The organism is Aliirhizobium wenxiniae, from assembly GCF_019511445.1.
Taxonomy (GTDB): Bacteria; Pseudomonadota; Alphaproteobacteria; order Rhizobiales; family Rhizobiaceae; genus Neorhizobium; species Neorhizobium wenxiniae_A.
In genome coordinates, this window is record NZ_JAEUAN010000026.1 from 1 (window position 1) to 56,115 (window position 56,115).

53 protein-coding genes and 1 pseudogene (1 of these 54 only partly in view) are annotated in these 56,115 nt (G+C 58.8%); 30 read left to right on the forward strand and 24 right to left on the reverse strand.

Annotation, left to right across the window (positions count from 1 at the left end; genetic code table 11):
* Nucleotides 1-46: 46 nt before the first annotated feature.
* From JNB91_RS25160 to thrC, 4 genes and pseudogenes are all read right to left on the reverse strand, one after another.
* Nucleotides 47-2,857: pseudogene (locus tag JNB91_RS25160) on the reverse strand (EAL domain-containing protein); the annotation flags it as partial.
* 98 nt (nt 2,858-2,955) lie between these two features.
* The gene (locus JNB91_RS25165) at nt 2,956-3,567 is read right to left on the reverse strand and encodes a GNAT family N-acetyltransferase (RefSeq protein ID WP_220328227.1); all 612 of its coding nucleotides are present in this window, start codon (nt 3,565-3,567) and stop codon (nt 2,956-2,958) included.
* An 18-nt stretch (nt 3,568-3,585) separates the two neighbouring features.
* Nucleotides 3,586-4,881 carry a M16 family metallopeptidase gene (locus JNB91_RS25170; RefSeq protein ID WP_220328228.1) on the reverse strand — a complete coding sequence of 432 codons (1,296 nt, stop codon included), beginning with the start codon at nt 4,879-4,881 and terminating at the stop codon, nt 3,586-3,588.
* Between the two features lie 22 nt (nt 4,882-4,903).
* Nucleotides 4,904-6,298 carry a threonine synthase gene (thrC, locus tag JNB91_RS25175; protein ID WP_220328229.1) on the reverse strand — a complete coding sequence of 465 codons (1,395 nt, stop codon included), beginning with the start codon at nt 6,296-6,298 and terminating at the stop codon, nt 4,904-4,906.
* Between the two features lie 212 nt (nt 6,299-6,510).
* Here thrC and JNB91_RS25180 point away from each other — a divergent pair, with 212 nt between their 5' ends.
* On the forward strand, nt 6,511-6,987 hold the full coding sequence (locus JNB91_RS25180; RefSeq protein ID WP_223218380.1) for a PilZ domain-containing protein: 477 nt from the start codon (nt 6,511-6,513) through the stop codon (nt 6,985-6,987).
* 133 nt (nt 6,988-7,120) lie between these two features.
* Nucleotides 7,121-9,946 carry an autotransporter outer membrane beta-barrel domain-containing protein gene (locus JNB91_RS25185; RefSeq protein ID WP_223218381.1) on the forward strand — a complete coding sequence of 942 codons (2,826 nt, stop codon included), beginning with the start codon at nt 7,121-7,123 and terminating at the stop codon, nt 9,944-9,946.
* Between the two features lies 1 nt (nt 9,947).
* Here JNB91_RS25185 and JNB91_RS25190 read toward each other — a convergent pair whose 3' ends face one another.
* Together JNB91_RS25190 and JNB91_RS25195 are read right to left on the reverse strand one after the other, a co-directional pair.
* Nucleotides 9,948-10,637, reverse strand: coding sequence for an HAD family hydrolase (locus JNB91_RS25190; RefSeq protein WP_220328230.1), 690 nt, complete (start codon nt 10,635-10,637; stop codon nt 9,948-9,950).
* A 110-nt stretch (nt 10,638-10,747) separates the two neighbouring features.
* Nucleotides 10,748-11,434 carry an ArsR/SmtB family transcription factor gene (locus JNB91_RS25195; RefSeq protein ID WP_220328231.1) on the reverse strand — a complete coding sequence of 229 codons (687 nt, stop codon included), beginning with the start codon at nt 11,432-11,434 and terminating at the stop codon, nt 10,748-10,750.
* Between the two features lie 115 nt (nt 11,435-11,549).
* Between JNB91_RS25195 and JNB91_RS25200 the strand changes: the two genes are divergently transcribed.
* Together JNB91_RS25200 and JNB91_RS25205 are read left to right on the forward strand one after the other, a co-directional pair.
* Nucleotides 11,550-11,891 (forward strand): NIPSNAP family protein, encoded by a 342-nt coding sequence (locus JNB91_RS25200; protein ID WP_220328232.1) that lies wholly within the window; start codon nt 11,550-11,552, stop codon nt 11,889-11,891.
* Nucleotides 11,888-12,235, forward strand: coding sequence for an antibiotic biosynthesis monooxygenase family protein (locus tag JNB91_RS25205; RefSeq protein ID WP_220328233.1), 348 nt, complete (start codon nt 11,888-11,890; stop codon nt 12,233-12,235). Before JNB91_RS25200 ends, JNB91_RS25205 begins: the two co-directional genes overlap by 4 nt.
* A gap of 6 nt (nt 12,236-12,241) precedes the next feature.
* On the opposite strand, the gene JNB91_RS25210 is transcribed toward JNB91_RS25205, so the two are convergent.
* A complete protein-coding gene (locus tag JNB91_RS25210) occupies nt 12,242-13,882 on the reverse strand; it encodes a Na+/H+ antiporter (protein WP_220328234.1) in 1,641 nt (546 codons plus the stop codon).
* Between the two features lie 219 nt (nt 13,883-14,101).
* Between JNB91_RS25210 and JNB91_RS25215 the strand changes: the two genes are divergently transcribed.
* Nucleotides 14,102-14,611, forward strand: a complete 510-nt coding sequence (locus JNB91_RS25215) for a DUF6622 family protein (protein WP_220328235.1) — start codon at nt 14,102-14,104, stop codon at nt 14,609-14,611.
* A 41-nt stretch (nt 14,612-14,652) separates the two neighbouring features.
* Here JNB91_RS25215 and JNB91_RS25220 read toward each other — a convergent pair whose 3' ends face one another.
* On the reverse strand, nt 14,653-15,243 hold the full coding sequence (locus JNB91_RS25220) for a TetR/AcrR family transcriptional regulator (RefSeq protein WP_220328236.1): 591 nt from the start codon (nt 15,241-15,243) through the stop codon (nt 14,653-14,655).
* A gap of 156 nt (nt 15,244-15,399) precedes the next feature.
* On the opposite strand from JNB91_RS25220, the gene JNB91_RS25225 reads away from it, so the two are divergent.
* The 3 genes from JNB91_RS25225 to JNB91_RS25235 all read left to right on the forward strand — a co-directional run bounded on the left by JNB91_RS25225 (nt 15,400) and on the right by JNB91_RS25235 (nt 18,816).
* Nucleotides 15,400-16,158, forward strand: coding sequence for an SDR family NAD(P)-dependent oxidoreductase (locus JNB91_RS25225; RefSeq protein WP_220328237.1), 759 nt, complete (start codon nt 15,400-15,402; stop codon nt 16,156-16,158).
* Between the two features lie 229 nt (nt 16,159-16,387).
* On the forward strand, nt 16,388-17,497 hold the full coding sequence (locus JNB91_RS25230; RefSeq protein ID WP_223218382.1) for a hypothetical protein: 1,110 nt from the start codon (nt 16,388-16,390) through the stop codon (nt 17,495-17,497).
* Between the two features lie 188 nt (nt 17,498-17,685).
* On the forward strand, nt 17,686-18,816 hold the full coding sequence (locus tag JNB91_RS25235) for a site-specific DNA-methyltransferase (protein ID WP_220328239.1): 1,131 nt from the start codon (nt 17,686-17,688) through the stop codon (nt 18,814-18,816).
* Between the two features lie 127 nt (nt 18,817-18,943).
* Here JNB91_RS25235 and JNB91_RS25240 read toward each other — a convergent pair whose 3' ends face one another.
* Nucleotides 18,944-19,219 (reverse strand): hypothetical protein, encoded by a 276-nt coding sequence (locus tag JNB91_RS25240; protein WP_220328240.1) that lies wholly within the window; start codon nt 19,217-19,219, stop codon nt 18,944-18,946.
* Between the two features lie 228 nt (nt 19,220-19,447).
* On the opposite strand from JNB91_RS25240, the gene JNB91_RS25245 reads away from it, so the two are divergent.
* The 3 genes from JNB91_RS25245 (at nt 19,448) to JNB91_RS25255 (ending at nt 21,261) form a co-directional block, all read left to right on the forward strand.
* The gene (locus tag JNB91_RS25245; RefSeq protein WP_220328241.1) at nt 19,448-20,215 is read left to right on the forward strand and encodes a S24 family peptidase; all 768 of its coding nucleotides are present in this window, start codon (nt 19,448-19,450) and stop codon (nt 20,213-20,215) included.
* 255 nt (nt 20,216-20,470) lie between these two features.
* Complete coding sequence (locus JNB91_RS25250; RefSeq protein ID WP_220328242.1) at nt 20,471-20,728, forward strand: DUF982 domain-containing protein; 258 nt, start codon at nt 20,471-20,473, stop codon at nt 20,726-20,728.
* 179 nt (nt 20,729-20,907) lie between these two features.
* Nucleotides 20,908-21,261 (forward strand): AraC family ligand binding domain-containing protein, encoded by a 354-nt coding sequence (locus JNB91_RS25255; protein ID WP_220328243.1) that lies wholly within the window; start codon nt 20,908-20,910, stop codon nt 21,259-21,261.
* A 154-nt stretch (nt 21,262-21,415) separates the two neighbouring features.
* On the opposite strand, the gene JNB91_RS25260 is transcribed toward JNB91_RS25255, so the two are convergent.
* From JNB91_RS25260 to JNB91_RS25285, 6 genes are all read right to left on the reverse strand, one after another.
* Nucleotides 21,416-21,934 carry a DUF2478 domain-containing protein gene (locus JNB91_RS25260; protein ID WP_220328244.1) on the reverse strand — a complete coding sequence of 173 codons (519 nt, stop codon included), beginning with the start codon at nt 21,932-21,934 and terminating at the stop codon, nt 21,416-21,418.
* Nucleotides 21,935-22,193: 259 nt separating this feature from the next.
* Nucleotides 22,194-23,039, reverse strand: coding sequence for a transporter substrate-binding domain-containing protein (locus tag JNB91_RS25265; protein ID WP_220328245.1), 846 nt, complete (start codon nt 23,037-23,039; stop codon nt 22,194-22,196).
* 37 nt (nt 23,040-23,076) lie between these two features.
* Nucleotides 23,077-23,856: an ABC transporter ATP-binding protein gene (locus JNB91_RS25270; RefSeq protein ID WP_430736361.1), complete on the reverse strand. Its 780-nt coding sequence runs from the start codon at nt 23,854-23,856 to the stop codon at nt 23,077-23,079.
* Nucleotides 23,853-24,575 (reverse strand): ABC transporter permease, encoded by a 723-nt coding sequence (locus tag JNB91_RS25275; RefSeq protein ID WP_220328246.1) that lies wholly within the window; start codon nt 24,573-24,575, stop codon nt 23,853-23,855. Before JNB91_RS25275 ends, JNB91_RS25270 begins: the two co-directional genes overlap by 4 nt.
* Complete coding sequence (locus JNB91_RS25280) at nt 24,575-25,294, reverse strand: ABC transporter permease (RefSeq protein WP_220328247.1); 720 nt, start codon at nt 25,292-25,294, stop codon at nt 24,575-24,577. Before JNB91_RS25280 ends, JNB91_RS25275 begins: the two co-directional genes overlap by 1 nt.
* Nucleotides 25,291-26,718: a M20 family metallopeptidase gene (locus tag JNB91_RS25285; RefSeq protein ID WP_220328248.1), complete on the reverse strand. Its 1,428-nt coding sequence runs from the start codon at nt 26,716-26,718 to the stop codon at nt 25,291-25,293. The genes JNB91_RS25280 and JNB91_RS25285 overlap by 4 nt, the downstream gene beginning before the upstream one ends.
* A 113-nt stretch (nt 26,719-26,831) precedes the next feature.
* Between JNB91_RS25285 and JNB91_RS25290 the strand changes: the two genes are divergently transcribed.
* From JNB91_RS25290 to JNB91_RS25305, 4 genes are all read left to right on the forward strand, one after another.
* Nucleotides 26,832-27,461 carry a GntR family transcriptional regulator gene (locus JNB91_RS25290; RefSeq protein WP_220328249.1) on the forward strand — a complete coding sequence of 210 codons (630 nt, stop codon included), beginning with the start codon at nt 26,832-26,834 and terminating at the stop codon, nt 27,459-27,461.
* Between the two features lie 205 nt (nt 27,462-27,666).
* Nucleotides 27,667-29,322 (forward strand): LytS/YhcK type 5TM receptor domain-containing protein, encoded by a 1,656-nt coding sequence (locus JNB91_RS25295; RefSeq protein WP_220328250.1) that lies wholly within the window; start codon nt 27,667-27,669, stop codon nt 29,320-29,322.
* A complete protein-coding gene (locus JNB91_RS25300; RefSeq protein ID WP_220328251.1) occupies nt 29,319-30,056 on the forward strand; it encodes a LytR/AlgR family response regulator transcription factor in 738 nt (245 codons plus the stop codon). Before JNB91_RS25295 ends, JNB91_RS25300 begins: the two co-directional genes overlap by 4 nt.
* Nucleotides 30,057-30,157: 101 nt before the next feature.
* On the forward strand, nt 30,158-31,357 hold the full coding sequence (locus JNB91_RS25305; protein ID WP_220328252.1) for an MFS transporter: 1,200 nt from the start codon (nt 30,158-30,160) through the stop codon (nt 31,355-31,357).
* Nucleotides 31,358-31,406: 49 nt separating this feature from the next.
* On the opposite strand, the gene JNB91_RS25310 is transcribed toward JNB91_RS25305, so the two are convergent.
* Entirely contained in the window at nt 31,407-32,429 is a 1,023-nt protein-coding gene (locus tag JNB91_RS25310; RefSeq protein WP_220328253.1) for a LacI family DNA-binding transcriptional regulator, read from the reverse strand.
* A gap of 167 nt (nt 32,430-32,596) precedes the next feature.
* Between JNB91_RS25310 and iolG the strand changes: the two genes are divergently transcribed.
* From iolG to JNB91_RS25365, 11 genes are all read left to right on the forward strand, one after another.
* The gene (iolG, locus tag JNB91_RS25315; protein WP_220328254.1) at nt 32,597-33,586 is read left to right on the forward strand and encodes an inositol 2-dehydrogenase; all 990 of its coding nucleotides are present in this window, start codon (nt 32,597-32,599) and stop codon (nt 33,584-33,586) included.
* Nucleotides 33,587-33,735: 149 nt separating this feature from the next.
* Nucleotides 33,736-34,659 carry a sugar ABC transporter substrate-binding protein gene (locus JNB91_RS25320; protein ID WP_220328255.1) on the forward strand — a complete coding sequence of 308 codons (924 nt, stop codon included), beginning with the start codon at nt 33,736-33,738 and terminating at the stop codon, nt 34,657-34,659.
* A gap of 68 nt (nt 34,660-34,727) precedes the next feature.
* A complete protein-coding gene (locus JNB91_RS25325; protein ID WP_220328256.1) occupies nt 34,728-35,834 on the forward strand; it encodes an ABC transporter permease in 1,107 nt (368 codons plus the stop codon).
* Nucleotides 35,835-35,837: 3 nt separating this feature from the next.
* Nucleotides 35,838-36,617, forward strand: a complete 780-nt coding sequence (locus JNB91_RS25330; protein WP_220328257.1) for an ATP-binding cassette domain-containing protein — start codon at nt 35,838-35,840, stop codon at nt 36,615-36,617.
* A 10-nt stretch (nt 36,618-36,627) separates the two neighbouring features.
* Nucleotides 36,628-37,761: a Gfo/Idh/MocA family protein gene (locus JNB91_RS25335; RefSeq protein ID WP_220328258.1), complete on the forward strand. Its 1,134-nt coding sequence runs from the start codon at nt 36,628-36,630 to the stop codon at nt 37,759-37,761.
* The gene (locus JNB91_RS25340) at nt 37,758-39,683 is read left to right on the forward strand and encodes a bifunctional 5-dehydro-2-deoxygluconokinase/5-dehydro-2-deoxyphosphogluconate aldolase (RefSeq protein ID WP_220328259.1); all 1,926 of its coding nucleotides are present in this window, start codon (nt 37,758-37,760) and stop codon (nt 39,681-39,683) included. Before JNB91_RS25335 ends, JNB91_RS25340 begins: the two co-directional genes overlap by 4 nt.
* Nucleotides 39,680-41,512, forward strand: coding sequence for a 3D-(3,5/4)-trihydroxycyclohexane-1,2-dione acylhydrolase (decyclizing) (iolD, locus tag JNB91_RS25345; RefSeq protein ID WP_220328260.1), 1,833 nt, complete (start codon nt 39,680-39,682; stop codon nt 41,510-41,512). Before JNB91_RS25340 ends, iolD begins: the two co-directional genes overlap by 4 nt.
* Nucleotides 41,513-41,522: 10 nt before the next feature.
* Nucleotides 41,523-42,419 carry a myo-inosose-2 dehydratase gene (gene iolE / locus JNB91_RS25350; RefSeq protein WP_220328261.1) on the forward strand — a complete coding sequence of 299 codons (897 nt, stop codon included), beginning with the start codon at nt 41,523-41,525 and terminating at the stop codon, nt 42,417-42,419.
* A 20-nt stretch (nt 42,420-42,439) separates the two neighbouring features.
* Nucleotides 42,440-43,237 (forward strand): 5-deoxy-glucuronate isomerase, encoded by a 798-nt coding sequence (iolB, locus tag JNB91_RS25355; protein WP_220328262.1) that lies wholly within the window; start codon nt 42,440-42,442, stop codon nt 43,235-43,237.
* A 24-nt stretch (nt 43,238-43,261) separates the two neighbouring features.
* On the forward strand, nt 43,262-44,047 hold the full coding sequence (locus JNB91_RS25360) for a TIM barrel protein (RefSeq protein ID WP_220328263.1): 786 nt from the start codon (nt 43,262-43,264) through the stop codon (nt 44,045-44,047).
* Nucleotides 44,048-44,171: 124 nt separating this feature from the next.
* Entirely contained in the window at nt 44,172-44,660 is a 489-nt protein-coding gene (locus JNB91_RS25365) for an RrF2 family transcriptional regulator (RefSeq protein WP_220328264.1), read from the forward strand.
* Here JNB91_RS25365 and JNB91_RS25370 read toward each other — a convergent pair.
* From JNB91_RS25370 to JNB91_RS25385, 4 genes are all read right to left on the reverse strand, one after another.
* A complete protein-coding gene (locus JNB91_RS25370; protein ID WP_220328265.1) occupies nt 44,622-45,665 on the reverse strand; it encodes a mechanosensitive ion channel family protein in 1,044 nt (347 codons plus the stop codon). The two genes, JNB91_RS25365 and JNB91_RS25370, sit on opposite strands and share 39 nt — an antisense overlap.
* 66 nt (nt 45,666-45,731) lie before the next feature.
* Nucleotides 45,732-46,154 carry a cupin domain-containing protein gene (locus tag JNB91_RS25375; RefSeq protein WP_220328266.1) on the reverse strand — a complete coding sequence of 141 codons (423 nt, stop codon included), beginning with the start codon at nt 46,152-46,154 and terminating at the stop codon, nt 45,732-45,734.
* 34 nt (nt 46,155-46,188) lie between these two features.
* On the reverse strand, nt 46,189-46,941 hold the full coding sequence (locus tag JNB91_RS25380; RefSeq protein ID WP_220328267.1) for an SDR family oxidoreductase: 753 nt from the start codon (nt 46,939-46,941) through the stop codon (nt 46,189-46,191).
* 66 nt (nt 46,942-47,007) lie between these two features.
* Entirely contained in the window at nt 47,008-47,487 is a 480-nt protein-coding gene (locus JNB91_RS25385) for a carboxymuconolactone decarboxylase family protein (RefSeq protein ID WP_220328268.1), read from the reverse strand.
* A 138-nt stretch (nt 47,488-47,625) separates the two neighbouring features.
* Between JNB91_RS25385 and JNB91_RS25390 the strand changes: the two genes are divergently transcribed.
* Nucleotides 47,626-48,546, forward strand: a complete 921-nt coding sequence (locus tag JNB91_RS25390) for a LysR family transcriptional regulator (protein WP_220328269.1) — start codon at nt 47,626-47,628, stop codon at nt 48,544-48,546.
* Here the strand turns inward: JNB91_RS25390 and JNB91_RS25395 are convergent.
* From JNB91_RS25395 to JNB91_RS25410, 4 genes are read right to left on the reverse strand one after another with little or no spacing between them, the layout of a single operon-like run.
* Nucleotides 48,536-49,555, reverse strand: a complete 1,020-nt coding sequence (locus JNB91_RS25395; protein ID WP_220328270.1) for an ABC transporter substrate-binding protein — start codon at nt 49,553-49,555, stop codon at nt 48,536-48,538. The genes JNB91_RS25390 and JNB91_RS25395 overlap by 11 nt on opposite strands.
* A 14-nt stretch (nt 49,556-49,569) precedes the next feature.
* A complete protein-coding gene (locus JNB91_RS25400; RefSeq protein ID WP_220328271.1) occupies nt 49,570-50,331 on the reverse strand; it encodes an ABC transporter ATP-binding protein in 762 nt (253 codons plus the stop codon).
* On the reverse strand, nt 50,328-51,134 hold the full coding sequence (locus JNB91_RS25405; protein ID WP_220328272.1) for an ABC transporter permease: 807 nt from the start codon (nt 51,132-51,134) through the stop codon (nt 50,328-50,330). Before JNB91_RS25405 ends, JNB91_RS25400 begins: the two co-directional genes overlap by 4 nt.
* A gap of 19 nt (nt 51,135-51,153) precedes the next feature.
* Complete coding sequence (locus JNB91_RS25410) at nt 51,154-51,762, reverse strand: Ykof family thiamine-binding protein (protein WP_220328273.1); 609 nt, start codon at nt 51,760-51,762, stop codon at nt 51,154-51,156.
* Nucleotides 51,763-52,026: 264 nt separating this feature from the next.
* Between JNB91_RS25410 and JNB91_RS25415 the strand changes: the two genes are divergently transcribed.
* The 3 genes from JNB91_RS25415 to JNB91_RS25425 form a co-directional block, all read left to right on the forward strand.
* Entirely contained in the window at nt 52,027-54,234 is a 2,208-nt protein-coding gene (locus tag JNB91_RS25415) for a TonB-dependent siderophore receptor (protein WP_223218383.1), read from the forward strand.
* 121 nt (nt 54,235-54,355) lie between these two features.
* Nucleotides 54,356-55,435 carry an ABC transporter substrate-binding protein gene (locus tag JNB91_RS25420; protein ID WP_220328274.1) on the forward strand — a complete coding sequence of 360 codons (1,080 nt, stop codon included), beginning with the start codon at nt 54,356-54,358 and terminating at the stop codon, nt 55,433-55,435.
* On the forward strand, nt 55,432-56,115 hold the 5' portion of the coding sequence (locus tag JNB91_RS25425; protein ID WP_220328275.1) for a FecCD family ABC transporter permease. The gene runs 303 nt beyond the window's last position; the window shows 684 of its 987 coding nt (coding positions 1-684); its start codon is at nt 55,432-55,434; its stop codon lies off the right edge, out of view. Before JNB91_RS25420 ends, JNB91_RS25425 begins: the two co-directional genes overlap by 4 nt.

A 56,115-nucleotide genomic window follows, 5' to 3' on the forward strand; every position in this document is an offset into this window, starting at 1 on the left:
GGGTTGGGAGGGGCCTTGTTTGCGAATCCAGCGTGGACTTCGCTGCTTAAGCCCGCTTCGTCAGCGGAAACCGTTCCTTCAGCAGCCGCATCATTGCCTCGCTGGAGGCAGGCGGGCCGAAGAGGTAGCTCTGGCCGTAGTGGCAGCCCATCTTGGCAAGTTCCATCGCGTCCTCGTCGGTCTGGATGCCTTCGGCAACGACCGTCATCTCCAGCCCGCGGGCCATGGCAATGACCGAGCGGAGCAGGATCGAACCCTTTTCGCTCATGTCGCCCACAAGCGCCTTGTCGAGCTTGATCATGTCGAACGGGAACTGGGTCAGATAGGCAAGCGAGGAGTAACCTGTGCCGAAATCGTCGAGCGCCAGGCTAATGCCGGTTTCTTTGAGTTTGGCCAGAATGAGCCGCGCCTGTTCCGGGTTTTCCATCATCAGGCTTTCGGTCAGTTCCAGCTTCAGCTGGTGAGGATTGACCTGCGTCTTGGAGAGAAGCGCCCGAACGTCGTTATAGAGATCCGCGTTTAAAAGCTGCGCACTCGACAGGTTGACCGAAACGAAGATCGGCACTTCGCCGGTCTGTTCCTGCCACGAAACGAGATCGCTTGCTGCGCGTTCCATGGCGAACACGCCGAGCGGGCCGATCAGGTCGCAAACTTCCGCAATCGGGATGAATTCTGCCGGCGGGATCATGCCGCGCTTTGGATGGTCCCAGCGCATCAGGGCCTCGAAGCCCGCGATCTCGCCATCCTTCAAAGAGATGATCGGCTGATAGGCGAGCGACAGTTCCTTGCGTTCCAGCGCGCGGCGAAGGTCGGTTTCGATCTGCAGCCGGTCGGTGCTCGATGTGCGGAAGATCGGCCGGAACGGCTCCACCTTGTTGCCGCCGCCGCGTTTCGCCCGGTACATGGCAAGTTCGGCATCCGCCAGAAGGCCGGCAGCGCTTTCCTGCTGGTCGACAAACGAGGCAAGCCCGATCGATGCGGTGAGAACGATCTCGCGATTGGCGTAGTTGATCGGCACCATGATTGCCTGCGAAACCGCATCGGCGAAATCGGCGATCTTGGCCGGGTCTCGCTCGGAGACCAGGATCAGGCCGAACTGGTCACCGGCAAGACGCGCCAGCGTATCCTGCGGCTTTAAGAGCCGGCGCAGGCGGCGCGTCAGTGCGATCAGCATGTTGTCGCCGGCGGCAATGCCGAGTGAGTCATTGACCTGCTTGTAGCGGTCGAGGTCGATCGCCATCACCGTCGGGCGCACGCTGTCGCCGCTGGCGGCAAGTGTGAGCACGCCCTGCAGCCTGTCGAGGAAGACCTGGCGGTTCGGCAAGCCTGTCAGGTTGTCGTGCAACGCATCCTGCAACAGTCGTTCGACCGAATTCTTCTGCTCCGTCACATCGATGATGATGCCGACGCAGCGGATGATTTCGCCATTGGAACCGAGTACCGGCCGGGCACGGATTTGCAGCCAGTGGAAATGCCCGTCTTCGGCGCGGATGCGGAATTCGTGATGCAGGCGGCCGCGGCGATGTTCGAGCAGCACGTCGAGCGTGGCACGGAACCGGTCGCGGTCATCGGGGTGAAGGCGCGGGACCCAGTTGCGCACCGGGCCGTGCATCGCGCCGGGTTCAAGACCCAGACGGCCGGAAATATCCGGCGTGGTGACGACGCGGTCGCGCGCCACATCCCAGTCCCAGACCGTATCGCCCGAACCCGTCAGCGCCAGGGACTGGCGTTCCAGATCGGAGAAAAGTCCCTGTTGATAGGCGCCGCCGGCAAAGGCGTGCTGCATGACGGTAAAGCCGATCAGAAGCACGATCAGGACAAGACCGCCACCGAGTGCCGGTTGGATGATGTCGTTGTCGAGCTGCCCCGTCACCGTCAGCCAGCTGCCGAACAGCCAGACGAGGATCAGCGTCCATGTCGGCACCAATAGGATGGCGCGGTCATAGCGGTTGAAACCGAGATAGATGATCAGCGCGATGCCGACCGTTCCCGTCAGTGCGAAGGAAAGCCGGGCGATGCCGGCTGCGACCGAGGGATCATAGATCGCCACGCCGCCGAGCAGAACAAGGCCGACAACCCAGGCCAGCGTCGCGTATCCGAGATGCACGTGCCAGCGGTTGAGATTGAGATAGGTGAACAAGAAGATGACGAGCGAGGAGGCGAGCGCCACTTCCGCGCCCGCGCGCCATATGCGCTGGTCGCTGGAGGTAATGGTGATCAGCTTGTCGAGAAAGCCGAAGTCGACGCAGATATAGGCCAGCACCGCCCAGGCGAGGGCTGCCGCAGCCGGCAGCATCGAGGTTCCCTTGACGACGAAAAGAATGGTCAGGAACACCGCCAGCAGACCGGCAATGCCGAGCACGATGCCGCGATAGAGTGTGAACGAGTTGACCGTGTCCTTGTAGGCATCCGGTTGCCAGAGATAAATCTGCGGCAGAGAAGGGCTGGCCAGTTCTGCTACGAACGTTATCGTCGAGCCGGGATTGAGCGTGATGCGGAACACGTCCGCGTCAGGGCTTGGCAGACGGTCGAGTGAGAAGCCTTCGGAAGGCGTGATCGCTGTGATGCGTTGTGAACCAAGGTCCGGCCAGAACACTTTGGAGCCTACGAGGCGGAAATGCGGTGCGACAATCACGCGCTCCAGCTGTTCTTCCGAAACGTTGGACAAGGCAAAAACCGCCCAGTCGCCCTGGTGGCCGGGATTACTGGAACGTACCTCGATACGTCGCCGGATGCCATCGCCGCCTGCCGCGGTGGAAACCTGGAACGCCTCGCCCTGGTTGGCGTAGATGTCGGTCGTTGCTGTCAGGTCAAGCGCCGTGTCGTCGCGGGAGATCTTGACAGGTTCAGCCGCGCGCGCGCCGTTAAGCCCGAACGCCAGAATGGCGACGATTGTCAGCAGCAGGAGTTTCAGGCCAGAGGCCCGATACGCAGAACAAAAACGCATACTTTCGATCATGGCCCGACCATTTTCCCGAATTCGCCGTCTTCCGGCAACCGGGAAAACATCATGTGGTCGTGCCACTCGCCATTTATTTTCAGATACTTCCGCAAAAGACCTTCCCGCTCGAAGCCGGCTTTTTCCAATAGCCGGATGCTTTTCCAATTTTCCGGAATACAGGCTGCCTCGATCCGGTGCAACTGAAGTCCGCTATAGATATACGGGATTGCCACTCTCAATGCGGCCAACATATGGCCTTGGCCCGCATGTTTTTCGCCCATCCAGTATCCGATCATGCAGCTCTGGGCAGCGCCGCGACGGATGTAGCCGATGGTGAGGCCTCCGAGAAGTTCCATATCTTCCCTGCGGAAAAGCAGCATCGGCATGGCTAATCCCGATGAACATTCCTGGTGTGCACGCAGGACACGTGCACGAAAAGAACTCTCGGTCAGTTCATCTGCCCGCCAAGTCGGCTCCCATGGCTGCAGGAAGCTGCGGCTCTCGGACCGCAGCCTGTACCAATGTTTATAGTCGGAGTTATGCGGCAGCCTCAGCAGATGCCGAGGCCCGGATAACTCTGGTGTGTCCGGTTGACGGGATAGGAACCGGAACACCGATCTACCCATTCGCTTCGGCGCCTCTGGTCAGCCGGCCGCTTTTGCCGAAGGAACCGGAGACGAAAGAGCTGCCGCAATGTCGGACATCGGGGCAAGCTTTTCGATCGGTCCTACGGCAGAAAGCGTCGGCACGGTATCGAAGAACAGACGTCCGGCAAGATCCGTGAGGCGCTCGGTGGTGATGCCTGCCAAGCGCTCCATCATCTCTTCATTCGGGATCGAACGGCCGTATAGCATCATCTGGCGGGCAATCTGGCCAGCGCGCGCAGCCGGGCTTTCCTGGCCCATCAGCAACTGCGCACGGATCTGTGCGCGGGCGCGGTCGATTTCCACCTGATGGATCGTGTCAGCCGCCTTGTGCAACTCGTCGATGATGACGGGGATCAGCTTCGGCAGGTCGTCGGCGCCGGTTGCGGCATGGATGCCGAAAATGCCTGTATCGGAAAAGCCCCAGTGGAAGGCATAGACGGAATAACAGAGACCGCGATGCTCGCGCACTTCCTGGAACAAGCGGGAAGACATGCCCCCGCCGAGAATATTGGCCAGAATCTGCGAACAGTAGAAGTCACGCATGTGGTAGGCTTTGCCCTCGAAACCGAGCAGGACCTGCGTATCCATGAGGTCGCGTTCTTCGCGTATGTCGCCGCCGATATAACGGGCGGCATCGAAGACCGGCGGCGCGCTGGCAACCTGGGGGAGGCCGGCAAACCGTTCCTCGACCTGTTTGCAGAAGGTCTGGTGATCGACGGCGCCTGCTGCCACCACGAACATCCGGTCCGTCGTGTAGTTGCGCGATAGATATCCGCGAATTTGCGTTGGCGTGAAGCTTTTCACCCGTTCCGGTGTGCCGAGGATGGCGCGCCCGATCGTCTGGTCGCGATAGGCGACTTCGGAGAACTTGTCGAACACGACATCGTCCGGCGTGTCGTTGGCTGCGCCAATCTCCTGCAGGATGACGTGTTTTTCGCGCCGCAGCTCTTCTTCGTCGAAAGCGGATTCCGTCAGGATATCGGCGAGAATATCGACCGCCAGCGGTACGTGATCCTTAAGGACACGGGCATAATAGGACGTGGTCTCGGTAGACGTCGCGGCATTCAGCTCGCCGCCGACATCCTCGATTTCCTCGGCGATGTCGCGGGCGCTGCGCCGCGCGGTTCCCTTGAAGGCCATGTGTTCGAGCAGGTGCGCGATACCGTGCTCTTCTGCGGTCTCGTTACGAGACCCCGACTTGATCCAAACGCCGAGAGCCACGCTTTCAAGATGCGGCATGCTTTCGGTGACGACAGTCAGCCCGGAGGGGAGCCGGGTAATCTCTACATTCATACTATGTCTTTCCGGCGCGCTGTTACTTGGCTCGTGCGTTGCTGCCGATAAAGGTTTCGACGGCTTTCAGCTCCGGTTCAAGTATATCGAAGCGCTCCTCCCTTTGCATGAGATCAGACAGCCATGATGGGAGCGCCGGATCAATTCCGCAAGCGGATTTTACGGCCGCCGGGAATTTGGCCGGGTGGGCGGTCGACAGCGTTACCATCGGGCTGGATGGCTTGGCGTTCTTGGCAGCAACGAAGACGCCGGTTGCTGTGTGCGGATCGAGAAGATAGCCGGTGGCGGCAAGCGTCTCGCGAATTGTGGCGGCAACTTGGCGTTCCGTGGCTCGTCCGGCGCGGAATTCTCGCTTGATCGCCTTCAACGCCTTTTCCTTGATCTCGAAGGAGCCGGATTGCTTCAGCCCGTCCATCGAGCGGCGCACGGCGGCATCGTCACGATCATAGGCTTCGAACAGAAGGCGTTCGAAATTGGACGAGATCTGAATATCCATCGAAGGCGAGGTCGTCGCCTTGACGCCCTTCATCTCGTAACGGCCGGTCTTCAGCGTTCGCGCCAGGATATCGTTGTCATTGGTGGCGATGACGAGACGGTCGATCGGCAGGCCCATCTGCTTGGCGACATATCCGGCAAAGATATCACCGAAATTGCCGGTCGGCACGGTGAAGGAGATTTTCCGATCGGGTCCGCCGAGCGAGAGAGCGGCGGTGAAATAATAGACGACCTGGGACATGATGCGTGCCCAGTTGATTGAATTGACGCCAGAAAGCTTGACCTTGTCCCGGAAGGCGGCGTCGTTGAACATCTCTTTGACGAGGTTCTGGCAGTCGTCGAAATTGCCCTTCACCGCGATCGCATGCACGTTCGAAGCGGTCGAGGAGGTCATCTGGCGCTGCTGCACCGGCGAGACCTTTTCATGCGGGAAGAGGATGAAGATATCGGTGCGCTCGCGGCCGGCAAAGGCGTCGATCGCCGCACCGCCGGTATCGCCTGAGGTGGCGCCGACGATCGTCGCGCGCTCGTTTCGCTCGGCAAGCACGTGGTCCATCAGGCGGGCGAGCAACTGCATCGCCACGTCCTTGAACGCGAGCGTCGTGCCGTGGAAGAGTTCGAGAATGAAATCGTTCGGCCCGACCTGCACCAGCGGCACCACAGCCGGATGGCGGAAGGTGGCATAGGCTTCATCGATCATGCCGCGCAGCTTGTCGTCGGCAATCTCGCCATCGACGAAAAGCGACAGGATCTCGAAAGCGACTTCCTGATAGGATTTTCCGCGCAGGGCACGGATCTGTTTTTTCGAAAGGGTGGGCCATTTGCGCGGGACATACAGGCCGCCGTCTTTTGCCAGACCTGCCATGAGCGCATCACGGAAGCCGAGAGCGGGTGCTGTACCCCGGGTAGAAATGTATTCCACGACCTTGAATCCCTAATCGATTTTTGTTCCGACCGCTGATATAGACTATCGAAATCGGCGGTGAAAGACCGGAAAATGCCGGGTCGGTACCGTATCAGAAACGAGGCTGCAAAGGGTTGAGTAACGTGGTTGGCAAGTTCTCTCGCGGTTTTCTGACGTTGTCTTTGGTGGCTGGTTTGGCCAGCTGCAATTCTGCTTCGCAGGGACTGGACATGAGTTCCAACGCTGCTTCTGCCAATGCGCAGCCGGTTCAGGCCGTCGTCCAGGCCTATTGCCCACAGGTCGTGATGCGTGATCAGGATGCTATCTATCGCACCTACGCGCGCGGTGGGCAGGATAACCAGGACAAGCTTCTGTTCCAGGCTTCGTTCAACGACGCGACGCGCCAGTGCACGGCCAACGAAACGACGATGACCATCAATGTCGTCGCCCAGGGCCGCGTCGTGCAGGGGCCAGCAGGCAAGCCGGGTTCTGTCACCCTGCCGGTTCTGGTTGAAGTGGTCGATGGCGACAACGTGCTTTACACCCAGAAGGTAGCTTTCCCGGTCGACATGCCGGCCGGCGGCACGCAGTTCATCTTCTCCAAGGCCGACGTCCAGATCCCCAACGCCGCCGGCGGCGCAACGCGCTTCACCCGCGTCCGTCTCGGCTTCGACAACGGTCCGGCTAAGAAGCCGCGCCGCTCCTGATCTCAGCATTGCAAAAGCTGTGTCGCGACTGCGCGTCGATGTCACGCCGAAAAGAAGCGTATCCGGCCGCATCTGCGGTCGGTATTAAGTCTCCGTTAACCATAATTCCTTAACTCATATTAGCAGATCGTTAATGGCGCTTCGCCTTGACGGCTCTGGTGAGGTGGGAATGTCTGCTCCGGCGATCTCGGCGGGCGCGAAACGGCGTCTCAAATTATGCACGGCCATCGTTTCGGTGGCGTGGCTGCTGCCGGCTGCCGTCTCGGCGCAATCCACCTGGACCGGCGCATCCGACAGTGATTTTTCCAACGATGCCAACTGGACGCCGGCAGCACCCGGCCCAACCGGCGGTGCTGCAATCGGTTCAGGCATACCGACCGTCTCGACGGATACGACGGTCGGCACGATTGATGTTTCCGGCGGCACGCTGCATGTCGATGCCGATCTCTCGGCCATAGGCGGTACAAGCCTTTCGGGAACAGGCCGGCTTGAAATCTCCACCGGCGGGCAACTCTCTTCCGATATCGAGATGAGCGGCGGCAATATCGCCAATTCCGGAACACTGGACGGCAAGCTTCATATGACCGGCGGCGAGACCGTCAATGACGGCACGATCACCGGCAAGACCGTGATCGACGGCGGCAAGCTCGCCAACAATTTCGTCGTCACCGATGTCGATGTCTCGGCCGCCGCGGAATTCGTCAACAATTCGGACGGTCGGGCCGGCAACGTCACCAATGCTGGTACGTCGTCGAATGCCGGCACCATCGGCTCGCTCACCAATACCGGCGGTTCCTTCACCAACAATGACGGCGGCACGATCACCGGTCAGACGAATGTCATCGGCGGCACGGTCACCAATAATTTCGTCGTCACCTATGTGGATGTCGCGGCGGCCGCGATCTTCGTCAACAATACCGGCGCGACGGCGGGAGCGGTTATCAATGCCGGCACCTCGTCCAATGCCGGCACGATTGCCTCGCTCACCAACACCGGCGGCACCTTCACCAACAATGATCAGGGCAGGATTACCGGCGATACGGTTATTACCGCCGGCACGGTGACCAACAATTTCGTCGTTACCGATGTGGATGTCGCGGCTGCCGCGATATTCGTCAACAATACCGGTGCGACCGCTGGAAATGTCACCAATGCCGGCAATTCTTCGAATGCCGGCACGATCGCCTCACTCACCAATATCGGCGGCACCTTCACCAATAATGACGATGGCTCGATCACCGGCGATACGGTGATCACCGGCGGCATGGTGGTCAACAATTTCGTCGTCACCGATGTCGATGTCGCGGCGGCAGCGAGTTTCGTCAACAATACGGGGGCGACGGCAGGCGATGTCACCAATTCAGGCAGCGTCTCGAATGCCGGCACGATTGCATCGCTGACCAATACCGGTGGGACTTTCGTTAACAATGGCACTGGCACGATTACCGGCAGTGCGACGGTCGTCGGTGGCACGCTGGTCAATGACGGCACTGTCGGCGGCGCGATCACGATCGGTTCGGATGGCGTGCTGGCAGGCTCCGGCGCGATCGGCGGGCTGACCGTCGGCTCCGGTGGGACATTCGCGCCGGGTCCGGGCATCGCGACCGTCGCTGTAAACGGTAACGTCACCTTCGAGGAAGGCTCGACCTATCAGGTCGAAGCCGATGCATCCGGTGTTTCCGACCGTCTGAATGCAACAGGAACCGTGACCATCGACGGCGGCACGGTGGAAGTTTTGGCGGGCGCAGGGACTTATGCACCTGGGACCACCTACACGATCCTGACCGGTGATGATGTCATCGGCGAATTCGACGAGGTCAATTCAGATCTGGCCTTTCTGTCGCCGATATTGTCTTACGATCCGACATCCATCACGCTCGGCCTCTACCGTAATGATGTCGATTTTGCCGATGTGGCCGAGACCCAAAACACCCGTGCGACGGCCGAAGCGGTGCAATCTCTCGACCCGACAAGCCCCATCCTCCTCGGTGTCCTTCCACTCAATGCCGCCGGTGCCCGCGATGCTTTCTCGCAGCTGAGCGGCGAGTTGCATGCCTCGCTGAAAAGCCAGTTGCTGCAGCAGGCAGGCCTTGCCCGCGAGGCGGTGATCGACCGGATCAACGGCAATGTGCCGGTTAAGGAAACCGAAGGGGGGCCGAGCTTCTGGATGACCGGGATCGCCGCGACCGACCGCTTCGACAGCGACGGCAACGCGGCAGACATCAACGGCCATGTCGCGGGCCTGATCGCCGGTGTCGATGGCGACGTTTCCGAGCATTGGCGGATCGGCGGCCTCTTCGGCTACACGAATGCGTCTGCGGGCAGCGATGCCGACTGGGACAGCTACAGCGCCGGTCTTTACGCGGCAGCCGAATGGGGAAAGCTCAACTTCACCACGGGCGCGATCTATTCGAAGAACGATATCTCGACCGAACGGAGTGTCGCATTCGGTTCCTTCGAGGATCAGCTCGAGGCCGATTATCGAAGCGCGACGCGGCAGGTCTTTGCCGATCTCGGCTGGCGCGACAAGATCGGGCAGCTGACGCTCGAGCCCTTCGCCAACCTCGCCTATATCAATCTCGAGACCGATGGTTTTCGCGAAACCGGCGGTGCGGCAGCGCTTTCGGCAAATGGCAGTATGGATGACGTGACGCTGACGACGCTCGGCCTCCGGTGGTCGGCCGATATCGGCAATGCCGATCTGCCGACGACGCTTTCAGGCATGTTCGGCTGGCGTCACGCGATCGGCGATCTGACGCCGTCTTCGCGGTTTGCCTTCTCGTCCGGCAGTCCCTTCGTCATCGAAGGTGTTTCGCTGCCGCGCGATACGGCTGTGCTGGAGGCTTCGCTCACCGCGCAGATTTCGAAGACTGCGCGCGTAAAACTCAGCTATTCGGGCGAATTCGCCCATTCCTTTGCCGCACACGCGGCAAAGGCCAGTCTTGTCGTAGATTTCTAAATCAGATCGCGTCGGCCCATTCGCCGAGTGCGGCGACCACGGCCGGCAGGTCCTGCATGCGCGAGATCACCGTCTCGGCACCGGCATCCGTCAGGCGGTCGGCATGGCTCGGATAGGTATGCGATGCGCCGGTAAAGCCGACGACCCGCATGCCGGCAGCCCTTGCAGCGTGGACGCCGTGGGTGGAATCCTCGACCACGAGGCAGCGCGACGGATCGACGCCGAACTGCTGTGCACCATGCAGGAAGATATCCGGCTTCGGCTTTACCCGATCCGGGCCCAGATCCTTGGCCGAATAGATATGCGGGGCGAAATAGGGTTTCAGGCCGACCTTGGTCAGCATCATGTCCAGCCGCGCGCTTGAGGAATTGGAGCAGATGCAGCGCTGGGTGGTCAGTCGGGCAAGCGCGAACTTCACGCCGTCGATGATCTTCACTTCACGTTCCAGCCGGGCATCGAGCAGCTTTTCCGACTTGTCGAGCAGCGAGGCGGAAAGCGGAATATCGGCTTCCTTCTCGATGGTCAGCAGGATGTTCTTCCAGGTCATGCCGGCAAAGCGTTCGCCCATTTCTTCGACGCTGATCGGATACCCGGCTTCCGTCAGCAGCTGGGATTCCACCTTTGCTGCAATGATTTCGGAATCGACGAGCACGCCGTCGCAATCGAAGAGAATGAGGTCGAAACCGCTCATGATGGAGATATACCCTTTTAAGACGTCAGCCGCCTTCTAGCGGATGGGTGCCAGAAGCTCAACCGGTACGGTCGCATGGCTGGGTCAATCGGGACGGGAGGCTTTGACATTTAAGGATCAAGTGGAAACTGCAGCAAAAACTTTCGCTCTCCTTCGGGAGAAAAGAGTATCGCCCGGCTATCCTCGCTGCGCCGCGCCCAGCCCTTGTCGAGCATATGGGCAAGCAGCGCCTTGCCCAGCGTTCCTGCCAGATGCGACCGGCGCTCGCTCCAGTCGAGACAGGATTTGCACAAGGGGCGCCGGCTGGAGGCAAGGCTCGAGAGATCGATGCCGAATGCTGAAAGCTGCGCGCGGCCCTTTTCCGTCATCGTAAGGTTTTCCCCATCCGATGCGATCTCGCCATGGCAGACGAAGCTGTCGAGCATCCGCACGCCAAAATCGCCGGCAAGGTGATCGTAGCAGACCCGCGCCTTCCTGAGCGCCGGATCCTTCGGTCCGGGCCGATAGCGTAGATGTCCGCGGCTTGAGGCAAATCCCATCATCGTCTCGATCAGCCGGGCAGCAGCCTCGTCGGCCAGCGCGAAATAGCGATGCCGCCCCTGTTTGCGCTGCGATAACAGCCCGCCGGCCTCAAGCTTGGAAAGATGCGTGCTCGCCGTCTGCAGCGTGATGCCGCCGATGCCGGCAAGCTCCGTCGCGGTCAGCGCCCGCCCACCGGTGAGCGCGGCCAGCATGTTGGCGCGGGCAGGGTCGCCGATCAGAGAGGCAATCTGGGCAATGTCTGGACCTTCGTTCATGCGAAGGCTTCTAGCATGTTTTTGCCATCGATACTTCGATCGCTATCGAAGCATCGTGGTTGACCGGCATGGCAGAAGGAGCCCGTCACGAGGAAACGAACCCAAGGGAAATGCCATGATCACCTGCTTCATCCGTTACGAGATCGACCCGTTCAAGCGCGACCGTTTTGAACAATATGCCCAAGCCTGGGGTCTGTCGATCCCGCGCAACGGTGCCGATCTGATCGGCTATTTCGGTCCGCATGAAGGATCGGCCACCACCGCCTACGGCATCTACAACATCGAGAGCCTGGCGGCCTATGAGGCCTACCGCGCCCGGCTGGCCGTCGATCCGCTGGGCCGCGAGAATTACGAATTCGCCAAGCGCGAGCGTTTCATCCTCAAGGAAGACCGCATCTTTCTCAAAAACATGTCGCTGCCGCACGGCGCGCCGATGGAGAGGGGAGAAAAACTATGATCGCCGTCATCTTCGAAGTCGTGCCCTATATGGGCGAACGCCACCGTTATCTCGATCTGGCCGGCGAGTTGCGCTCCGAGCTTGAAAAGATCGACGGCTTCATCTCGATCGAGCGTTTCGAAAGCCTCACCCTGCGCGGCAAGCTTCTGTCGCTCTCCTTCTGGCGCGACGAAGAGGCGGTGAAGGCATGGCGCAATGTCGAGGCGCACCGCGCCGCCCAAGCCGCCGGTCGCAACGGCATCTTTGCCGATTACCGTCTGCGGATCGGCCACGTCCTTCGTGACTACGGCATGTTCGAGCGGGCTGAAGCACCGACGGACAGCCGCGAGGTGCATGCTGCGTAACCGACCTCACTCGGCATAACGCGCCTCGGCAAGGTCGATCTCGCGGATAAGCTTGCGGGCGATCTCTTCTGAAACCTTGCGGGCGCGGCTCAGGCGAAAAATCTCGTCGCGCTCGGCGCGCAGTGCGGCGAGGCGCAACCGCTTGTCCACTTCTTCCATCCGCCGGGCCTCTTCGGCCTCGTCGCCGATCTTCGAGCGTCCGTCGATGCGCTGCCGGTAGAGTTCCATCAGCCGGGTGCCGACTTCGCCATAAAGATCGGCATCGGTGCGGCCTTCGCTCATCGCGTGCTGTAGTTTTTCGATCATCCGGATTGCTGCCTCCGCCGAGGCGATGCGAGCCGTATCCTCTTCCTGGTGGTGATCCGGCTCGGGCGGCAACTCGATATCCTTGAGCAGGAAGGGCAGGCCGACACTTGCCGCAACCAGCGAGAAGATGATCACGCCGGCAGCAAGGAAGATCGCCAGATCGCGGGCCGGGAAAGGGGTGATCCCGTCATCGAGAAAGAAGGGCAGCGTCAAGATACCGGCAAGCGTGATGGCGCCGCGCACACCGGCAAGCGAGGTTGCGACCAGCAGCTTCCAGTGCGGCTTGCGGATTTCCTGGCCACGCCGGGCGGCGCGAAACAGGGTGAAATGCAGCGACACCCACACCCACACGAAACGAAGGGCTGCCAGCGCCGCATTGATCGCGATCACGTAGGCGATCAGCCAGATCGGATCGACATGCCCGGTCTCGGTAACGACCCGCGCTGCACCCGCAACAATACCGGGCAGCTGTTCGCCGAGCAGCACGAAGATGATGCCGTTCAATGCAAACTGAACCGTATCCCACACGGCATTGCGCCGTACGCGGGTAATTCCGAGCGCCTTGCCGCGCAGTTCCGCGTAACTCATGGTGATGCCGGCGGCGACCGCCGCAAGGATACCGGAGCAATGCAGGTGTTCGGCAACCAGATAGGCGCCGAAGGGAATGAGCAGGCTGATCAGGATCTGCGCGCCGGGATCTTCGCCGAGCCTGCGCGAAACGATGTCCTTTATCCGCACGACAAGCCATGTCACGCCGAAGCCGATGAGAATGCCGCCGATTGCGACCCACAGGAATGTGCCCAGCGCATCCGCCAGCGAGAATGTGCCGGTGACGGCTGCAGCAACCGCAAACCGCATGCAGACGAGGCCGGATGCGTCGTTGAGTAGCGATTCGCCTTCGAGAATATGCATCAGCCGGGGCGGGATCGGCACGCGTGCGGCAATCGCCGAGACCGCAACAGGATCGGTCGGCGAGACTATCGCCGCAAGCGCGAAGGCGACCGCAAGCGGCATGGCCGGGATCATCCAGTGGATCAAAAACCCGACACCGACAACCGTGAACACCACGAGCCCGAGCGCCAGTTCCAGGATCACGCCCTTGTCGCGAAACAGCCCTTCTTTCGGAATACGCCAGCCATCGAGAAACAGTAGCGGCGGCAGAAACAGCAGGAAGAAGATATCCGGTTCCAGCACTACGCCGTCACCGGTAATTCCGGTAATCGCCGCGCCGAAGGCGATCTGGATCAGCGGCAGCGGGATGGGGAGCGGCAGCAGCCTTGAAATCGTGCCGCTGAGGATGACGGCAAGCAGCAGGACCAGGGCTATCGTGATACTGTCCATGGCTCTTCCATTCCCTGCTGTTCCAAATCAAGGCCCTGAATAGAAAAGCCGTCCACGCTAGGCAAGGGCGCGGGATGGTCGTTCGGGAGATGCGGGGCATCATCTTCGTGCGACAGGTTATGTTTTTCATCGCTTGTAGACTTGAAGAATCCGGCTGTGAAACCTGCCTCCCATATGTTGCAAACCAACTGATTAATTTAGGGATTTTGAAAAATCGATATGGCTGGCGCGCTTCAGATCCTGGCCCATACACCGGCCTATGTATGGTTTCTGCTGTCCTATCTCGTCTGGCAGGGATTGGCCGCGACAAGGACCAGAACACGCCCACTTTGGCGGCTTTTGACCGTCCCGATGATCTTCGTGGTGCTTGGCGTCTGGCCTCTGATCGGAAAGTCTGCATTTGACATCAAACTGGTTGCCATCTGGCTCGGTGCGGGCTTTCTGTTGGCGTTGCCGGGCGTCGTCCTCGGCCCCAGGGTGATCGCACGGGATGCGGCGCGCCGCGAGGTGACGATCTCGGGAAGTATTGTGCCTCTCGTCAGGAACATGGCGCTCTTCGTGTTGCATTATGCGCTTGCCGTCGCGCTTGCGCTTAATCCGGAAGGGATACAAAGCCTCAGCTTGGCCGGTTATGCGCTGTCCGGAGGATCGGTCGGTTATTTTGCCGGATGGGCGTTCATGCTGCGCCGGAATCTGAGTGCTCTCCCGCTTGCGGGGCGCTCAGTTTAGCCCAGCAAACTGGCGGTTGCTCCAAGATCGGTTCGCGAGGGTTAAGGGCCTTTCGCAGGCCATGCGGCAAGCGCCTGTTCGGCAACCGCTTCCAGCGTTTCGCGGCTGAAACCGGCCTTGGCCTGTACCGCCATGCCGTGAAGCACGGCCATCAGATATGCCGCGAGCGCATCGGGTTTTGCGGTTGCGGGCAGGTCACCTTCAGCTTTTGCGCGCTCCAACCGCTCGCGAAACAGCGCTTCGCCGCGCGCGCGAACATCGATCAGCATCTGCCGCACGGGTTCGGCATCATCCGAGCCGGCAAGCAGGCCGGTTATGTTGAAACAGCCGGTATGCTTTGGATATCGCGTGTTGAGATCGATCGCGTTGTAGAGCATGTGGGCTGCGACTTCCCGCGAGGTCGGTTTTTGAAGTGCATCCGGGATATAGTTGAGATATCGCTCGTAATAGCGATCGAGCGCATGGGCAAACAGCGCTTCCTTGTTGCCGAAGGCGGAATAGAGGGCAGGTCTTGCCACGCCGGTGGCCTCGGTGAGGTCGGCATAGGACGCTCCCTCGTAACCCTTGCTCCAGAAGACGCACAAAGCCGCGTCCAGCGCCTTTTCCACGTCGAATTCGCGATGACGACCCATGTGATCAGCCCGGAAATATTTTCATAACGACCATTATTAAACCGCTTGACGACCCACGTCAAATTTCATACCGATTGTTATAGTAATGATCGTTACTCAAACAAATCGGGCGATTCAATATCCGGAAACGCCTCGGCTTCTAAGGAAAGGTTACCCATGTCGAAAATCTTGAAGGGCAAGGTTGCCCTCGTAACCGGCGGCTCTCGTGGGCTCGGCGCAGTAACTGCGCAAGCCCTGGCGGACGAAGGTGCCGATGTTGCGATCAGTTATGTCTCCTCCGCCGAGAAGGCCGAAGCTCTGGTCGAAAAGCTGAAAGCTAAGGGCGTTCGCGCTCTGGCGATCCGTAGCGACCAGGCTGATATGTCGGCCGCCAAACCGCTGGTCGATAAGGTGATCGCGCATTTCGGCAAGCTCGATATCCTTATCAACAATGCGGCGATTGCCGTACAGGGCAAGCCCGTCGACGATCCCGCCCTTGATATCGTCAACCTCGACCGTCAGTGGCAGGTCAATGTCATGGGATCGGTTGCTGTGACCCGCGCTGCGGCGCCGGTCCTGTCGGACGGTGGACGGATCATTTTCATCGGCTCTCTCTTGGGCACACGCGTGCCTTTTCCGGGCGCTGCCGATTATGCGGGTAGCAAGTCGGCGCTGATCGGTTATGCCAAGGGTGTCGCTCGCGATCTTGGCGGGCGAAATATCACGGTCAATGTCGTTCAGCCCGGTGTCATGCCAACCGATATGTCCGTAGAGGTTCTGGGCGACGAAGTGCCGGAAGCAATGCTCAACATGCATCCCATCCGCCGCATAGCGACGCTTGAGGAAGTCTCGGGCCTCGTCATTCATCTGGTCGGCCCGAATGGTGGATACATGACCGGCGGCGTCATCGACGTTGCGGGAGGCTTTGGAATCTGAAGATATAATCCACGTTTTCGGCCGGCGCCCGGATGTGCGCCGGCCACACCACCTTATTCTCGCCACAGGGTTGATATCATAGCGCTCCGACCTGCAGCCGCCTGTCGCGAAAGAAACATGAGTGCCCGAAAATCCGTCATCCGCACGCGTGAAGAAACGTGTTGTCCTGCATTTCCCCGGCTTTGAACCATTGGACGCGGAACGGCATCGGACCCGTTACGAAAGAGCGATGCAGAAGACCGCCGAACTCTGGGGTCTGAACGCCAGGATCGACGCTTTGTGTCATGAGCCCAGCCGGCCGTATTTCGATATCGAGACCAGCCGGCCCGGAGATGCCTGGCAGACATCGACGCGTTTTTTTGTCTTCGATCACGGAGCGATCGTTGATCATCTGTCAGATCGACCGATGCTAACGCGGATTGCTCAAGGTTTTCGCAGTGCTGCAGCCGTTGTGCTTGAGGGCGGCGCTTTCGGTTATTTCCGCCATGCCTGGCGTTTCGGTCTCTTTTTCATCTTCCCGTTTCTTCTGGTAGCGCTGGCGCTTGCGATCAGTGCGGCGCTCGCAACCTATCCTCTGTGGCTGGGCCTCGGCCTGTGGCAACTGCCGGTCGGCATTGCTCTCGGTTATCTCTTTTTCGTCAAGCTGTTCATTCCATGGTCGGGGCGGTTTCACACGCTGCACCTGTTTTCAGACTGGGAAATGGCAGTTGCCGTATCCCGGCTGGATGACCTCATGGTCAACGATTGGATTGAGGCGGCCGCTCAGTCGGCCAGGCAGGCATTCGAACTGGACGCGGATGAATATGTCGTCAGTTCCCACAGTATGGGATCCAGCATGGCTGCCCATACGGTCGGTCTCTTGCTCGAAAGGGAGCCCGGTCTGCTGGATGGCAAGAAAGTAGTTTTTGTCACTCTTGGCGGAGCTATGCTTCAATGCGCGCTGCTGCGCTCGGCGACGGTGCTTCGTGCCCGGGTGGGGGCGATCGCCTACGCAAAAAACATCATCTGGTTCGAAGTGCAGTGTCTGACGGATGTCATCAGTTTCTATAAGTCCCCGGTAACGGGCCTGACCGGACATGCGGAGGCACCGCAGCCACGGCTCGTTTTTATCCGCCTCCGAAACATGCTCTCCGCCGAGCGTTACCGGAAGGTCAAGTTGGACTTCCTCAGGGTGCATCGTCAATATGTGATGGCGTCCGATCGACGCACGAATTTCGATTTCGGCCTGATGACGGCGGGGCCGTTGCCTGCCGAATATATGGAACGCTCTCTTGGTGATTGGCCGCCGGAGGATGAATTGCTGGTCAGTGCGAGGGATACAGACCTTAAGAAGGCCTGATCTCGGGTGCTCATGGCGTACGATTCCATCCAATCTGTGGTTGCATGAAATAATATCACCGCCGCTTATTTCCTGTCCTGATGGCAAAATTTCCCGAAATAATTCAGCTGCTTCAGCATTTGGTAACCAGATTGAGTAACCATAACAGCCAATAAATTCGTTTTATGTATAGCGTAGCGAGTGTGAAAATGGCTGCTGTTCTTCCGCTGAACGATCTGAAGCATCAGGTCCGTCCCGACGCGTGGATGAATTCCATCATCAAGGGTGATTGCGTTGCAGCTCTCGAAGCGCTGCCGGATCATTCCGTCGACGCGATCTTCGCTGACCCGCCATATAACCTCCAGCTCGGTGGCACGCTGCATCGCCCGGATCATTCGGTCGTTGATGCCGTGGATGACGAGTGGGACCAGTTCGCCTCGTTTGAAATGTATGATGCCTTCACTCGCGCCTGGCTGCTCGCCTGCCGCCGCGTGCTCAAGCCGGCCGGCACCATCTGGGTGATCGGCTCATACCACAACATTTTCCGCGTCGGCGCGATCATGCAGGACCTGAATTTCTGGCTGCTGAACGACATCGTCTGGCGCAAGGTCAACCCGATGCCGAACTTCAAGGGTCGCCGGTTCCAGAATGCCCATGAGACAATGATCTGGGCCAGCCGCGATTCCAAGGCCAAGGGCTACACCTTTAATTACGATGCGTTGAAAGCGTCGAACGACGACGTGCAGATGCGCTCCGACTGGCTGTTCCCGATCTGCTCGGGCGGCGAACGCCTGAAGGGTGAGGACGGCAAGAAGGTGCATCCGACGCAGAAGCCGGAAGCGCTGCTCGCTCGCGTCATCATGGCATCGACCAAGCCCGGTGATGTCATCCTCGACCCATTCTTTGGCTCCGGCACGACTGGTGCGGTCGCCAAGCGCCTCGGCCGCAACTTCGTCGGCATTGAGCGCGAGCAGGTCTATATTGATGCAGCGTCTGCCCGTATCGAAGTGGTAGAACCGCTCGGCAAGGCGGAACTGACCGTCATGACGGGCAAGAAGGCCGAGCCGCGCGTTGCCTTCAACGTGCTGATCGAGGCCGGGCTGTTGAAGCCGGGCCAGGTTCTGACCGATGCCCGCCGCCGCTACAGCGCGATCATCCGCGCCGATGGCACGCTGGCATCCGGTGGTGACGCCGGCTCGATCCACCGGCTCGGCGCAAAGGTACAGGGCTTTGATGCCTGCAATGGATGGACCTTCTGGCACTTCGACGACGGCCAGTCCCTGCGTCCGATCGATGAACTCCGCGTCGTCATTCGCAACGATCTTGCCAAGCTGGACTGAACCACCAGTCTTACGCCCCCAGTCTGGTCGAGATCGCAGAGCTCCTCTTCCGGTTTTGTACCTCTAGTCCTGGAAGAGGATAATCGGCGCCCGGGTGGCTGTACCCGGGCGCCATTTTCTTGGCCTTTTAGAAGAAACGTGTTCTGCGAAGCCTGACGCGACCCGCGAGAAGATCGCAGTAACCGGCCAGATAGATGCCGCCTTCCGCGACGCTGATCTTCGTTGGACCAGTGGCTTCGAAGGTCTCGGTTGTCGTATCCGCAACAGCTCCATCCATATAGATGATCTCGACCGTGAGCTTCCTGCCCAAACGGGAAAGTGTGACCGATTTGCGCAGCCCATCTTCCATGTCGAAGGCATAGTTTCTCGCAAAATCCTCTTCGAGTGTCTGAAAGGTCTGCATGGATTTGTCGGGATGGGACATCAGGTGCAGCTATCGATACGGGTTGTCACGAAATGTTTTGAACGCCAATCTCATAGGCAGATGGGCAAAAATCATGAAATCCACTTGAAGTTGTGGTTTCGGCAGATAATCTTCGTTTTCATTACCGGCGTGCGGATCGTGAATAATTCTCAAGGCTAGTAAAAATAATTTCACCTGCAAACTGATTTCTACTCAGGGTTTCAAGGCATGAAAATTCCCCTCGAAGGAGATGTCGCGGCAAAGATAGAGGCCAAGCTGGCCAAGTTTTCCCGCGGTTGGGAAAAGTTGGAACTGGACTCCTTGCGTCGGGCGACATCGTTCAAAGTCCTGATACTCTGCGAAATGCTGGGCGGTCGCACCAAGGCGGCGAAGGCGGCGGAACTTTCCGACAATACGCTCGACAACTATCGTCACGGCATAAAAGATCCCACCTATGCCACGTTGGGGCTGATGGCAGAAAAAGCCGGTATCGCGTCGCGCTATCTTGGCGGAGAGTGGTCGCTCGAGGCGGACAGTATCCGCATCGATCTTTTCGATCATCTCGGAGCTATGCGCTTTTCGCCGCCGCCTGGTCTTATGGACAATCCATCCCAGCCTTATATCCATGGCTATGACGAGATAAGGCCGTCATCAGCGGCCGCCGTTGCGGTCATTGAGGATTATTGGGCGAGACTGGGCATCAACCCGGATGCGGTCACTGCACTTCTGGCCGAAGGTGACAGTATGGCTCCCACGATCGCAGACCAGGCGCCGCTTTTTGTCGACACCGGAGACCGCGAACTTGCCGATGGTGGCATTTATGCACTGCGCATCGAAAACCGCCTTGTTATCCGTCGCGTGCAGCGCCTGATCGAAGGGGGAGTGCAGCTTCTGGCCGATAACAGCGCCGTATATCCTTCGCAGACAATCGGACCATCCCTATCTGCCGAACTTGAGGTCATCGGCCGAGTGAGAAGCGCAGTCATCGCCTGTTGACGATGAAGCGGATCCGGCAGGGCGTAAGGCCGCTTTGATCCAGCGCGCGAATTCGATGGCTGCGGACTATCCAGGCGCCGATACCACTAGGCGGTCATTAACTTCTTCGCAAAGATCATGAAATCAAACAAGTCACAGTATATATCGATTGAATTTAAGTATTAATTCAAGTTCCGATTGACAGATTCGCAAATGCAGCCAAATATTATGCATGTGCCTAAAATAAGATCATAGCGTTGGCATCGGGAGGAAATAATGGCCATCGATATCATTGGCAGCGCGCCTTTTCGCGTGCCGGTTCTCGTTCGCATTGGACATGGTTCGTCGGAACGCGTGGAGAGTGCGTCGGATGCAATGCACTATCTTCGACACCGTTGGCCGACGGATCAGGGAAAGCACTATTTGCGTGCGGTTGCTGACTGCAAACAAGCTGCGGAGGGAGTTCTACCGGCAGAAGTGGCGAAGGAGTCCTTCATTTCAGCTGCCATTGAGGCCTATGTACTAGCTCAGTGATCCGGGACTTTAAATGTCCTTGGTCGCTGCGTGCTCTGCCAGCATTGCCGATTGAGAGCAGATATCGAGGCGTGTCAGTCATGCACTCTTGGCGTGCAATGACTTTCGACTAAATTGTCGCGGATATCTGGCGGTATGTGATCGCGCCCCTACCTCCTGCGTATCCACAGGAGGAAGTGATGAGGGTTCAGAAGTTCAATATCGCCGACGCCAAACTGGTCAAGTCTCCGGGGCAGAGCGCCGATATTTTCGTTGGAAATCTGATAGATGAACGGCATGGTGGACCGGTAACAATCGGATATGGCCGCTATGATCCCAACCAGACGCTGACGGAAACCATGATGGTTGACGATGTGATGATTGTCCTTCAAGGGCATCTGGTCATCTCGACTGGCGACGGTACCGTAACCGCCGGTCCAGGCGAGATAGTCTACATGCCGAAAGGCGCAGCAGTGACAATCACAACGGAGGGCGAAGCTGCGCTGACGGCTTACGTTACCTATCCGCACTGGGCCGAATTGCACGAGGACTAATAGGGGCAGCGTCAACAGGCAAAGTTCATTCTATAACCGGAACCATGCCGTTCCGGCTTCGGCCACTGATATCCTCATACTCGCCGCGGCTTGCCCGGTCGGAGATCCTCACGACAAAGAGTTTCATATAGGGCTCCCTGGCGGAGTGAGGTTCTCAACGTGTGGCGACACTGCTCAGCGAGTGGTACCACGCGAGTGCGTCCGCAGAGACGGGGGGCAGGCTTGCGGCCATGTTGCCGACATAGTCGCGCCAAGCCTGTAGATATTCCGGCTCAACCAAAGTCAGTACCGGAATATCCCGATTGACGGCCATCTCCAGAGCTGCGCGCAGGCCATGCCCGTCGGCTTCCGCCTTGCCGAAACGATTGAGTATGAGAATGTCCGCCGGTCGTTCCAGCCGCGAAAGGGCGCGCGCAGCGATATCCGCCAGAGCTCCGCTATCCAGTCGGCAGCTTGTCGCCGAAGCTCCGAGCGCCTGCATGATGCCGAATTGCTCGCCGGTCTCGATATCCTCAAGGACCGTATCTGAGGTCAAGCCGGCCGGTTTGGAGAGGTTTCGCTGCAGGTATCCTGCAACAATAATGCCTTCGGCCCTCAAGGCTTGCGCCACGACATCCAAAACCGCTGAGGAAGGTTGCCCTTCCCGAATTTCGATTGCTGCAAGCTTCTGCATGGCATGCCCATAAAGGATACTTGGCCAACTGGAGACGATCCCGCATTTGGCCATTGTCGCCAGCCTCTCTGGAACTAGCGCTTCACGGAGCATTTTGCCATGCGCAATTTGCAGCATGTTGGAAGATGCCTTTCGCCGTCCATGGAGTCGCCGGAAAACCTTGCCTCATGTTTTGACGTAAAGATTCTAGAGTCGAAAACAACACGAAAAGCAGCGGGAGCCGCGACGCCCGCGGCTCCCTTTGTCATTTGTCGCAGAATTATTGCGGGGTCAGGTCGAAGCCGAACCACTTCATCGACAATGTCTTCAACGTGCCGTCAGCCTTGGCGGCGGTGATGGCTTCGTCGAATTTGGCCTTCAGGGCCGTGTCGCTCTTGCGCAGGCCAACCGAGCTGCCGGCACCGAGGAAGCCACCCTGAAAACGCGGGCCGACGATTTCGATGTCGCTGTTGGTCGGCTTTTCGACGGCGGTCTTCAGATAGCCCATCGATGCCATGATCACGTCGACGCGGCCGGCGATCAGGTCAAGGTCATGCTGCTCGGTGGTCTTGTATTCGCGCTTTTCAACGGTGTCCTTGAGATATTCATCGATGAAGCGCGATGCGATCGAGGCGGTCTGAACGCCGATGATCTTGCCTTTCAGTAGCGGCTTCAGCTCTTCGACCGCCTTGCGTGCGCCTTCCTCATTGCTGGAAAGCGAATAAAGCGCGTCCTTCAGCGGCATGTTGGAAAGATCGCTGTCCTTCAACACGGCAAAAGCCTGGCCGGTGCTGCCGTAAGACATCGAGAAGTCGATGACTTCCTTGCGCTTTTCGGTGGCGGACATGCCGGCCATGATCGCGTCGAACTTGCCCGCGTTAAGCGCGGGGATCATGCCGTCGAAAGCCTGGGCAACGATCGTGCACTTGATCTTCATGTGGTCGCAGAGGTAGTGCGCCAGCTCGACATCGTAACCGTCCAACGTGCCGTCCGGCCTGGTGAGGTTATAAGGAGGGAATGCGCCTTCGGTGGCGATGGTGATTTCTGTCTTTTCCTGCGCAAAGGCGCCGGTCGCAAGTGTTGCAGCTGCGAAAATGCCGGCAGCCAGTGTCTTGATGATTTTCATTGTCGTTCCCCGTCTCCTTGTTGGGTATTCATTGGTCTTAGGCGCTGATGAATTTGCGAAAACGCTCCGACTGCGCGTTGGTGAACATCTCCTCCGGGCTGCCCTGCTCCTCGATGGCGCCCTGATGGAGAAAGATCACCCGGCTGGACACATCGCGGGCAAAGCCCATTTCGTGGGTGACGACGAGCATCGTGCGGCCTTCGTCGGCAAGCGAGCGCATGACACGCAGGACTTCTCCGACCAGTTCCGGGTCGAGCGCCGATGTCGGTTCGTCAAACAGCATGACCTTGGGACGCATGGCGAGTGCTCTTGCAATTGCCGCACGTTGTTGCTGGCCGCCGGAAAGATGCGAGGGATAATGATTGCGCTTGTCGGCAATGCCGACCTTTTCGAGCAGCTCTTCGGCCTCGGCGATCACGTCCGCTTTCGGCCGCTTCTGCACATGGATCGGCGCCTCGATGATGTTCTCGATCACCGTTTTGTGGGACCAGAGATTGAAGCTTTGGAACACCATGCCGAGTTCGGAGCGGATGCGCTCAACCTGCTTGCGGTCGACAATATGGCCGTGGCCTTTCGCATCGCGCTTGAGACCGATTTTTTCGCCGGCCACGCTGATATCGCCGGCATCCGGTGTCTCCAGCATGTTGATGCAGCGAAGCATGGTCGATTTGCCGGAACCGGATGAGCCGAGAATGGAGATGACTTCGCCTTCATGCGCCGTCAGGTCTATGCCTTTCAGCACTTCGACCGGGCCGAAGCTCTTGCGCAGTCCGCGGACCTCGATCGCAGGTGTGGTGGTGGGTGTCATTGCGGTCATTTCATTTCTCCTGCCGCAACGGGCTGAAGGCTGGGCGCTTGTCGCAGATGCGGGCTCAGGCGGTATTCGATCAGGACGACGATGCGGGTAAGCAGGAAATTGATGGCGAGATAGATCGCGCCTGCAACGATGAAGACTTCGATTGCCCGGTAGGTTTCGGAAATCAGCTTCGCGGCAACGCCCGTCACTTCCATGATGGTGATGATCGAGGCGAGCGAGGTCGCCTTGACCATGGAGATGATCTCGTTGGAATAGGCCGGCAGCGATTGGCGGATTGCTAAGGGCATGACGATGCGGCGGAACACCAGAAAACGCGACATGCCGCAGGCGCGTCCGGCCTCCACTTGGCCATGCGGCACGGAGAGCAGGCCGCCGCGAATGATTTCGGCGGAATAGGCGGCGGTGCAGAGCATCAGCGCGATGATCGCGCACCAGTAGGGATCGCGCAGAATGAACCAGAACATGCTGCGGCGTACGCCGCGGAACTGGCTGAGGCCGTAATAGATCAGGAAGATCTGCACGAGCAGCGGTGTGCCGCGGAAGACGAAAATATAGGCGCGGGCAAACCAGTCGAGCGGGGCAATGCCGGAAAGGCGGCAGAGCGCCAGACCGAGTGCGAGGACGGTTCCCAAAGCCACTGATGTTGCAGCCAGCTGCAGCGTCGTCGGAATTGCCGAGATCAGCGTGATAAACGTCTCGTAGAAAAACACGAAATCCATCAGCCCCTCCGGACACCGCGGGTGAACCGCTTTTCGCTGAACTGCAACAGCGCACCCGAAAGGGTCGAGATGGCGAGATAGATCATGGCGGCGATGAAGTAGAAGTCGAACGGGCGGCCGGTTGAGCCGGCACCGATTTGTGACTGGCGCAGCAGTTCGACGACGCCGGTAATCGATACGAGGGCGGATTCCTTCAGCACGATCTGCCATACATTGCCCATGCCGGGCAGGGCATAACGCAATGTCAGCGGCGCGATGATGCGGCGAAAGCGCAGGAAGGGAGGCATGCCGCAGGCAATCGCCGCTTCAAGCTCGCCGGCATGGACGGCTTTGTAGGCACCGCGAAACACTTCCGTCTGCTGCGCGCCGGAGGTGACGCCGACGGCGAGCGCACCGGCGAGAAAACCGGGAAAGCTGATGAAGCCGCTTGCGCCGAAGAGATGGCCGAAGGCGGAGATGACCGTGCTGCCGCCGAAATAGAAGAGATAGATGACGAGAAGATCAGGAATGCCGCGCAGTACCGTGGTGTAGGTGCCGGCAATGCCGCGGGCAACCGGCCCACCGGCAATCTTCGCCCATGCACCGAGCGCGCCGAAGACCATGCCGATGGCATAGCCCGCGAGCGCGATCAGGATCGTCATCATGGCACCGGCGGCAAGCGCCGGTCCCCAGCCGTCCGGCCCGCTGCCGATCAGATCGAGAAAGGAGGGCTGTGTCATGCAGCATCCTGGACGAGCGGGATCGGAGGATCGACGTCATCCGGGATCGGGTTGACGAAAGGCGTGCCTTCCAGGCGATAGGCGAAATCGGCCTTTGCCTCGGCAATCCGGTCGGGATTTGCGAAGAGATCGGCAGCCGTCGAGGCCATGACCTTGGCGGCATGGGCCATGCCCTTGTGGGCCGCCGGCAGCTTGCCCTGTGCGACCAGCTGCCAGGAATGGCCGGGCGTACCGATTGCGTAAGTGGCGCCGCGCACCTGGACGGTCGGAACCACCCAGCTGACGGTGCCGACATCCGTGGAGCCGACGATTGATGCGTCGCCGCTTTCCGGCGGGAAGATCACGTCGCAAAGCGATACGCCGGGGCGGGGCTTGAGGCCGAAACGCTGGAAGGACGACTTGATGTCGGCAGGCGTGAACGTTTTCTGGAATTCGGCAGCCTTGGCGCGATCCGCATCATCGAAATCCGGCAGGCCGATACGCTCGATATGGCTGTGCATCAGGGTTTCTAGCGGCGTGTTGCCGACGAGGTTGGCGTCACCGCTGATGATTTCGTTTCTGACTGTCGTGCCGGTCATCAGGGCAGCACCGGCTGCCACATCCTTGACGCGATCAACGAGTTCGAGAAGGTCCGGCAGGTCGCGGGCGCGCACCAGATAGCGCACGGTGGCGCGGGCCTGAACGACGTTCGGCGCATGGCCGCCGGTATCGGTGACGGCGTAGTGAATGCGTGCGCTCGACGGCATGTGCTCGCGCAGATAATTGACGCCGACATTCATCAACTCGACAGCGTCGAGAGCGGATCGTCCGAGATGGGGTGTGGCAGCCGCATGCGAGGCGCGGCCGGAGAAGTGAAAATTCAGCTCGTTGCAGGCAAGCGATACCGGATTGTTGACGCCGACAAAGGCGGCCGGATGCCAGCAGATGGCGATGTCGACGTCATCGAATACGCCGGCGCGAACCATGAAGCCCTTCGAGGAGCCGCCTTCTTCAGCCGGGCAGCCGTAGTAACGGATGCGGCCGGGCAGGTTGTTGGCAGCCAGATAATCCTTGACGGCGGCGGCAGCCAGCAGGGAGCCGGAACCGAGCAGGTTGTGCCCGCAGCCATGACCGTGACCGCCGTCGACCAGCGGACGCTCTTCGGCGAGGCCGGCTTCCTGGCTGAGACCGGGAAGGGCATCATATTCGCCGAGAATGGCAATGACCGGACCGCCTTCGCCAGCTTCGCCCATCACGGCTGTCGGCATGCCAGCAACATTGCGGGTAATGCGAAACCCCTCCGCTTCAAGCTGCGCCAGATGCGCCTCGCTGGAGGAGAATTCCTCGTAATTCACCTCTGGTGTGTCCCATACCTGGTCGCTGAGGCGCGTGTAATCGGGCGTCTTCTTGTCGATCAGTTCCCAGACGGCGTCGGAATTTTTCATGCTATCGGTCTTTTGTTGACAAAATTGGTACCAATCCTATTTACGGAATAACATTTGCGCAACATTTCTTTTTGATTATTTATTGTGCAGACGCGCGGGTTTTGAGAGTGGTGATGACGGGTTCTCTGACGGTAACCGAGACGGATGAGGAGCGGGATGCTACTCAATTGATCCTTCAGGATATTCAGTCGGGCGTATATGCACCCGGAACATGGCTCAAGCAGATCGATCTGGAGATCCGTTATGGTCGCGGCCGCAACGAAATCCGCCGTGCGCTCGATCGGCTGGCTTTGAAGCGTGTTGTCGAGCATGTCCCCAATCGGGGCTATCATGTCTATCTGAGCGATGGAAAGCAGTGGGACGATATCGCCGAGATCCGCATCATGCTGGAGACCGGTATTGCGGGAAAAGTGATTGCGCGCGCAACTTCCATGGATGTCTCAGTTCTCAGGGAGCTGGCCGACCGCTTCCAGGGCTTGCTTCATTCAGGCACGGTGCTTGAGCTCTATGAGGCAAATCTTGCTTTCCACCGCGCCTATGTCGATCTTGCCGGAAACGCGGAACTGCATAGCGTAATTGCGGAATTGCGCCAACGAACATCCTCGGCACCTGTTTCACAGTGGCATACGCGTTCGAGAATAGAGGTCTCGGCCGCTGAGCATCACCAGATGGTCAATGCCATCGAGCAGAAAGATGAGCCATGGCTGAAAACCCTCATCGAGCAACATATCCGGCAAAAATAGCCGCCCCGATCGTGTTGGAGATGAAGCACAATTGTGACGCGCGCGGCCGGCGGTCAATCTTGACGAGCGAAGGTCAAGCGCTTTACGGCCAGGAACAAGCAGTTTTCAATCTATTCCTAAAAGTTCACAATCTTACGGCACCCATAACCCGACGCTTTATAGAGCAGCCGATTTTCGGCCAACCAGCTCGTTTTTTTGGTTCATTATGATTCTACTCGCTCTTTTCGAACGCGCAGCTTTGATGCTGATGGTGTTGTTCTTTCTCGGGCGCACGCGCCTGTTCAAGAACGTGCTCTGGAAAGGCAAGCTCAGCGGGCCTGAGCTTGCTTTCCTGTCCGCCTTGTTTTCAGGCTTTGCTGTCGGTGGCACCTATATGGGTATTCCGGTCGAGGGCGCGCTGGTCAATGTTCGCACCATTGCCATCATGTCTGGCGGTATTCTCTTTGGCCCCTGGGTGGGTATGCCTGCCGGCATCATTTCCGGCCTGCACCGTTTTCTGATCGACATCCACGGCCCGTCGGCCACTGCCTGCCTGATCAGCAGCATCTGCGCCGGCCTGTTATCAACGGCGATCCATTACCGCGGCCGCCGCAGATGGCTTTGGCTGACCGGCAGCCTTGCAGGCATGGCCTGTGAGTGCCTGACCATGCTCCTCATCCTCCTCTTGGCGCCTGCCGGCGTCGGCACAGCCATCGTCTCCGAGATTGCCTGGCCGATGATCATCGGTTCCATGTGTACCGGCATGATCATCAAGCGCATTCAGGATATCGAGGACGAAAAGGAACTGACGGCTGCTCATGAGGCGCGGCTCGCACTCGTCATCGCCAACCGCACTCTGCCATTTTTTCAGAATGTGCAGGATGACACGCTGACCAAGGTTTGCGCGGTCATACACGAATGCCTTGAGGCGGACGCGGTGGCGATCACCGACCGCAATACGGTCCTCGCCTATGTCGGCCAGGGACACGAGTATTACGACGAACAAAAACACAAGCACCTGAGTGACCTGACCGCCGACGCGATCCGCAATGATCGCATCACCGTCGACAACAATCTGCATCGCTACCCGGCCGCGGATTTCCGTTCCGTTGCGATTGTCCCCTTACGAGAAAATGGCCTCGTCACCGGCACGCTGAAAATCTTCTTCACCAAGCCGGACATGATCACCGACTCGCTGCGTGAACTCGGCGTCGGCCTGTCGCAGCTGATCTCCACGCAAATCGAGCTTTCGCGAGTGAAGGCCTTGCGCGAAATGGCGGCAAAGGCGGAATTTCGCGCACTTCAGAGCAAGATAAATCCGCATTTCCTCTTCAATGCGCTCAACGCGATCTCGTCTCTGGTTCGCCTTCGCCCCGACGAAGCACGGCAGGTCATTGCCAAACTCGCGGATTACCTGCGCCAGAACCTGTCGCTCAGCGATGGCATGATCGATATTCAGGACGAACTGCGGCAGGTGCGCGACTATGTGGCGATCGAACAGGCGCGTTTCGGCCCCAAACTGACGGTCACCTTCGACATAGACGACGTGAATATCGATATACCGAGCCTGACGCTCCAGCCGCTTGTTGAGAACGCCATCCTGCACGGCATCCAGTCACAGCCGCGTCCGGGCGAAGTTCATATCGCGGTCAAACGCCAGGCCGATCGGGTCAGTGTCATCGTTCGTGATACGGGCAAAGGTATTGATCCTGACGTGATCAAAGCGGTCGTCAATGGCGAGGCTGTGCGCGACCGGATCGGTTTGATGAATGTGAATGAGCGGTTGAAATTGCTCCATGGCAAAGGTTTGAACATCCAGAGACTCGAGCCCGGCACTTCGGTTAGTTTCGATCTGCCGCTCGAAAGCGGGGATGCAACATGAAGGCCCTGATCGTCGAGGACGAATATCTGGCGCGCGACGAACTGAAATGGCTGATTGGAAGCCATAGTTCCATCGAAGTTGTCGCAACGCAGGAGGATGGTCTCGCAGCCCTTCGCTATCTGCAGGAGAACGATCTCGACGTCGTATTCCTCGACATCAACATTCCGTCCATCGACGGGATGACGTTGGCGCGCACCCTGCACAAGCAGGCCAATCCACCAAAGATCGTCATCGTCACTGCCTATAAGGAACATGCCGCAGAAGCCTTCGAGCTGGAAGTCTTCGATTATATTCTCAAACCGTTCAACGAGCAGCGTGTTGCCAACACGCTGAAGAAGCTGGAAAGCCAGCCGAACTCGGCAGTCTTGCCGGAGTTGCCGCATCAACCACCTGCACCTGTCAAGCGAACCGTCAACATTCCCCGCAAGGATAGTATCCTCGTGCTGCCGGCCGACCTGATCTATTACGCTCGCGCCGACGAAAAGCTCACCTATGTCCATACCGTCAAAGGGCATTTCGTCATTCCGACAAGCATCGGTGATTTTGCCGAGAAGCTGCCGGCGGACACATTCTTCCGCTGCCACCGGTCATGGTGCATCAACACGGCCAAAATTCGCGAGATCTCGCCCTGGTTCAACGGGACCTATGTGATCAAGCTGCACAATTTCGATGATGTCGAAATTCCTGTCAGCCGGTCTCATCTGAAAGAGTTCAGGCAGCTCATGCAGCTCTGACTGCCGTCCATTCCAGCGATCGTGCAGTTCACGCCTTTTTCGAACAGGGGGAATAAAGAGGGTCTTAGGTTTTCTCCATATTCATAAAGGAGGAAACGCGGATGACCGCTCTTTCCAATTCAAAGCGTTATTTCACACTTGTCGGCACCATTTTGTGCCAGTTCGGCCTCGGTTCGGTCTACACTTGGAGCCTGTTCAACGAAAAGCTCTCGTCGAAACTCTCGGAGCCACTCACCCAGGTTGCTTTCACTTTCGGTCTCTTAAGCCTGGCGCTCGCCGTCGGTTCGTCACTGTCGGGCCGCCTGCAGGATAAGTTCGGTCTGCGCACCGTTGCCATCACAGCAGGCCTCACCCTCGGCCTTGGCCTTTATCTCACCTCGACCGCAAGCAATCTGACGCTGCTTTACATCTATGGCGGCCTTCTCGTCGGGGCGGCTGATGGTGCGGGTTATCTCCTGACCCTGTCGAACTGCGTCAAGTGGTTCCCCGAGCGTAAGGGGCTGGCTTCGGCCTTTGCAATCGGCGCCTATGGTCTTGGCAGTCTCGGCTTCAAATACCTGAACCTGGAACTGATCAACCGCTTCGGGATGGAGAGCGCCTTTGGCATATGGGCAATCGCAGCTTTGATTTTGGTCGTAGGTGGTGCGCTTTTGATCAGCGAGGCTCCTCAAACAAGCGCGCAGACCATCAGCGGCGGCGCCAGGGATTACACACTGGCCGAGGCTGTCCGCCAGCCGAGATACTGGCTGCTGGCCTTGATGTTCCTCACCGTTTGCATGAGCGGTCTCTATCTGATCGGTGTCGCCAAGGATGTCGGCGAGCGTTATGTAGGCCTCTCGGGTTCGGTTGCCGCCGATACGGTCGCCATCATCGCCGCCGCAAACCTTCTCGGCCGTCTGGTGCTCGGCATCCTTTCGGACAGGATCGCCCGCATTTACATCATCAGCATAGCCATCGGCTGTGCACTGACCGGCATGGCGATGCTGCTCTTCGTTCCTTTGAACGAATACTCGTTCTTCTTCGCGGTCGCCTGCGTCGCCTTCTCGTTCGGCGGCACCATTACCGTCTATCCCGGGCTGGTCAGTGATTTCTTCGGCCTGACAAACCTCGCCCCCAACTACGGCCTGATCTATCTCGGCTTTGGTATCGGCAGCGTCATCGGCTCGATTGTCTCGTTTGCGCTGGGCGGCTTCCTGCCGACTTTCTATCTTTCACTTCTGCTGCTGTTCGCCTCGCTTCTGTGCTCGATCAGCCTGTGGCCAAGTCTGTCGCATAAGGTAACGACTGCAACAGCCCATTGAAGCTGAGATACCCTCAATCGTGACGCTGTTCGCTGCAAGGCGGGCGGCGTCACGCGCTGTCGCGGATCATCAGCTTTCCCTGGAACAGCCGATCGAAATCCCGATCTTCCTCGCTGCCGAGAACTTTTACGAGGTACTCGGCCATATCCGTCAGCGGCTGGCGGTATGTGGTAAGGCGATAATTGGCGCCCTCCGCCTGTGGCACGTCATCGAAACCGGTAATCGCTATGTCCTGCGGAATGCGCAGGCCGAGCTTATGACGGATGACATCGGTGGCGCCGATGGCGAGCGCGTCATTTTCGCAGACAAGGATATCCGGCAGCGTCGCCTTGTTGCGGCCGGCGAGTGCGTTTTCGACTATACCCGCAGCAAGGGTCGGATCGTAAGCCGACACGGAAACGGTCTCCGGCTCGCTGCCGAAATGCTGACGCCAGTAATCGACGAACGTCTCCTTGCGCAGCAGATGCGCAGACGAAGTGCGCGGACCTGCCAGAAACATAGGCCGGCGAAAACCGCGCTCGTGCACGTAGTTGGCTATTTCCTTCATGGCATGGACGTCATCGACCGCAATCGAAATCGTATTCGGGTTGCGCGAGGTGCGCGCGAAGATGATCAGCTTGCGAAACCGGCGAGCGTGCAGTGCCGTATCCAGAACCTCGTCGTCGAACTGGATACCGATCAGGATGACGGCATCGACCCGGCGCTGGCTGGCGTTGAGAAGCGCATGGCCGGCATCGGCGCGGTCCAGCGTATTCACGAGCAGAATATCCCAGCCTTCACGGCGCAGGATGCGTGTCAGCCGCTCCATCATCACAAGCTTGTGCGGATTGGCGAAATCGTCGATCAGCAATGCCACCAGATTGGAGCGATCCGAGGCAAGGCTTGCAGCGCGAAGGTCCGGCACGTAGCCTAGTCGTTCGGCGGCTATACGTACTTTTTCCAAACTCTTTGAAGAGATCGACGCATCCTTGCGGAAGGCGCGGTTGACCGTCCAGCGCGAGACACCGGCCTCGGCTGCCACATCGTCGGCGGTGATGTTTCCCGCAAAAGCGGGCTTCTTCTCATCCGGCATTCCCATCTCCCGAATCCGTCAGGCATCGGTTCTCGCATACATAACGGTTTTTTCGATCGCTCTGAAATTAATTTTGCTCCCGCGAGCAAAATGTCCTTGCTCGCGGGAGCAAAACTTGCAATGTTCAATTCCAAGGCGGTCGGGAGCTGCCTTTTGGGAGGAATAGAGTGCTGAAAATCGGATTGCTCGGCGCGGGCCGCATCGGTCGCGTGCATGCCATCAACATTGCCAATCACGCCCGCAGCCAGCTGGTTGCCGTGTCGGACGTGAACGAGGACGCGGCGCGTTCGCTTGCTGATGCTTATGGCGCAAAGGCTGTCAGTTCGGAGGCTATACTGGCGGATGCGTCAATCGATGCCGTGCTGATCGCCACCTCGACCGATACCCATTCAGACCTTATCGAAAAGGCGACTGCGGCCGGTAAGGCGGTGTTGTGCGAAAAGCCTGTCGACCTTTCGCTGGAACGGGCGCAACGCTGCCTCAACTCGGTGCATGGCACGGGAGTGCCTGTGATGATCGGCTTCAACCGCCGTTTTGATCCGAATTTTTCTGCGATCAAGGCATCGATCACCGCGGGTGAGATTGGAAAGCCTGAGCTTCTGTCGATCACCTCTTTCGATCCGGCCCCGCCGCCGGTAGCTTATGTCAAAGTATCCGGAGGACTGTTCCGCGATATGATGATCCACGATTTCGACATGGCGAACTTTTTGATGGGCGATGCGCCGAAGACGGTCCACGCCGCCGGCACGTCGATCGTCGACCCAGAGATCGGCAAGGCCGGCGATGTCGATACGGCGGTGGTAACGCTCACCTATGCCGATGGTCGCATCGCCGTGATCAAGAACAGCCGTCGAGCCGTCTACGGTTATGACCAGCGCGTGGAAGTCCTTGGTTCTGAAGGTCTGCTGTCTGCCGGTAATGTGCTGGAAAATACCGTATCCAAGGCAACCAAGCAGGGCGTGACCAGCGCCAAGCCCGAGTTCTTTTTCCTTGAGCGCTATATGCGCGCCTATGCGGCGGAGTGGAATGCATTTGTCGCGACCATCCTGGATGGCGCGGCCAATCCGGTTTCGCTGAAGGACGGCGTTGCTGCACTCGCACTTGCCGAGGCTGCCACTCAATCGGCGAAGTCAGGCCAAGCGGTTTCATTGGCCTGATGGGTCGAGCGTGACTGCCTATGCCGTCACGCCAAAAAAGATTGCTGCGGAGCAGGGGAGTGTGCCGCGGGCTATCGGTTCCGGTCCCGCATGACCGGATGGACGGGGCGCCTGGGAGTGGCGCTTTTGAACTCAACTGGGAGGAAGTCATGAAGAAATTGCTTGCAGCAGCAGCAACGGTCGTACTCGTTGCTGCCGCGAGCCCTGTGCTTGCCACGGATATCATCGTGGTCGCACACGGCCAGGCCAACGATCCGTTCTGGTCGGTGGTGAAGAACGGCGCCGAAAAAGCCGCCAAGGATACCGGCGTCAATGTCTCGTTCCGCTCGCCGGAAACGTTCGACATGGTGGCGATGGGCCAACTGATCGACGCAGCGGTCAATCAGGACCCCGACGGGCTTGTCGTCTCGATACCGGATGCCGATGCGCTCGGTCCGGCGATCAAGCGTGCCGTCGAGGCCGGAATTCCGGTCATCTCGATGAACTCCGGCTCCGACGTTGCCCATAAGCTTGGCGCGAAACTGCATGTCGGCCAGTCCGAATTCGATGCCGGCAAGGTTGCCGGTGCTCGGCTTGCGGAAATGGGCGGCAAGAAAGCAATCTGCGTCAACCAGGAAGTCGGCAACGTCTCGCTCGATCTGCGTTGCGCCGGTTTTACCGAAGGCTTTGGCAAGCAGGTGACGGTGTTGCCGACGACCAATGATCCGACGGAAGTCGAAGCGAAGGTTCGCGCTGCTCTTGAGTCCGACAAGGACGTCAATGTCGTGCTGTCGCTCAACGCGTCGCTGGTTGGCGAACCTGCCGTCAAGGCCGCACAGGCGCTCGGCCGCGATGACGTGCTGATCTCCACCTTCGACATGTCCGCCGGCTTCCTCAAGGATATCGCCGACGGCAAGGCGGCATTCTCCATCGATCAGCAGCAATACCTGCAGGGCTATCTGCCGGTCTCATTCCTGGCATTGAATGCGCAATACGGTTTGATCCCCGGTGGGGACGTTGCCTCCGGTCCGAACCTCGTGACCAAGGAAACGGCAGAACAGGTTATCGACCTGTCGTCCAAAGGCATCCGCTAATCAAAATCGCTCTCCGGGCCGCCGCTCCTTAAGGCTGCGGCCCGGCCAACGATCAAGGAGACAGGCCAATGGCGGCAGAAACGCTGGCGCGAGCGGACGAGCGCATCAAATCTGAAACCCTCGCAACAAAACTTATGAAACGGCCGGAACTCGGTGCCATCGGGGGCGTCGTTCTCGTCACAATCTTCTTCATGATCACCGCAGATAGCACCATGTTCACGCTGTCGGGTGTGATGAACTTCATGACCCCGGCAGCCCAGCTGGGTATCCTCGGCATTGCCGCCGCACTTCTGATGATCGGCGGTGAATTCGACCTGTCGATCGGTTCCATGGTTGCCTTTGCGGGCATGGTCTTTGGTGTCTTCGTCGTCAATGTCGGCATGCCGCTTGTCATCGCCATTCCTCTGACGCTTGCCATTGCCGCAGCACTTGGCGCCACCAATGGCATGGTCGTGCTGCGCACCGGCCTGCCGTCCTTCATCGTTACGCTTGCCGGCCTTTTTATCTTGCGCGGTGCAGCCCTTGTCGGCTTGAAAATGTTCACCGGTGGCTCCACCCAGCTGCGCGGCATTCGTGAAGCCGTCGAAGGAGATTTTCTCGCTCCGATCTTTTCCGGCGATGCATTCGGCTTCGTCATGCGCTGGCTGGCGGAAGCGGGCATTGTCGATAGCTTCAAATCCGGTGTGCCTAAAGTGCCGGGCGTGCCGGTCGAAATCCTCTGGTTCGTAGCCTTTGCCGCAATCGCCACCTACGTGCTCTTGCGCACCCCCATCGGCAACTGGATCTTTGCCACGGGCGGAGACGCTCTTGCCGCCAAGAATTCCGGTGTTCCTGTTCGCCGCGTGAAAATTTCGCTGTTCATGCTGACGGCAATGGCAGCCGCTCTCGTCGCCATCATCACCGTCATCGATGCCGGTTCCACCGATGCGCGCCGCGGCTTCATGAAGGAATTCGAGGCGATCATCGCTGCCGTCATCGGTGGCTGCCTGCTGACGGGCGGTTACGGTTCCGCCATCGGCGCTTTCTTCGGCGCGATCATTTTCGGCATGGTCACGATCGGGCTGACCTACACGAAATTCGATCAGGACTGGTTCCAGGTGTTCCTCGGCGCGATGCTTCTGCTCGCCGTCATCTTCAACAACGTCATCCGCAGACGTGTGACCGGGGAGCGCTGAAACATGTCCACTCCGATCATCCATATGGAAAACATCAAGAAGCACTATGGCAATGTCATTGCGCTCAACGGTGTGACTTTCGATGTGCGGGCCGGAGAGTGCCATTGCCTGCTTGGCGATAACGGTGCCGGAAAATCCACCTTCATCAAGACCATGTCGGGTGTACACAAGCCGACAGAAGGCTCGATTACCTTCGAAGGAAAACCGCTTTCCTTCGGCAGCCCGCGCGATGCGATGGAAGCGGGCATCGCCACCGTCTTTCAGGATTTGGCAATGATCCCGCTGATGTCGGTCACGCGCAATTTCTTCATGGGGCGTGAACCGACCAAGGGTAAAGGCCTGTTCAAGCGCTTCGACCTCGACACCGCCAACGACATCACCATGGCGGAAATGCGCAAGATGGGCATCAATCTGCGTGGTCCCGATCAGGCGGTCGGCACGCTTTCGGGCGGCGAACGGCAGACGGTGGCAATTGCCCGCGCCGTCTATTTCGGGGCCAAGGTGCTGATATTGGATGAGCCGACATCGGCGCTCGGTGTGCGCCAGACGGCCAATGTGCTCGCCACCATCAACCGTGTGCGGTCGCAAGGTGTGGGTGTCGTTTTCATCTCCCACAATGTGCGCCACGCCATGGCAGTCGGGGATCGGTTCACGGTCCTCAATCGTGGCCAGACACTCGGCACCGCCACACGCGGAGAGATCGATGCCGCGCAGCTGCAGGACCTGATGGCGGGCGGGCAGGAAATGGCGGAGCTCGAAGGTTCGCTGGGTGGAACGATATGAGGCATCCGGCATGGTAACCTCTCACACTCTTTCCGATCATTCCCTTGGGGTCGCGCTGATCGGCACCGGCTTTATGGGGAAATGCCATGCCATGGCCTGGCGCAATGTCTCCGCCGTTTTCGGCGGAGCGCATCACCGACTGGAAGTACTCTCGGATGCCTCTGCTGACAGTGCGGCGCGGTTTTCCCGCCAATTCGGGTTTGCTCGTTCCACGGACCGCTGGGAGGAAGCGGTCACCGATCCGAAGGTCGATGTCGTATCGATCACAGCCCCGAACGGCATGCACAGACCGATGGCCGAGGCGGCGCTGAAAGCCGGAAAACATGTTTGGCTGGAAAAACCGATGGCGCTGACGCTTGGCGATGCTGAAGCGATGGCGGCATCGGCTGAAGCGCGTCCGGCGCAGGTAACGATCCTCGGGTACAACTACCTCAGGAGCCCTGCCTTTCAGGCAGCGCGAAATATGATCCGCGATGGTGTGATCGGCAGGCCACTCGCATTTCGTGGTGTCTATGACGAGGATTATTCCGCCGACCCGCTCCTCCCGTGGTCTTGGCGGATGACTCACGAAGGTGGCGGACTGGGTGCGCTTGGCGATCTCGGCTGCCACCTCGTGAGCCATATGCTGGCGCTGATGGGGCCGGTGACCGAGTTGGTCGCCCAGACCCAGGTCGCTGTTCCCACCCGGCCATCACCGGACGGTTCCAAAGCTGTCGAGAACGAAGACAGCGCGCTGGCGCTCATTCGTTTTGCCTCTGGGGCGCAGGGCTCATTTGCCACCTCGCGGGTTGCCCGCGGGCGCAAATGCCGCCTGCAATGGGAAGTGCACGGAAGCGACGGCACGCTCGTGTTCGATCAGGAAAACATGAACGAACTCTGGGTTCATCGCACCGGCGAGGCCGGTTTCGTGCGGCATCTGACTGGTCCCGACCAGCCGGATTTTGCAGCCTTCTGCCCAGCTCCCGGGCACAATTTCGGCTTCAATGAACAGAAGGTCGTCGAGGCGCGCGACCTGCTGGTTGCTATCGCCGGAGGGCCGAATTCCGGCCCGGATTTCGCCCATGGTCTGGAGATCGAGAAGGTCATCCACGCCATGGCGGTTTCCAACGGCCGCGCCATAAGTCTGGAAAGGCAAATGATGTGACCAAAAAATTTGACGTGATTACCATCGGTCGTGCCGGCGTCGATCTTTACGGCGCACAGGTCGGCGGTCGTCTGGAAGATATGGGGACGTTCGAGAAATATATCGGCGGCTCCCCCACCAATATCGCCTGCGGAAGCGCGCGGCTGGGACTAAAGACGGCACTGATCAGCCGTGTTGGTAACGAGCATATGGGACGCTTCATTCTCGAGCAGTTGAAGCGCGAGGGCGTTTCGACCGAGGGGGTGAAGACCGATCCCGACCGGCTGACCGCGCTGGTCATTCTCGGTATCCGCGATGACACGCAGTTTCCGCTGATCTTCTATCGCGAGAACTGCGCCGACATGGCGCTCTGCGAAGACGATATCGACGAGGATTTTATTGCCTCGGCCCGCGCCGTTGTCGTCACCGGCACGCATCTCAGCAATACCCGCACGGAAGCCGCCGTGTTGAAGGCGTTGCGGCTGGCACGCAGGCATGGCCTGCGCACTGCGCTAGATATCGACTATCGCCCCAATCTTTGGGGTGTCGCCGGTCATGGCGATGGCGAAAGCCGGTTTGTCGAAAGCGCCAAGGTCACCGCCAAGCTGCAGACGACACTTGATCTGTTCGATCTGATTGTTGGCACCGAGGAAGAGTTTCATATCGCCGGTGGCTCGACCGATACGCTGGTGGCGCTGAAAGCGGTGCGCGCGGTCAGTGCCGCCACGCTGGTATGCAAGCGCGGTCCTCTCGGCGCCACGGCATTTGAAGGTGCCATTCCGGCAAGCCTCGATGATGGGCAGAGCGGGCAGGGTTTTCCGATCGAGGTGTTTAATGTTCTCGGCGCTGGCGACGGTTTCTTTTCCGGTCTTTTACGGGGGTGGATGACCGGTGAGGATTGGCCGACCTCGCTGAAATTCGCCAATGCCTGCGGTGCGTTTGCCGTCAGCCGCCATGGCTGCACGCCCGCTTATCCGAGCTGGGAAGAACTGCAATTTTTTCTGAAACGTGGTGTCGTGCGGCCAGATCTGCGCAACGATCCTGAACTTGAACAATTGCATTGGTCGACCACAAGGCAGAGGCGTGTCGATGGCGACTGGTCGAGCATGCGCGTCTTTGCCTTCGATCATCGTGTGCAGCTGGAGCAGATGCCCGGTTACACGTTGCAGAAAGGTGCTGAATTCAAGGAGCTTTGCCTGCAGGCGGCGCTTCGCGTGCAGGCGGGAAAACCGGGTTACGGCATTTTGTGCGACAACCGTATCGGTCGTTCGGCGCTGCATCGTGCATCCGGCTCCGGCCTGTGGATCGGTCGCCCCGCCGAGTGGCCTGCCTCGCGGCCGCTGACGCTGGAGCCGGAACTGGGCAGCGATTGCGGCACCCTTTCGGAATGGGCGCGTGAAGATGTCGTCAAGGTTTTGTGTTTCTGCCACCCGGACGATGGCTCTGCCCTTCGCCGCGAGCAGGAGGTGACCGTCAAACGGCTATTCGAGGCCGCGCGGCGCAATCGGCTGGAATTCCTGCTGGAAATCATCTCTTCCAAGGTCGGAGAGACCGACGACCACACGGTCGCGACGCTGATCCATCAGTTTTATGCCGCCGGGATTTATCCCGACTGGTGGAAGCTGGAGCCGATGAAAACGGCAACAGCTTGGCGCAATGCCATCGCCGCCATCGAGGCGCACGACTGCCACACGCGCGGCATTGTCGTGCTCGGTCTCGATGCGCCGGAAGCGGAATTGTCCACAAGCTTCGAGGTCGCCGCGCAATTCGATCTGGTCAAGGGCTTTGCCGTTGGCCGCACGATCTTTGGCGATGCCGCACGGCGCTGGCTCGGCGGTGAAATCACGGATTCCGACGCCGTCGAGGACATGGCGAAACGCTACGAGCGTCTTTGCCGCATCTGGGAAACGGCACGCATGAAGGCAGGGGAAAAGGCAGCATGAACACGGTAAGACTGACGGCAGCGCAGGCCATGGTGAAGTGGCTTTCGGTGCAGCTGACCGAAGAGGGCGAACGTTTTGTCGATGGCGTCTGGGCGATTTTCGGCCATGGCAATGTCGCGGGTCTCGGCGAGGCGCTGCAAAAGGCGGGTAACGGCCTGCCGACCTGGCGCGGCCAGAACGAACAGACCATGGCACATGCCGCCATCGCTTACGCCAAGGCGAAAAAGCGTCGGCGCGTACAGGCGGTCACCTCGTCCATCGGACCGGGTGCAACCAATATGGTGACAGCTGCTGCTCTGGCTCACGTCAACCGTCTGCCGGTGCTGTTGATCCCCGGTGACGTGTTTGCCAACCGCCGTCCCGACCCGGTTCTCCAGCAGGTCGAGGATTTTGATGACGGCACGGTTTCGGCCAATGACTGCTTCCGCCCGGTCAGTCGTTATTTCGACCGCATCACCCGCCCAGAACAATTGCTGACAGCCTTGCCACGTGCCTTGCGCGTCATGACCGATCCGGCCAATTGCGGGCCGGTGACGCTTTCCTTTTGCCAGGATGTGCAGGCGGAAGCTTATGACTGGCCGGAAGCCTTTTTCGAGCCGAAAATATGGCGCATTCGCCGCCCGGAACCCGATGTCCATGACCTTGAAGCAGTCGCAAAGCTGATTTTGGCGGCCAAAAGCCCGGTTATCGTGGCCGGTGGCGGCGTCATCTATAGCGGTGCCGAGCAGGATCTTGCCGATTTTGCCACCCGTCATGCCATTCCGGTGATCGAAACCCAGGCAGGCAAGTCGGCTTTGGCGCAAAGCCATCCGATGAATTTCGGCGCTGCTGGCGTCGATGGTTCGGCGGCGGCCAATGCGCTTGCCCGCAAGGCCGATCTGGTGATCGGTGTCGGCACGCGTTTTCAGGATTTCACCACCGGTTCGTGGTCGCTGTTCGAGGCACAAGGCCGCAAACTCGTGTCGATCAATGTGCAGGCCTATGACGCTGACAAACACGGTGCCATCGGGCTGGTTGCCGATGCCAAGGTGGCGCTTGCCGCTCTCGGGGCAAAACTGGGCAGCCACAAGGCTCCAGCACCGGATGCCGTATCGCGTGCGGTCTGGCTGGCAGCTGTCGATCGTCATTGCGCGGCCCCAACGCAAGCAGGTCTGCCAACCGATGCACAGGTGATTGGCGCGGTGCAGCGGGCAACTGGTGAAAACGCCATCGCCATGTGTGCGGCAGGCACCATGCCGGGCGCTTTGAAACTGCTCTGGCAGCCGAGCCAATGCGGTTACCACATGGAATACGGTTATTCCTGCATGGGCTATGAGATCGCCGGGGCCATGGGGCTGAAACTGGCACGGCCGGATCGTGAAGTGATCTGCTTTGTCGGTGATGGTTCCTACATGATGGCCAATTCCGAACTGGCAAGCGCCGTCATGCGGCGGGTGCCGTTTACCGTCGTGCTGACGGATAACCGCGGTTACGGCTGCATCAACCGGCTGCAACGCGGCACCGGCGGCGAAGCCTTCAACAATCTCTATCAGGACTGCAATATCGAGCAGCAGCCCGAAATCGATTTTGTTGCCCATGCCGGTTCGATGGGGGCTTTTGCCGTGAAGGCGAAGGACATTGCCGATCTGGAGGCGCAGATCGCCTCTGCCCGTGCCCGAGATATCCCGACTGTCATCGTGATCGATACCGACCCGACCGACGGGCCGGGTTTTGGCGATGCCGGTCATTGGTGGGACGTGGCAGTGCCGGAAGTCGGAAGCACCGAAAAATTGAAGCAGGCCTACGCTGGCTATCTTGCGAGCGCCGCCAAGCAGAACACCGTCAATTGAGGAAAATGACATGATACGCTTCGGCACCAACCCTATTGCCTGGGCCAATGACGACGACCAGAGCCTTGGCGCAACTATTCCGACAGAACAGATTTTGAAAGAGGCAAGTGAGATCGGTTTCGACGGCATCGAGAACGGTCACCGCTGGCCCTCCGACCCGCAGGCGCTCAAAGATCTGCTCGGGTCCTATGGTCTTGCTTTCATTTCCGGCTGGTATTCGCTCAACCTTCTGACGCAATCGGTGGAAGAGGAAAAGAAGGCGATCCAGTCGCATCTCGACAGGCTAAAGCACAACGGCTGCACGGTCTGCATCGCCTGCGAAACCTCAAACAGCGTGCAGGGTTTGCAAAAGCCGTTGTCTGAAAGCCCTGTGCTTTCCGATGCCGAGATGAAGGCTTTTGGCGCGAAGGTCGAGGAACTGGCGGCCTTTACCGCAAGCCAGGGTATCAAGCTGGTCTATCATCACCATATGGGAACCGTTGTCGAAACCCCGGAAGAGATCAACGCCTTCATGGCGGCGACGGGGCCTGAAACGCGGCTGCTGTTCGATGCCGGTCACTGCTATTTCGGTTCAAACGGCGATGATCCAACACCCATTCTTGCCAAATATATTGATCGCGTCAGCCATTTCCACGCCAAAAATGTGCGTCCGGCCGTCATGCGGCAGGTGCGCGGAGAAGGCCTGTCCTTCATGGATGGTGTGCGCGCCGGTGTCTTTACCGTACCGGGAGATGAGGAAGGCGGGGTGGATTTCGAACCACTGCTGAAACTTCTGAAAGGCGCTGATTATCGAGGCTGGATCGTTATCGAGGCGGAGCAGGACCCGGATGTCCGCAACCCCTTCCAGTACCAGTCACTCGGTCTGAAGACCTTGAAGGCTGCTGCCGCAAAAACCGGTCTCATCTGAGAGCATAGCAGGAGTTTCAAATGCCAAACCTTCTCCACCGTCCTTTCGGCAATCACGGCAAGGTTCACGAGATCACACCGGCCTCTGCCGGGTGGCGTTACGTCGGCTTCTCTCTTTACAAGCTTCGAAAAGGCGAGACGGCAGCGGAAACGACCGGTGATCGCGAGGTCATTCTGGTCATGGTTGAAGGAAAGGCGGTGCTGGAGGGTGCGGGCAAGCAGTGGGGCGTGTTGGGAGAACGCATGAGCGTTTTCGAAAAATCGCCGCCCCATTGCCTCTATCTGCCGAATGGCCGCGCGTGGAAGGCGGTGGCGGAAACCGATTGTGTCATCGCCGTCTGCACGGCGCCCGGTAAAGGCGGGCATGAAGCACGCCGCATCGGCCCGGAGGGTATCACCCTCACCCAGCGAGGTGAGGGTACCAATACCCGCTATATCAACAACATCGCTATGGAAAACGAGGATTATTGCGATAGCCTGCTGGTGACGGAAGTGTTCACGCCCGCCGGTCACTGGTCGAGTTATCCCAGTCATCGCCATGACGAGGATGATTTTCCGCGCATCACCTATCTGGAAGAGACCTATTATCATCGTCTCAATCCCGCCGATGGGTTCGGCATCCAGCGGGTCTATACCGACGATCTGCAACTGAATGAAACCATGGCGGTCCACGATGGCGATGTCGTTTGCGTGCCGCGCGGGCACCACCCCTGCGGCGCTCCGCACGGTTTTGAAATGTATTACCTCAACGTCATGGCCGGTCCCTTGCGCAAATGGCGGTTCGTCGCCGCGCCACCGGTCGAGCATCTGATGCGCTGAACTTTCATCCACAGGAACTGAACGATGAACCAACCTTTTACGCTGGCCGCGTGCGCGGAAATGCTCTGGCGTGAACGCCCGATCGAGTGGCGTTGCGCCAGGCTTAAGGAGATGGGTTTCGAAGTGGGGCTTTGGAACTGGCCGGAGCATGACCTTGCCGCACTCGAAAAATCGGGCGCCACCTTCTCGATCATGAACGGCTATCTGACCGGCCGACTGGCTGACGACGAGGGGGCTGACGAGTTGTTGCGCTCAGCGCGCGAGACCGCACAGGTCGGCAAGCGGCTTGGCGTTGCCCGCCTCAACCTGCACGGCACCGGGCTCGGCGAGGGCGGGCTGCCGGTTCGCCCGAGCGAGGTGGTGAGCGGGCGCATGTGGCTGAAGGCGCGCGACACGCTGGCGCGCATCGCCGACATGGCGGAAGAGGAAGGGGTGGTCTATACGCTCGAAAACCTCAACCTTCCCGTTGACCATCCCGGCACGCCATTTGGCCGGGCAGAGGACACGCTGGCGCTGGTCGAAAGCGTCAATCACCCGCGCCTGAAGCTCAATCTCGACCTCTATCACCTGCAGATCGGAGAGGGGAACCTGATCGAAACCTGCCGCAAATGCCTGCCGTGGATCGGCGAGGTGCAGGTGGCTGATGTGCCGGGGCGGTGCGAGCCGGGTACGGGAGAGATCAATTATGCAGGTGTCGCCAAAGCACTGGTGGATATGGGGTATTGCGGTCCGGTGGGAATGGAGGCTTTCGCATATGATAGCCCGGAAAAGGCGCTTGAAGCGTTCAGAGCAGCTTTTAGCCCGATATAGTGCAAGCCGCAGTGTTGGCGTGCCATCCCCGAGATCCGATTTCGATCTCGTTTTAAGGATCATTTACTCTTCTATCAAATAGGGATATTGTATATCCGTAATTAGCCCCTGCCGGATACTCTGCATGATCCTGAAAAGCCAAGTGGAATGGGCGCTTCACTGTTGCGCCATTCTGTCCAGCCTGCCCGAAGGCCGTTATCTTTCGACCAAGGCCCTGGCTGAACTGCATGGGCTTCCGAAGGAATATCTCTCAAAAGCCTTGCAAAGCCTGTCGCAAGCCGGCCTCGTTCATACCACACTCGGCCCGTCCGGAGGATACCGTCTGGCCAAGGCTCCAAATGAGCTTACCTTTTTGGATGTCGTGGAGGCCGTTGAAGGCGGCGGCCGCACGTTTGTGTGCCAGAATATCCGCGCGAACAATCCATGCCGGCCGAAGGGCTTTTGTGAAAGCGGCCCCTGTGCCGTTGCGAGGGTCATGTGGGAGGCGGACGAGGCGTGGAGATCTGCGCTTCGCAAGGTCACGTTCGCCGATCTGGTCCAAACCCTGGAAGCCGAGGTCGATCCGGCGATCTGGTCAGGCACTTTCCAGTGGGTGCTCAAGCGCGCGGGATAGGGGGGCGACGACCGCCGTCTCTCTGCCGCCATCAGTCGTCGGCACGATGAGATAGGCATGTGCCGGCATCGCCAGTTTGAGGCCATTGGCGGCACAATGCCGGCTTACGACATCGATGACCTCGTTGCGTGCCGGGGTTCTATTGGCCGGACTGGTGACGCGGAACTGGAATTCCACATCGATCGCGATTGCATCAATGCCCTTGAACGCGACGATAGGTTTGGGTGTCTGGACTATACGCTGACACTCGTCCAATGCTGCCTTCAAGACGGCTTCAACGATGAACGGCTGCCGGTCTATTGCAATGCGCATGAACAGCGTGACGAGATGTGTTTCGTCCGGACGGGTAAAATTGGTCAGGCTGACCTTTGCCAAGGCACTGTTGGGAAGAACGACAATGTTATTGGCCGGTGTCAGGAGCTGTGTCGAACGCCAGTCGTTCTGCACGATGCGCCCCTCCGTTCCATCGGCCAACTGTATCCAGTCTCCTATTGTAAAGGGGCGGCCGAGTGTCAGCGCAATGCCGGAAAAGACATCACCCAGCGTGTTCTGCAATGCCAGGCCGAGAATGATGGCGACGACGCCTGAGGTTGCGACAAGCGTCCCAATCGGGGCGCCGAAGACGAAACCTGTGATCGAGAGCGCCACTCCGAGATAGACCCCGGCGACGATCAGGTCCTGGATCAGCCTTGCCTCCTGAGGCCGGCGATCGAGTACGATGTAAAGTCTAACAAAACCGATCGTCGCCCAGGCCAGATGCACCCACCAGAGGATTCTTGCGGATGTGCCGAGATAGGCTGGAATTCCGTTCGCTTCGCCAGTGGTTACACGATGAGGAAGGATGCCGGCCGAAACAAGAACAGCCGTCATCGAAGCAAAGAACAGAATCTGGACGATCAGGCGCGCTGTTGGTCGTGCTTTGCCTTGGACATGCCAAACGAGAATGCCAATTATCCCAAGGGCATTGACCGTCGCAAATGTGGTTGAGGAAATGGTATCGAACATGTCTGGCATCCTGAAACCAATGAGGTTACGGAGCCAGATACCGTCGCATCTGACTCCGAACACGACCTAGTTTTTGATCGGAAACGTCAGATCTTTCTGATCGCTATCGACAACGAAGACCGCGAGCAGTCTGGCTGGTTTCTTATCGCTGCCGTTCTTGCTCACCCCGTGGCGATCGCCGGGAAATTCGGAGAAATTCTCTCCTTCCTTGTATTCCTTGATCGGCCCGTCATTGACCTGACTGAGAATGGATCCTTCCAGCACGGTGGCATAGATGAAGGCGCTGTCGGGATGCGTATGGGCGTCCGAATAGCCACCAGGTCCGTATTCGACGAGCACGCCCTTGAGGCTTTTCCCGGGCACATTTGGCAGCTCGTGCTCATAGACCAACGTGACCTTGGAAGCAGCGCCGCCGGCTGTGTCATGTGCCACGGCGCTGCCGACGCCAAGGGTTGCGATTGCAAATGCGCATAGGGTTCTTCTGAACATTGTGGTTATCCTTCGATGTAGGCAAGAGCCGCGCTCATTTGCGCGATGATGTGGCGAACCATTGCTCGAACCCCAGTTTTCCGAAGCGCGAGGCGTTGTCGGTAACGAGAGATCCGTCTTCCAGGCGCGCGCCGAAATATTTCGCGTCCGGATCTGCGACGACTTCGCGGTTGTCTCCGGTCGCCTTCAGATATCGCGTAACCAGTTCGTTGAGCCGGAAACGTTCCGGGCCTGCGATTTCGGTCACTCCGTTTACCGGTGTGCCAAGTGCCACGTCGGCCATGGCATCGGCGACATCGTCGGAAGCAATCGGTTGTACGAAGGCCGGGGAGAGATGCACCCTGCCATCGACCATGCCGGACTGGGCGATGCCGGCGAGAAACTCCATGAACTGCGTGGAGTGAACGATGGTATAGGGAATGCCGCCTTCGCGGATCAGCTTCTCCTGAACCAGCTTGCCTCGGAAATATCCGCTTTCCTGGAGACGCTCGGTGCCAACGACAGAGAGTGCGATATGATGCCTGACGCCGGCAGTCTTTTCGGCGGCGAGCAGATTGCGGCCGGACGTTTCGAAGAACTCTATCACCGCCCTGTCCTCGAATGACGGGGAATTGGCGAGGTCGAGAACGACCTCGGCTCCAGTCAGCGCTTCGGCCAATCCCTCGCCGGTGATCGTGTTGACGCCCGTATTGGGCGAGGCTGCAGTAACGTCATGCCCCTTTGCCCGCAGACGCTCGGTGGTCTTCGAACCAATCAGGCCGGTTCCGCCTATGATGACGATCTTCATGATAGTCCCTCCGCCAGTCGTGCTGACATCCTGTGGTTATCGATGGGTGTGCATGTCGACAGGGGCTCAGTTGAGGCCTGCCTTTTCCAGCCCGTAGAGCTTGTCTGCGGATCCGGGCACGCCCTTGAAGGCGATGCCGGCGCGGTTCCAGGCATTGATGGTCATGATCGAGAAGGTCAGATCGGAGATCTCCTTCTCCGAGAGTTGACCTCGTACGCGCTCATAGAGTTCGTCAGGAATGCCGCCTTCCGGCAATTCGGTCAGGGCTTCGGTCCAGGCAAGAGCCGCGCGCTCGCGGGGGGCAAACAGGTTCGATTCCCGCCAGATGGCGACATGATAAAGGCGGAGTTCTTTCTCGCCATGGATCTTGGCTTCCTTGACATGCATGTCGAGGCAGAAGGCGCAGCCGTTGATCTGCGAAGCGCGGATATTGACGAGATCCCGGATCGACTGTTCGATCACGCTGTCCTTCAGCGACATGCTGAGTTCGGACATTTTCTTGAAGAATTCGGGGGATTGGGTGGCGTAGTTCAGGCGCTGTGTCATTGCTCTCTCCTTAATTAAGGACCCAAAATATCCTTATGGATATAAAATATCCGTAATTACTGGACGCGCAATCGAAACCGGTCTAAGTTTTCGGCATAACGCTTATTCAAAACGGCGTGGGCTATGTGGGGGATCGGCATGGACATCGTTTCGGCACTGCGAACATTCTTGCGGGTCGCGGAGACCGGATCGTTTTCCGCGGCTGCACTGGATCTCGGCCTGACCCAACCTGCGGTCTCCCGGCAGGTATCGGCACTTGAAGAGCATTACAGCACACGGCTGTTTCACCGCTCGACCAACGCGCTTTCATTGACCGTCGAAGGGGAGCAGATGATACCGATGGCCCACAAAGTCATCGATGCCATCGAGGCGCTGGGGGAAACTACGTTGCCGGAAGGTATCGTCGCTGCGGGCAAGGTGAAACTCTGCCTGCCGGCGCCTCTCGGTCTCTATATCAGTGATCGGTTGCCGAGCTTCCTCAAGAGACATCCCGGATTGTCGGTCGATATGCTTTTCAGGGAGCAGCCGTCTGATCTCATCGGAGAGGGCATAGACCTTGAAGTGCGGCTGGGCGATGTCTCGGACAACAGCCTGATCTGTCGTCGGATCGGCTGGACGACGGCCTATCTCGTTGCATCACCGGATTATCTTGCCGGGCGAAATCTCCCGACCTGTCTGGAGGATATCTGCGATCACGACAATATCTGCTACAATCGCGGTGGCGAGGGGCGGTTCTGGAGCTTCCTGAATGGCTGCGATGTCGAGAAGATCAAGGTCGCGCCACGGATGACCTTCGACAATGCGGTCGCCGTACATCGTGCGGCGCTCGCCGGTGGCGGGTTGGCGGTCCTCTCTCACATCCTGGCCGTTGACGATATCCGATCAGGCCGGCTTATCCATCTGCTGCCGAACTATCCGCCATCCCGTCTGCCGATTACCGTCGTCTATGCGTCACGCCGTAACTTGCCGTTGCGGGTCCGAACCGTTCTGGACTTTCTTGTCGCAGCTGTCGCTGAGGATGAACTGATGGGAAGTGGCATGGACCATCCTAGTCGGTAGCCAGGAGTTCGTTGGTGTAGTAGCTGGCGAAATCCGGCTTTGCGTCGAGCGGCTTGCCGCCTGAAGCCTTGAGAATGCCGGCCTCAAGGGCATAGGCGCCGATGGCCTCGAATTTAGCCGGATCGATCGTGCCGATCACGCCCTCTGGGCTGCTCAGATAATTCCCTTCGATCAGGGCCTTGAGCGAGGCGCGGATGAGTGCGCGGTCGGTCAAGGCATCCTTGTTGGCGGCAATCAGCAGACCGGCGGCCTCGTCGGGATTTTCAATGGCGAACTGATAGCCTTTTCGCGTTGCCTTAAGAAAGGCAGCGGCTTCTTTTGGATTGGCATCGAGGAATTTGCGGCTGGAGGCGATAAGTGTCGTGTGCTCATCCGGCACGCCGAAATCGGCATAACGGAACGCGCCCTGCTTCAAGCCTTCCAGCTCGGCCTTCACCCCTTCCCAAGTGTAGACTTCAAGGGTGAAATCGACAGCGCCATTTTCCAGCGCCTGATATGCGGAGGTGCCGAGCGTAATCGTTTCGAATTCTCCCTTGCCTCCATCATGGCGGATGATCGAGGAAATCAGCGCGTTTTCCCATGCAGAGCCGAAACCGCCATAGGTCTTGCCATCCAGATCCTTCGGCCGGGTGACGTCTGAGCGCCCGCCCTTGAAGACCAGCCGGCCGGTTTCTGTTTGAACAATGGCGTAGGTGGCGACGAGATCCGCCCCGGCCGTGCGTTGGGTGAGGAGGGCTATCGAACCGAGAATGCCAAAGTCGGCCACATGATTGGCAACCAGCGTTCCGGCTGACGTATCCGTATAGGGGAGGATTTCGACCTCGATGCCGGCTTCCTTGTAAAAACCTTTGTCACGGGCAACGAACAGTCCGATGTGATTGGTGTTCGGGGTCCAGTCGAGAGCGACTGAAACCCTGGATGCAGCCTGTGATCGGGCAGGCAGCGCCGGCACTGCGAGGGCAGCGAGTGTTGCGAGCGTGGCGCGTCGGCTCAGCAGTATTCGGCTCATGGCTGCGGTCTTTCCTATTTCTGGATCTGCGGAGAGAGGAGGAAATCGAGTATCGATGTTTCAATAGCCGCGGCCTCGGCACGGGTAGCCGGGTTGCTGAAGCGTGGGCGCGGCAAGGGGACGGTAATGGTTTGTTCCACGCTTGCCGGTCGTGGTGAAAGCAGATGGATCCTGTCGGAAAGCATCACGGCTTCCCGGACGTCATGGGTGATCAGAATGATTGTCCAGCGATGTTTGAGCCACATGGCCTCCAGCCAGATCTGCATCTGATTTCGGGTCAGCGCATCAAGGGCTCCGAACGGTTCGTCGAGCAGCAGAACGGGGCGATCCTGAACGATGGTGCGCAGGAGCGCCGCGCGCTGGCGCATGCCGCCGGAAAGCGCACGAGGATAGTGCCTTTCGAAACCACTAAGACCGAATTCTTCGAACAGCGGTTCGACCCGCTTACGGGCCTCTTTTCTCGGCACTCCCTGCACTTCAAGGCCAAGTGTCGTGTTATCCAGGATCCGCCGCCAGGGCATCAGTGCATCCCGTTGCGGCATGAAGGCGAAGGGGCGTTCGTTCGACGCAAGCGGTCTGCCGGAAAACCGGACCTCGCCGCCACAGGCGGTCGCGGCACCTGTCAAAAGCTTGAATATGGTCGATTTTCCCGCTCCTGACGGACCTAATATAGAGACGAATTCGCCTGGCATGACATCCAGCGTGACGTCGCGAAGCACATCGATCTCACCGAAGTTCAGCGAAACCCCGTCGAGGGAGAGAAGCGGCACCGTCATCTGCCCCTCCCTGAGGAGCTATCGATCCAAGGAGCAGCCAGCCGCTGCACGGCCCATGTGGCGCTGAAGAGAAGCAATGTCAGAAGCGAGCTGACGAGGACCGCCGCGAGCACGAGGTCGGGCCGGAAATTGTTCTTGGCATTGAGCATGTAGATACCGAGCCCTCTGGCGGCTCCGGCATATTCGGCGAAGATGGCGGCAACCACGGCATAGGTGATCGAAATGCGCAATCCGGCAAAGAAATAGGGCAGGGCAGACGGCAGGCGGGCAAGCCGGAAGCGCTTCCAGCGCGACGCCCCCATGGAGGCGAGCAGATCCTCCACTTCCCTTTCCGTCGAGGCATAACCTTCGGCCAGCGCGACGAGCATGGGAAAGAATGTGACGAGTGCCACCAGCAGGATTTTGGGCAGCAGCCCAAAGCCGAACCACAACACGACCAGCGGCGCGATTGCGACAAGCGGCAGAGTCTGGCTGGCGATGAAGATGGGAAAGAGTGCTTGCCGCATCAGAGCGGAAAAATCGATGACGATCGAAAGCACGAACGCCAGAACAAGTGACAGCGAAAAGCCCAACAGGGTCGCCCGAAGCGTCGGCACGGTATTGAGCCACAAGGCCTCACGATGGAGCCAGGCTTGAAACAGCACTTGTGACGGTGCAGGCAAGGTCGTCTCGGATATGCCGGAGGAGCGGCAATAGATCTCCCAAGCGAACAGCAGGCTGAACGCGGCGATGAGAGCCGGCAGCGCCCGGAAGAGATGATCGCGAAGCATACGGCTGCGCATGCGGAAAACGCTCGACGACATCGGATTGTCCGTGAAGGCGTTAGATGGATGTCGGGCTGTTGGCCGAAACGGTCAGATCGATGGTCACATGACCCTGCGGTGGTCCGAAACGGACAAAAGCTTCGCCAACCGTTGCGAAAACCGGAGCGGCATCGCCACGCAGCTTGGTGCAGAAATTCTTCGACCGGTCGAACACGCCTGACGATTTGATGAAGTCGATGCAGCCATAAATCTCATCCATGTGCTGGCCAATACCGAGCGTATAGAGAGAAAACTGCGCTGCGGTCGGCTGACCGGCAAGCGGAATGGACGAGACGGCGGCCAATGCTTGCGCCTTGCGTTCTTCAAGCGGCGCCAACGGTCCGGTCATTTCGGGTACATGGCAGATCGGATCATCCGGTTCGCCCGGGCAGCCGCGCGACAGCGTCGCATGCATGACGCAATGCTTGCCGGATTTGGCTGCTGCGACGAAGAGATCACGCATCGCGGAAAGGACGACATCGGGTGTGCCGACAAGAAGCGTCGAGATATCGTCCGTCTCTATCCTCAACTGGTCCCGGTAGGGATCGAGCGCGGACAAGGCGCCCATAATGACGTCGACGAAATCGTCGGACATCGGGTAAAGGGAAATCTGCGCGCCGGAAAACATCTTACACCTCGCTCCGCTGGCATTATCCAGATCAGCTTAAGGGTCCACGGTCATGGCGACCGAATCTCAACCCCGGCATTACGGAGCACCCCTGTCTTGCCCCTGATAGATCACTTCACACGGAACTTGCAAGGGGGAGTGTCAAACGGTGAGCCTAAAGCTAGGCTGCTAAATGTGCGGCATTTCTGACGCAGGAGCGCCTGAAATGTGGGGAGGGCGCCTATCGCGCATTGACACACTTTTATGTGATCGATAATTCCTGAGTTGGCAGGTCATGTTTTGCTTCCGCTGGTTGCGGCTGTGAAGTCCTTGATTTGGTTGGTTTCTACTCAGGGGGCACTTTGGATGTTTCGCGCTAATGTTTTCAATTCGGCCGTAAAGAAGGCCGGTGGTCGCAATCGTTTGCTTATCCTGTTGTCCAGCTGTGCCGTTATCTTACCGCTGCAGGCTCATGCGCAGGATGCCGATGGGGCTGATGCTGGCACGACACTGAAGCCGATCACCCTGAGGGCAGACGGTTCACCGGTGGGGCCCGATTCGACGATCGTTGCGAAGAACACGCGGGCGGCGAGCAAAACCGACACGCCGGTCCTTGATGCCCCGGCCTCTGTCTCAATCGTGACCGAAGAAGAACTGGAAGAGCGCGGTGTAACAAACCTCGATGAGGCGCTTTCCTACACGCCGGGCGTCTCTACAGACGTCTATGGATCGGATAACCGATACGATCACTATATGATCCGGGGCTTTTATGCGTCGAACAGCACTTACCGCGATGGCTTGCCGCTGCGCGTGAGCAACTTCACCGGCAGCCGCATGGAGCCTTACGGCCTGCAGCGTCTTGAGGTATTAAAGGGTTCGAACTCGACTCTGTTCGGCCTTTCCTCCCCTGGTGGTATCGTCAATGCCGTCACCAAACGGCCACAAGACTATAAGTTCGGCGAGATCTATACGACATTCGGCGAGGATCATATCGAGACGGGCACCGATTTCGGCGGTCCGATCGATCCCGACGGGCTGTGGTCCTATCGGCTTACCGCGAAGTGGCAGGATGCCAAGCAGGGCATCGAATACAGTGATGATGGCCGCGTTTACATCGCCCCGGCCCTTACGTTCAGCCCCTCCGCGGATACGGACTTCACGCTGCTGATGAGCTACAGCAAGCGTGACGGCAGCACTGCACACAGCATTCCGTATCTTTCTGGAATCGATTCTGATACCTTTCTCGCAGAGCCCGATTTCGACAACATGGACACCATCGAGCGGAACATCGGCTACGAGTTCCGCCATGATTTCGGCAACGGCTTGGAGTTCCGTCAGAACGCGCGCTACACCGATCTCGATATGGTCTATCAGCAGGTTTACACGGCTACGCCTGTGTTTACGGATGATCGTGCCGCTTTCGACGTAGATGGCAGCAACCAGCGCATCGATATCGATAACCAGTTCCAGTACGATGCAAATTTCGATCGTTTTGACAGCCGTACGCTTTTTGGCTTCAGCTATGAGCACGATAAGCTGCGGGAGGCGTCCGCATTTGGTTCGGCTGGCCCGATCGATCCTTTCAATCCGATTTACTGCGGTCGCGCTTGCATCACGCTTCCGGCGAAAACTGTTACCGATTCCACGCAAACTGCCAAAAGCGTTTATCTCCAAGAAGAGCTGACACTGGATGACCAGTGGATCCTTACGCTTGGCGGGCGTTACGACCATGTCGATACGGAGAGCAATGGCGTAGATGCAGTTGACGAGGCTTTCACGACGCGGGCCGGTTTGACGTACAAGGCGACGAACGAGTTGTCATTCTACGCAAGCTACATGGAATCGTTCCTTCCGGTGGGCGCCGACCGCTCCAGATATGTCGGGACGCCTCAGCCGCAGGAGGGCACCCAGTACGAAGTCGGAATGAAGTACCAGCCTGAAGGCATTGACGCGCTATTTACGGTCGCCTTGTTCGATCTGACACAGACCAATGTTCCGCAATACCAGTCCAGTACTGCTAGCTACCTCCAGATAGGCAAGACAAAGGTTCGCGGTATCGAGCTCGAAAGCAAGGTTGCTCTTTCCGATCGTCTCGATCTTATCGCAGGCTATTCCTACTGGGATGCCAAGATCGACAACGACCTTAACTCTGCCATCATCGGCAACCGCCCCGAAACGGTTCCAAATCAAGTGGCATCGCTTTGGGCCAACTATACTATTCCCGGCAATGGCACTCTCGGTGACCTGACATTGGGTGTGGGCGCGCGTTTTGTTGCCGGGATCTATGCCGACAATGAAAACACCGTCAAGCTTCCATCGCGGACGCTGATTGATGCTGCCGTGAAATATCAGGCCACCGAGAATGTCGCATTGTCAGTCAATGCAACGAACCTCTTTGACAAGGAGTTCATCAGCGACGTCGATACATACAGCAACTCAGCCTTCTATGGCGATCGCCGCAAGGTTTTGGGCACGTTGAAATATACCTGGTAAATCGGCTCAAGTTCAGGCATTCCTCGGCGCAGTCGAGGAATGTCTTTGTTTTTGCGATTTGATCCCGGTGCCTGCGCCGTGAGAAGCGATCAGGTCGCTGCAGATCATGATTGGAAAAGCGATGCGAAAGGTCGGTTCTGGCGAAAGCATGGCGAATGCCTGTAATGGCATGAAACGCCGCGAGCTTCTCGTGCGCATGGCCGCGGGGGTATCCGGAGCGGTTGCCGTGAGTGCCGGGCTGGATCCGTTTCTATCCTTTGGGCGCAGCGCGTTTGCCGCCGGCGAAGAACTGCGTTTCGAGCACGTCTATGGCGAGACGGTTCTTTCAAGACCGGCCGAGCGCGTCGTGTCGCTGGGGTACAACGTTCATGATGCGCTTCTAGCGCTTGATGTCGCACCTGTCGGGATCAGGCAGTGGTTCGGCAACCAGCCTTACGGTGTCTGGCCATGGGCGCAATCTTATCTCGGAGATGCCAAGCCTCAGCTGATTTCTGGCGAGGTCTCGATGGAAGTGGTGGCTGGCCTGCAGCCCGATCTCATCGTTGCCGTGGGATCAGGTATTTCGAAAGATGAATATGACGTCCTGTCCCAGATAGCGCCGGTGCTGATGCAACCGAAAGATAAAGCCGCTTATGGTATGGGCTGGGATGATCTAACCCGAATGGTCGGCAAGGCTGTGGGCAAAACGGAACTCGCAGAAAAACGTGTTGCAGAAGTGGAAGCGAAGTTTCAGGCCGTGCGGGATGCGCATCCGGACTGGAAGGGCATGACGGCGGTCTGCGCCTATAATTTCGGTGGTGAGACCGGCGCTTTTATCGGAACCGATACCCGGGCGACGTTCCTCGCCGAACTCGGCTTCAAGCCGACGCAAAAAATCCTGTCGCTTTCGGAGACGCAAGGGTTTTACGCTCGTCTTTCGCCCGAGGACCTGGCTCCTCTGGATGCTGATCTGCTGATCTGGGTATCCACCTCGGACAAGGTGCCGGATATCCGGGCCCTGCCTTTGCGCAAGACGCTTCGCGCTCACACCGAAGGACGAGAAGTTTTTGCCGGTGAAGTGATGGCGGCGGCACTGAGCTTCGGCAGCATTCTTTCCTTGCCCTATGCTCTTGATGCCCTGAAGGATGACATCGTTCTGGCTCTTGATGGGGATCCCGAAACGCCGGTTATCTCCAGCACGGCGGCGGGGCTGGCGCCTTGAAGGCGGCAATCGAGCTTGTACTGCTGTTTTTCGTCGCGATTGCCCTGACACTGGTGGTCGGGGTTCGCGATGCGGGGATTTCAGATGTCTGGAATGCCCTTTTTGCCTTTGATGCCAGTGACCCGACCCATACCGTCATCCGGTCTGTCCGTATGCCACGCCTTGTGGCGGGCCTTATTGCGGGGGCCGGTCTTGGAATGGCCGGCACGATCATGCAGGCCGTGACACGCAACCCGCTGGCGGATCCAGGCCTTCTCGGTGTCAATGCCGGCGCGGCATTTGCCGTCGTGGTCGGAGCGCTCATCACCGGCTATTCCGACAGTGGCATGATGGCTGCCCTTGCTTTTCCGGGAGCTGCAATTGCCTCTATCGCCGTCTTCCTTGTCGGTGGCGCCCGAAGCGGATCAGGCAGTCCCATCCGGTTGACGCTGGCAGGTGTCGCGATCAACGCGCTTCTCCTTTCGCTTGTCTCGGCGATCATTCTTTCCCGTGCCGAAACACTCGAGATCTTTCGCTTTTGGGTCACGGGGTCGCTGGCACAGGCAAATACGCGCCCACTCGAAGCGATGTTCATTGCCCTGCTGATAGGCGCGGCCATTGCTGCAATCATCGCACCTCGCATAGAGGCTCTCGCTCTGGGTTCTTCGTTGGCACGTGGTCTCGGAACCAAGCCAGGGGCA

Excerpts from the sequence above, each read along its gene's own strand:
- JNB91_RS25165 (WP_220328227.1), bottom strand. The coding sequence starts at position 3,567 with ATGGGTAGATCGGTGTTCCGGTTCCTATCCCGTCAACCGGACACACCA.
- JNB91_RS25170 (WP_220328228.1), bottom strand. The coding sequence starts at position 4,881 with ATGAATGTAGAGATTACCCGGCTCCCCTCCGGGCTGACTGTCGTCACC.
- JNB91_RS25180 (WP_223218380.1), top strand. The coding sequence starts at position 6,511 with ATGAGTTCCAACGCTGCTTCTGCCAATGCGCAGCCGGTTCAGGCCGTC.
- JNB91_RS25185 (WP_223218381.1), top strand. The coding sequence starts at position 7,121 with ATGGCGCTTCGCCTTGACGGCTCTGGTGAGGTGGGAATGTCTGCTCCG.
- JNB91_RS25190 (WP_220328230.1), bottom strand. The coding sequence starts at position 10,637 with ATGAGCGGTTTCGACCTCATTCTCTTCGATTGCGACGGCGTGCTCGTC.
- JNB91_RS25195 (WP_220328231.1), bottom strand. The coding sequence starts at position 11,434 with ATGAACGAAGGTCCAGACATTGCCCAGATTGCCTCTCTGATCGGCGAC.
- JNB91_RS25200 (WP_220328232.1), top strand. The coding sequence starts at position 11,550 with ATGATCACCTGCTTCATCCGTTACGAGATCGACCCGTTCAAGCGCGAC.
- JNB91_RS25205 (WP_220328233.1), top strand. The coding sequence starts at position 11,888 with ATGATCGCCGTCATCTTCGAAGTCGTGCCCTATATGGGCGAACGCCAC.
- JNB91_RS25210 (WP_220328234.1), bottom strand. The coding sequence starts at position 13,882 with ATGGACAGTATCACGATAGCCCTGGTCCTGCTGCTTGCCGTCATCCTC.
- JNB91_RS25215 (WP_220328235.1), top strand. The coding sequence starts at position 14,102 with ATGGCTGGCGCGCTTCAGATCCTGGCCCATACACCGGCCTATGTATGG.
- JNB91_RS25220 (WP_220328236.1), bottom strand. The coding sequence starts at position 15,243 with ATGGGTCGTCATCGCGAATTCGACGTGGAAAAGGCGCTGGACGCGGCT.
- JNB91_RS25225 (WP_220328237.1), top strand. The coding sequence starts at position 15,400 with ATGTCGAAAATCTTGAAGGGCAAGGTTGCCCTCGTAACCGGCGGCTCT.
- JNB91_RS25230 (WP_223218382.1), top strand. The coding sequence starts at position 16,388 with ATGCAGAAGACCGCCGAACTCTGGGGTCTGAACGCCAGGATCGACGCT.
- JNB91_RS25235 (WP_220328239.1), top strand. The coding sequence starts at position 17,686 with ATGGCTGCTGTTCTTCCGCTGAACGATCTGAAGCATCAGGTCCGTCCC.
- JNB91_RS25240 (WP_220328240.1), bottom strand. The coding sequence starts at position 19,219 with ATGCAGACCTTTCAGACACTCGAAGAGGATTTTGCGAGAAACTATGCC.
- JNB91_RS25245 (WP_220328241.1), top strand. The coding sequence starts at position 19,448 with ATGAAAATTCCCCTCGAAGGAGATGTCGCGGCAAAGATAGAGGCCAAG.
- JNB91_RS25250 (WP_220328242.1), top strand. The coding sequence starts at position 20,471 with ATGGCCATCGATATCATTGGCAGCGCGCCTTTTCGCGTGCCGGTTCTC.
- JNB91_RS25255 (WP_220328243.1), top strand. The coding sequence starts at position 20,908 with ATGAGGGTTCAGAAGTTCAATATCGCCGACGCCAAACTGGTCAAGTCT.
- JNB91_RS25260 (WP_220328244.1), bottom strand. The coding sequence starts at position 21,934 with ATGCAGAAGCTTGCAGCAATCGAAATTCGGGAAGGGCAACCTTCCTCA.
- JNB91_RS25265 (WP_220328245.1), bottom strand. The coding sequence starts at position 23,039 with ATGAAAATCATCAAGACACTGGCTGCCGGCATTTTCGCAGCTGCAACA.
- JNB91_RS25270 (WP_430736361.1), bottom strand. The coding sequence starts at position 23,856 with ATGACCGCAATGACACCCACCACCACACCTGCGATCGAGGTCCGCGGA.
- JNB91_RS25275 (WP_220328246.1), bottom strand. The coding sequence starts at position 24,575 with ATGGATTTCGTGTTTTTCTACGAGACGTTTATCACGCTGATCTCGGCA.
- JNB91_RS25280 (WP_220328247.1), bottom strand. The coding sequence starts at position 25,294 with ATGACACAGCCCTCCTTTCTCGATCTGATCGGCAGCGGGCCGGACGGC.
- JNB91_RS25285 (WP_220328248.1), bottom strand. The coding sequence starts at position 26,718 with ATGAAAAATTCCGACGCCGTCTGGGAACTGATCGACAAGAAGACGCCC.
- JNB91_RS25290 (WP_220328249.1), top strand. The coding sequence starts at position 26,832 with ATGACGGGTTCTCTGACGGTAACCGAGACGGATGAGGAGCGGGATGCT.
- JNB91_RS25295 (WP_220328250.1), top strand. The coding sequence starts at position 27,667 with ATGATTCTACTCGCTCTTTTCGAACGCGCAGCTTTGATGCTGATGGTG.
- JNB91_RS25300 (WP_220328251.1), top strand. The coding sequence starts at position 29,319 with ATGAAGGCCCTGATCGTCGAGGACGAATATCTGGCGCGCGACGAACTG.
- JNB91_RS25305 (WP_220328252.1), top strand. The coding sequence starts at position 30,158 with ATGACCGCTCTTTCCAATTCAAAGCGTTATTTCACACTTGTCGGCACC.
- JNB91_RS25310 (WP_220328253.1), bottom strand. The coding sequence starts at position 32,429 with ATGCCGGATGAGAAGAAGCCCGCTTTTGCGGGAAACATCACCGCCGAC.
- JNB91_RS25320 (WP_220328255.1), top strand. The coding sequence starts at position 33,736 with ATGAAGAAATTGCTTGCAGCAGCAGCAACGGTCGTACTCGTTGCTGCC.
- JNB91_RS25325 (WP_220328256.1), top strand. The coding sequence starts at position 34,728 with ATGGCGGCAGAAACGCTGGCGCGAGCGGACGAGCGCATCAAATCTGAA.
- JNB91_RS25330 (WP_220328257.1), top strand. The coding sequence starts at position 35,838 with ATGTCCACTCCGATCATCCATATGGAAAACATCAAGAAGCACTATGGC.
- JNB91_RS25335 (WP_220328258.1), top strand. The coding sequence starts at position 36,628 with ATGGTAACCTCTCACACTCTTTCCGATCATTCCCTTGGGGTCGCGCTG.
- iolD (WP_220328260.1), top strand. The coding sequence starts at position 39,680 with ATGAACACGGTAAGACTGACGGCAGCGCAGGCCATGGTGAAGTGGCTT.
- iolE (WP_220328261.1), top strand. The coding sequence starts at position 41,523 with ATGATACGCTTCGGCACCAACCCTATTGCCTGGGCCAATGACGACGAC.
- iolB (WP_220328262.1), top strand. The coding sequence starts at position 42,440 with ATGCCAAACCTTCTCCACCGTCCTTTCGGCAATCACGGCAAGGTTCAC.
- JNB91_RS25360 (WP_220328263.1), top strand. The coding sequence starts at position 43,262 with ATGAACCAACCTTTTACGCTGGCCGCGTGCGCGGAAATGCTCTGGCGT.
- JNB91_RS25365 (WP_220328264.1), top strand. The coding sequence starts at position 44,172 with ATGATCCTGAAAAGCCAAGTGGAATGGGCGCTTCACTGTTGCGCCATT.
- JNB91_RS25370 (WP_220328265.1), bottom strand. The coding sequence starts at position 45,665 with ATGTTCGATACCATTTCCTCAACCACATTTGCGACGGTCAATGCCCTT.
- JNB91_RS25375 (WP_220328266.1), bottom strand. The coding sequence starts at position 46,154 with ATGTTCAGAAGAACCCTATGCGCATTTGCAATCGCAACCCTTGGCGTC.
- JNB91_RS25380 (WP_220328267.1), bottom strand. The coding sequence starts at position 46,941 with ATGAAGATCGTCATCATAGGCGGAACCGGCCTGATTGGTTCGAAGACC.
- JNB91_RS25385 (WP_220328268.1), bottom strand. The coding sequence starts at position 47,487 with ATGACACAGCGCCTGAACTACGCCACCCAATCCCCCGAATTCTTCAAG.
- JNB91_RS25390 (WP_220328269.1), top strand. The coding sequence starts at position 47,626 with ATGGACATCGTTTCGGCACTGCGAACATTCTTGCGGGTCGCGGAGACC.
- JNB91_RS25395 (WP_220328270.1), bottom strand. The coding sequence starts at position 49,555 with ATGAGCCGAATACTGCTGAGCCGACGCGCCACGCTCGCAACACTCGCT.
- JNB91_RS25400 (WP_220328271.1), bottom strand. The coding sequence starts at position 50,331 with ATGACGGTGCCGCTTCTCTCCCTCGACGGGGTTTCGCTGAACTTCGGT.
- JNB91_RS25405 (WP_220328272.1), bottom strand. The coding sequence starts at position 51,134 with ATGTCGTCGAGCGTTTTCCGCATGCGCAGCCGTATGCTTCGCGATCAT.
- JNB91_RS25410 (WP_220328273.1), bottom strand. The coding sequence starts at position 51,762 with ATGTTTTCCGGCGCGCAGATTTCCCTTTACCCGATGTCCGACGATTTC.
- JNB91_RS25420 (WP_220328274.1), top strand. The coding sequence starts at position 54,356 with ATGCGAAAGGTCGGTTCTGGCGAAAGCATGGCGAATGCCTGTAATGGC.